The organism is Comamonas koreensis (genome assembly GCF_021026195.1).
Classification (GTDB): domain Bacteria; phylum Pseudomonadota; class Gammaproteobacteria; order Burkholderiales; family Burkholderiaceae_C; genus Comamonas; species Comamonas koreensis.
Map to the genome: position 1 here is coordinate 223219 of NZ_JAJNCT010000009.1, position 57671 is coordinate 280889.

Below are 57671 nucleotides of genomic sequence, written 5' to 3' on the forward strand. Positions count from 1 at the left end.
CGGGTTGGATCAACCCCGGTCCCCCGCAAGAGCCTCTCAACGCCCATGGCGTGAGAGGCTCTTTGTCATGGCGGCAACGCGGCAGCCGCCGTGCCAGGCGCAATCGCCCCGGCCTGCACCAGCAGCTGCTCGATCCAGTCGATGAACACCCGCACCCGGCGCGACAGATGCGCGCGGTGCAGGTAGAGCACATGCACCGGCAGCGCAGGCGGTGGGTAGGCCTGCAGCACCTCTACCAGCTCGCCCGATTGCAGATGGTCCTGCACGTCATAGCGCGGAATCTGGATCAGCCCCAGGCCTGCCAGCGCGCAGGCGATATAGCTCTCCACATGGTTGGCCCCCACGGCACCGGGCAGGACCCTACTGTGCTCGGCCCCGCCCTCCAGCCATTCCCAGGCGGCAGCGCGCCCGGTGGTGGGCGAGTTGTAGTGCACGCTCTGGTGGCCGGCCAACTCCGCCGGGCTTTGCGGACGGCCATGCCGGGCCAGGTAGGCCGGGCTGGCGCAGTTGATCAATTCCATGCTGCCCAGCGACTTGGCCACCAGCGAGCTGCCAGCCAGCGGGCCCACGCGCAGGACGCAGTCGATGTGCTCCTGCACCAGGTCCACCGCCCGGTCGCTGGAGCCCAAATCCACCTCCAGCCCCGGGTGCTGCGCCAGCAGCGCCGGCAAGGCGGGCGCCACGATCAGCCGCGCCACGCGGCTGGGCACATCAATACGCAAGCGCCCTGCCACCGCATGCGCCTGCGGGCGAAAGCGCTGCTCCAGATCCTGCATCTCATCGACCAGGCTGCTGGCACGGTCGACCAGCGCCTGGCCATCCAGGGTCAGCGCCACCTTGCGCGTGGTGCGGTGGAGCAGGCGCGTGCCCAACCGGGCCTCCAGCTGCTGCACCGCCAGCGACACCGTGGGCCGGGGCAGCGCCAGCTGGTCAGCGGCCTGCGAAAAGCTGCCAGTGGCGGCCACGCGCAAGAAGATGCGCAGCAGGTCAACGCGGTCCATGCCAAACCTGCAGCGCAGCCATTGTTAGTAAATCATGGATAAACATGGAATAAATTCTATATTTATCTTTGTTTTATGACCAATTACGCTGAACAGCTCATCCCAAGGAGCTTTTCATGTCCAACCCCAAGCACAGCATCCAAGGCAAAACCGCTCTGATCGCCGGTGGTGCCAAGAACCTCGGTGGCCTGCTGGCCACCGACCTCGTCCACCATGGCGCCAAGGCCGTCGCCATCCACTACAACAGCGCTGCGAGCAAGGCCGATGCGCTCAAGACCGTGGCAGCGCTGGAAAAGATGGGCGCCACCGCCATCGCCTTGCAAGGCGACCTGAGCACAGCCTCGGCGGTGAAGAAGCTGTTTGCCGATGCGGTGGCCGCTGTGGGCCGCCCCGACATCGCCATCAACACCGTCGGCAAGGTGCTGAAAAAGCCGATGTCCGAGATCAGTGAAGCCGAATTCGACGAGATGGACGCGGTCAACAACAAGGCTGCGTTCTTCTTTCTGAAAGAGGCCGGCAAGCATGTGAACGATGGCGGCAAGATCTGCACCCTGGTCACCTCGCTGCTGGGCGCGTTCACGCCGTTTTATTCGTCCTACGCGGGCACCAAGGCGCCTGTGGAGCACTACACCCGCGCAGCGGCCAAGGAGCTGGGCGCGCGGGGCATCTCGGTCACCGCCGTGGGGCCCGGCCCCATGGACACGCCCTTCTTCTACGGCCAGGAAAGCGCCGATGCCCAGGCTTACCACAAGAGCGCGGCGGCGCTGTCGCCGTTCAGCCAGACGGGCCTGACCGACATCGAAGACGTGGTGCCCTTTGTGCGCCACCTGGTGAGCGATGGCTGGTGGATCACCGGGCAGACGATTCTGATCAACGGCGGCTATACGACAAAATAAGCCTTCGGAGGGCCGCGCCCTCCGGCCACTACAAGGAGTTGCCCATGCATATGCTCTTGGTCATGCTGACCGGCCTGCTGCTGTTGGCCGTCTTTGCCCTGCTGGGCAAGCTCTGGGGCGCCGATGCGGACAGCATCATGCTGGCCGCCAAATATTTCATCCCGGTCTGGCTGGGCGTGGCGCTGGTCAATATGTGGGTAGGCGTGCACAAGGCCGGCTATACCGTTGCGCAGGAGCTGCCGATCTTGCTCGTCAACTTTGCCGTGCCTGCGGCGCTGGCGCTGGGCCTGGTATGGTGGCTGGGCCGCGCCTGATGGGCGATTGGACAGAACACCACAGTTGCCGCACTGCAGCATCGAAAACACTGGGCCCGCCACCGGGCTTGCACTACGCTGGTGCGCTGGATGCGGATGCCTGCGGCAACCGGTGGTGGACGGCCCTACAGAAGCTTTCAACGGCCGACAAGGGGCCGGCACACCTCGCCTGTTGTGAGCCGTAGACGCGTGCTTTACATTGTCACAGCGCCGTCACACCGTCCCCGCAGCATCCTTCCACTTGCTGATTCACCAACCCTGGGGACAACGGACGATGACAACACACCAACCCACATTTCGCCTGGCTGCGCTGGGCTCTGCCCTGTGCGGCGCACTGCTGCTGACCGCCTGTGGCGGCGGCGATGATGATCCCAGCTTCAAGACCCTGGACGGCAAGCAGCCCCAGGTGATCGCGCACCGTGGCTACTCCGGCATGTACCCCGAGCAGACCCGCATGGCCTACGAAAAAGCCGCAGACGCCGGCGCCGACATGCTGGAGCTGGACATGCACATGACGCGTGACTGCCAGCTGGTGGCACGCCACAACGCCTGGCTGAGCGACAGCACCAATATCGCCGATGTAGCCAAGACCAACTCCGCCGTGGCAGCCCGCAAGCGCACCACGCCTGGCGTGCTGGTCGATGTGAAATACCCCGCCATTCCAGCCAACGGCCCCAGCAAGTATCTGACCGACCTGGTCGAGCCCGGCAACCAGAAGTCGGTGCTCAAAGCCCTGATCGTTGACGGCGAAGACCACACCAACGACTGGTCGATCAGCGACTTCACGATGCAGGAAATGCGCGACTGGATCGCCGGTACCACCTTGGACAACCGCGCTGACCGCCCCACCGAGTGGAACGGCAAGCTGCCGCTGATCAGCGCCCAGGATGTGATCGACATCGCAGCAGCCAAGGGCAAGTCGCTGGGCCGCACCATCCCCGTCTACGCCGAAACCAAGAACCCCTACTGGAACAACCAGCAGGCGATTGCCAATGGTTGCGGCAGCGGCAACCACCCGTTTGAAGATGCCGTGATGGCGCTGCTCGAGAAGAACAAGCTCAACAGCAAGGACTCGGCCATCTACATCCAGAGCTTTGACCCCGAGAGCCTGAAGTACCTGCGCAAGGCCGGCATGAAGGCCAAGGGCGTGCAGCTGATCGATGGCAATGACTTCGACCTGAAGGACGGCTCGATGGTCTACATCACCACCGATGAATGGACCTTCATCAGCGGCCGCCCCTTCAGCTGGACCCTGGCTGGCGATGCCCGCACCTTTGCCGCCATGCAGACCCCTGCCGGCCTGGCCGAGATCAAGACCTATGCCGACGGCATCGGCCCCTGGAAGCCACAGATCCTGGCCCATTCCGTCGTGCCCTACAAGGAAGGCGCAGGCTTGAAGGACGTCAACACCCTCAAGGACACGGGCCTGATCGCCAACGCCCACAAGGCTGGCCTGATCGTGCACAGCTTCACCTTCCGCGACGAAGCGGGCCGCCTGGCCGGCATCTACAAGGGTGACCCGGTGCAAGAGTTCCTGGCCTACTACCGCCTGGGCATCGACGGCGTGTTCACCGACTTCACCCCCACCGGTGTGAAGGCTCGCGATGCCTACATCGCCGAGCTGAAGAACCAGTAATCGCAGCGCTGCAGCGCTCACCCCGAAAAGGACGCCTGGCGTCCTTTTTTCATGCCCGCATCAGCGTGCCAACTCAGCGTGCGAAATGCGGTTGGCTGCGCCGCGCCACGGCCCAGGCCAGCAGGTTGAGCGCCGAGCACATCAGCCAGTAGATGGCGCCCACCAGCAGGAACACCTCGGCCGGGTGCACCATCAGCCGCGCATTGACCTGGGTGGACAGAAAGGACAGCTCGCCCACGCCGACGATATAGGCCAGCGAGCTGTCCTTGATCAGGGTCACCCACTGGTTCACGAACGAGGGCAGCATCACCGCCAGCGCCTGGGGCAGGATGAGGCTGCGCAGCACCTGCCAGCGCGTCAGGCCCAGCGCAGCGCCGGCATCCCACTGGCCCGGCGCAATCGCCTGCAGGCCGGCGGCCACGCCATGGGCCAGGTAGGCGCCACTGACCAGCGACAGCGCGCACACCACCGAGAAGCTGCCCGGCACATCGATCCGGAACAGCACCGGCAGCAAGAAATAAATCCAGAAGATCAGCAGCAGCACCGGAATGGCACGCAGAAAGCCCAGTACCACCCGCAGGCACTGCAAGGCCCGGCCCCGCCCCATCACCAGCGCAATGCCCAGCGCCAGCCCCAGCAATGCAGACAGCACGCCGGAGACGGCACTCAGGATCAGGCTCAGCAGCGCGCCGCCCGGCGGTCCGTCAGGGAAAGTGCCCAGCAGCAGGTAGCGCCAGTCATCGCTCAGAGCAGCAAAGTTCATGCGCGCCGCAGCTCCACCCGGCCCCAGCGGCGGCGCTGGGCCAGGTGCTGGCTGAGCAGCTCCAGCCCGATGATCAGCACGATGTAGAGCAAGGTAGTGATGCCATAGACCTGGAAGGACTGGAAGGTCTCGGCCTCCGCCTGGCGCGCCCGGTACGAGAGCTCGGCCAGGCCAATGGCCATGCCCAGCGAGGTGTTCTTGACGATGTTCATGTACTGGCCCATCAGCGGCGACACCACGCGCGCCAGCGCCTGGGGCAGCACGATATGGCGCAGCAATTGCCAGCCATCCATGCCCAGCGAGCGCGCCGCCTGGCTCTGGCTGGCGGGCACGCTGTTGATGCCGGCGCGTACCTCTTCGCCCACGTAGGCGGTGGCATAGAACACCATGCCGATGCAGGCCGAGAGGAACTCCAGCGACGGCCAGCCCAGGCTGAGCGGGCCCAGCGCCAGGCTGTGCGCCTGGTTGAGCCAGGCCATCCACGCGGGCGGCAGCAGGCTGGGCACGCCAAAGTACCAAAAGAACAGCTGCACCAGGAGCGGCGTATTGCGAAACACCGACAGGTAGCCCAGCGCCAGCCAGCGCAGCGGCGCCCAGGCCGCACTGCGCGCGACCGCAAAGGCTATGCCCAGCACCGTGGATGCCGCAATCACCAGCAGCGACGCCAGCACCGTGGTGCACCAGCCATCGAGCAGCCAGCGCCAGTACTTGGCCGCCAGCACATGCGGCCACAGTGGCTCCAGCCAGGACATCAAAAATTGCATAAATGCCAACGCCAAACGCACGCAGCCGCGTCTTGTCGGACGCGGGGCTGCGCAGCAGCTAGGTGCTTATTGCTTGTCGCCGATCTTGAAGTTGCGCACCAGCGGCGTCGCGCTTTGCGGCCCGAACCAGGTGTCGTAAATCTTGCCGGCCTGGCCGCTGGCCTCCAGCTCCTTCAGCGCGGTGTTGACGAAGTCGGTCAGCGCCGCCTCTCCCTTCGGAATGCCCACGCCAATGTAGTCACTGGAGATCGTGAACGCCGGCACCTCCCACTTGTCGCGCTCCTGCTTGTCCTTGATGGTGGCCAGCAGGCCGACCAGCTTGGGGCCGTCTTGCGAGATGGCCTGCACATTGCCATTGCGCAGCGCGGTGAACGCAAACGGGGTGTCGTCATAGGCCACCAAGGTGGCCTGCGGGTGCTTCTCGCGCAGCACGATCTCGTTGGTGGTGCCCTTGTCCACGCCGATGCGCAACTGGTTCAGCTGCTCGGGCGAGGTCAGCGTGCCCTTGGCGGCAATGAACTGGGTGCCCGAGGCAAAGTAGGGAACGCTGAAGCCCACCTGCTTGGCACGCTCGTCGGTGATCGTGAAATTGGCCAGCACCAGATCGACCTTGTTCGACAGCAGCAGCGGCACGCGGTTGGCCGGGTTGGTCGGCACCAGCTGCAGCTTGACCCCCAGGCGCTGCGCAAAGGCCTGCGCATAGTCCACATCCAGGCCCACGATCTTGCGGGTCTTGGGATCGACAAAACCAAACGGTGGATTGGCATCAAAGGCTGCCACGCGCAGCACCCCTGCCTGCTTGATGTCCTGCAGGCGATCCGCCCACACCGCCCCCGATGCCAGTGCCGCCACTGCAGCGGTCGCCACCATCGTCCATACCTTGTTTTTCATAGCTATGCTTTCTGAGATCCCAGACCAGGGCACCATGCCCTTGCCAGCGAAACCTTGACTGAGGCCCAGTGTAGAAATGCATAGCGTCGTCAGGCAACGACGATTTAATTCAATCGATATGTAGATTTCGCATGTAGCGATCGACGACAAAGCAAGCCATCCCGAACCGTTTATAAGCAGGGAAGCGCGGCGGACCCCCGGTCTGCGCCTTCCACCCGATTAGCCACCAGCCACTGCCATGGACCGTAAAACGATTACCAGCGAACTGCGTGCGCAGTTCTTTCCGCTGCTGCAGGCCGCCGGCTTTGTGCGCCAAGGCGATATCGCCCGGCGTGTGCTGGACGGTGGCGTGGTGCACATCTTAGAGATCCAGCACCGCCCGCGCAGCGCGGTGTTCCAGGTCAACCTGGGGGCCCATCTGTTGGCGCTGGGCGATGTGGCTGGCGGCACCCTGCCCGCGCCGCAAACCATGCGCGACCATGACTGCGCCTGGCGCGGCTCGGTCATCGCCGGCTTTCGCAACGCCACAGACGCCGAGTTGGCCTACGGCGCCAGCGCACAGGATGCGGCCGAATCGGTGGCCTTTCTGGTGTCGGAATGGCAGCGGCAATCCCAGGCCTTTTTTGCGCCCTTCAACGACTACCCCGCATCGTTTTTAGCCGCCGCCCGGCAGGCCGCGCAGGACGCGGAGCGGCACCCCGCCCACCTGCTCACCTGGGCCCGGGTGGCCACCCTATTGGGTGAGGTTGCACTGGCTCAGTCCATCGCCCAGGCAGCGCTGCCCCGGGTGCCGGAGCGCGCTACTTCGCTGCGTGCGCATCTGGAGGCGGTTCTGGCGGGTTAAGGGTTGGAATAGACGCCGAGCAGCTCGTCAACCGCGCTTTACCAATCATCCAGTGACCGGAGTTCAGAGCCGGCATAGTCGCGCGGTTCCGGGTGTGACCGCAGTACCAGGTCGACGCCCAGAACGCTCAGGAGTTTCATCAAGCGCTCAGCGCTGACCGCCTGGGGATTGCGTTCCATCGCAGAGACCGTCTGCTGGGTCACCCCCATGCGCATGGCCACATCTGCCTGGGTGAGCTTCGCCGCCTTGCGAAAAGCGCTCAGAAATATCGGTAGTTGGCGGCTGGTTTGGACGATAAATTCATCCATGCGTGCTCCCCATTCACAGTAACTCAGGAGCAGCTATTGTGAGGCCACAACCCATAGGCTGTATTTCGCGAATACAAGTCTTGGTTTGTATTTCCGTTTTACAGCCTATGGCTTGTATTTATGCCAGATTCGGCGCCAGCGCCCGGCGCAGCACTTCGATGTCCATGCCCCGGCGCTCTGCCATATCGGCCAGCTGGTCTTCACCGATTTCGCCGACGTTGAAGTAGACCGCTTCGGGGTAGCCCAGGTAGAAGCCGCTGACGCTGGAGGCGGGGAACATGGCCAGGCTCTCGGTCAGCTGCATGCCGATGTCGGCGGCGTCCAGCGCCTTGAACAGGTCGATCTTGGCGGTGTGGTCTGGGCAGGCGGGGTAGCCGGGGGCGGGGCGCACGCCCTGGTATTTTTCCTTGATCAGCTGCTCGTTGCTCAGCTGCTCATCGGCGGCATAGCCCCACAGGTCCTTGCGCACGCGCAGGTGCAGGCATTCGGCAAAGGCTTCGGCCAGGCGGTCGGCCAGGGCCTTGAACATGATGCCGCTGTAGTCGTCCAGCGCGGCTTCAAATTCCTTGTCCTTCTTCTCGGCACCGATGCCGGCGGTGACCGCAAACAGGCCGGCGTAATCGCCAATGCCCGATTCCTTGCTGGCCACAAAGTCGGACAGGCAGCGGCTCGGGCGCATCACACCGTCCACTGCCTGCTTTTCGGTTTGCTGGCGCATGCCATACCAGGTCAGCAGCTCGGTGCTGCGCGACTCGTCGGTGTAGAACACGATGTCGTCGCCCACCCGGTTGGCGGGGAACAGGCCCATCACGCCATTGGCCTGCAGCCAGCGGCCTTCGATGATCTTCTTGAGCATGGCCTGGGCATCGGCCAGCACCTTGCGGGCCTCCACACCCACCACCTCGTCGTCGAGGATGGCCGGGTACGGGCCGGCCAGGTCCCAGGTCTGAAAGAAGGGGCCCCAGTCGATGTACTGGGCGATCTCGGCCAGGTCAAAGTTCTTGAACACGCGGCGGCCCAGCACGCGGGGCGTGACGGGCGGGTGCGCGGCAAAGTCCACCGGGGTGGCATTGGCGCGGGCCTGCGCCAGGGTCCACAGCGGTGTCTTCTTTTTGTTGGCGTGCTGGGTGCGCACCTTGTCGTAGTCGGCCTCCACCTCCTGCAGGTAGCGGTCCTTGTTCTCGCCGAGCAGGCTCTGGGCCACGCTCACGCTGCGCGAGGCATCGGGCACATAGAGCACCGGGCCTTCGTACTTGGGGGCGATCTTCACTGCGGTATGCACGCGTGAGCAAGTAGCGCCGCCAATCAGCAGCGGGATCTTCTTGACGCGGAAATAGTCGTCCTTGTGCATCTCGCCGGCCACGTATTGCATCTCTTCCAGGCTGGGCGTGATCAGGCCCGACAGGCCGATGATGTCGGCGCCCTCGGCCTTGGCCCGGGCCAGGATCTCGTGGCAGGGCACCATCACGCCCATGTTGATGACCTCGAAGTTATTGCACTGCAGCACCACGGTGACGATGTTCTTGCCGATGTCATGCACATCGCCCTTGACGGTGGCGATGACGATCTTGCCCTTGCTCGACACGTCGATGCCTGCTGCTTCCTGCTGGCGCTTTTCCTCTTCGATGTAGGGCACCAGGTGGGCCACGGCCTGCTTCATCACGCGGGCCGACTTGACCACCTGGGGCAGGAACATCTTGCCGGCACCAAACAGGTCACCGACCACGTTCATGCCGTCCATCAGCGGGCCTTCGATCACATGCAGCGGGCGCCCGCCGCCTTGCACGACGATGGCCTGGTAGGCCTCTTCGGTGTCTTCGGTGATGAAGTCGGTGATGCCATGCACCAGCGCATGCGACAGGCGCTCGTTCACGGTCTTAGGGTTCTCGGGCGTGCCGCGCCATTCCAGCTTCTTGCTGTCATCCTTGGCACCGCTCTTGGCGCTGTCGGCCACTTCCACCAGGCGCTCGCCAGCGTCGGGGCGGCGGTTCAGCACCACGTCCTCGACGCGCTCGCGCAGCACCGGCTCCAGGTCGTCATAGACGCCGACCATGCCGGCGTTGACAATACCCATGTCCATGCCCGCCTGGATCGCGTGGTAGAGGAACACGGTGTGGATCGCCTCACGCACCGGGTCGTTGCCACGGAACGAGAACGACACGTTGGACACACCGCCGCTCACCTTGGCGCCGGGCAGGTTCTGCTTGATCCAGCGCGTGGCTTCGATGAAGTCCACGCCGTAGTTGTTGTGCTCTTCGATGCCGGTGGCCACGGCAAAGATGTTGGGGTCGAAGATGATGTCCTCGGGCGGGAAACCCACCTCATCGACCAGGATGCGGTAGGCGCGCTCGCAGATCTCGATCTTGCGCTCGTAGGTGTCGGCCTGGCCTTTTTCATCAAAGGCCATGACCACGGCCGCCGCGCCATAGCGCTTGACCAGGCGCGCATGCTTCTTGAACTCGTCCACCCCCTCCTTCATCGAGATGGAGTTGACGATGCCCTTGCCCTGGATGCAGCGCAGGCCCGCTTCGATCACCTCCCATTTGGAGCTGTCGACCATGATGGGCACGCGGGCGATATCGGGCTCGGAGGCGATCAGGTTCAGGAACCGCACCATCGCCGCCTTGCTGTCGAGCATGGCCTCGTCCATGTTCACGTCGATCACCTGGGCGCCGTTTTCCACCTGCTGGCGCGCAACGGCCAGGGCCTCTTCGTACTGCTCGTTCAGGATCAGGCGCGCAAAGGCCTTGGAGCCCGTGACGTTGGTGCGTTCACCCACGTTGACAAACAGGCTGTCCTCGCCAACAAACACGGGCTCCAGGCCCGACAGGCGCATGGGAGGAACGGAAACGGGGACGGCAGACGCGGACATGGGGCTCACCTGTAAAAACCAGAAAACAGAGACAGAACAGGTGAGCGCCGTTGATGCGGGCGATGCCGTGCATGCCCGTCCACCTGCCCCAAGCCTGACAGGCCTGCGATGGGGGTACCACCGGCCTGCTGCAGCGCTCCTTGGGACAAGGCCCCGCATTTTAAGCCAGGCGGGCTGCTAAAGCACAGGCAAGGGAACTTGTCCATAGCCATAAACACCACTCACCAAGGTTGGTTATAGCCTTATTTAATGAAACGATACTTTAGCTTTCACCCATATTGCAGCACTTTGCCGGCAAAAACCGCCAATCTATAGCTAACACCGGCTTTCTGTGTTCAACCAGGTCAAGGCCTGCTATTTGAGGAGAATTCCCTTGCATCTGAGTTTCAGTGCTTACTACACCCTGATCTTTGCCGTCCTCGTGCTCTTGCTGGGCAAGCTGCTGACGCGGCATATCCGCTTTCTGCGCGACTTCAACATCCCCGAGCCGGTCTCCGGCGGCTTGGTCGTTGCGGCCATCATCTTTGCGCTGCACCAGGCCACCGGCCTGACCCTGGCCTTTGCCACCGGCATGCAGACCACCTTCATGCTGGTGTTCTTCTCGTCGATCGGGCTGAGCGCCAACTTTGCCAAGCTGCGTGAGGGCGGCATGGGCCTGGTGGTGTTTCTGGGCGTGATCGTCGCCTTTATCTTTGTACAAAACGGCGTGGGCGTGGGCCTGGCCACCTTGCTGGGGCTGGACCCGCTGATTGGCCTGGTCGCAGGCTCGATCACCTTGCTGGGTGGCCATGGCACCGCTGGCGCCTGGGGCTCGGTGCTGGAGAACCAATACGGCCTGAGCGGTGCCACCGCCTTGGGCATTGCCTGCGCCACCTTTGGCCTGGTCATTGGCGGCCTGCTCGGCGGCCCGTTGGCCAAGCGCCTGATCACCCGCCACCAGCTGGCCCAGCCACGCAGCCTGGCAGACGCGCAGACCGGCGCGCACAGCAGCGCCAGCGAAGGCACGGAGCCTGCCAACTTTGAAACGCCCAATACCGCCCCGCGCCTGATCACGGCCGAGGCGGCCATCGAAACCCTGGCGCTGTTTGCCGGTTGCCTGGCCTTTGCCGAGTTCATGACCAGCGCCACCCAGGGCACCAAGCTGCAGCTGCCCACCTTTGTCTGGGCGCTGGGCGGCGGCGTGGTGATCCGCAATGTGCTCGACTATGGTTTTGGCTTCAAGGTGTTTGACCGCGCCATCGATGTGTTCGGCAACGCCGGCCTGTCGATCTACCTGGCCATTGCGCTGCTGTCGCTCAAGCTCTGGGAGCTGGCCGATCTGGCCGGGCCGCTGATGGTCATCCTGGCCGTGCAGACCGTGGCACTGGCGCTGTTTGCTGTCTTCATCACCTTCCGCACCATGGGCCGCAACTACGATGCTGCCGTGCTGGCCGCCGGCCACTGCGGCTTTGGCATGGGCGCCACGCCCACCGCTGTTGCCAACATGCAGGCCATCACCAGCCAGTACGGGCCCTCGCACAAGGCCTTCTTGATCGTGCCGCTGGTGGGCGCGTTCTTTATCGACATCATCAACGCCTTTGTGCTGCAGCTGATGATTGCCTGGATTCGCTAAGACCGAGGTTCAATAGCAACGGGGCGTCGTGGTGACACGACGCCCCGTTGTGCTTTTATGGCTGGCTTACTGCGCCGATTGCGGCAGGCCAAACAGACGGTCAAACGACCAGTTGAACACAAAGGTGTAGACCAGGAAGAACAGCAGCAGGCCGATGTCCATCACCAGGGCTTCCCAGAGGCTGACGTCAAACCACCAGGCAAACAGCGGCACGAGCATGAAGACGAGGCCCCCTTCCATGCCCAGCGCATGCGCAATGCGGCGGCCCAGGCCACGCCCCCGGGTGGGTTGGCTGGCTTCCCAGCGCTCGAACAGATGGTTCCAGACCACATTCCACACAATCGCGATGGCCGACGATGCAGCGGCCACCACGCCCGAGTGCGCAGCACCCTGGCCCGACAAGGCAGACAGGCCTGCCGTGGCGGCCACAATCGCAATTGCCTCGTACAAGGCCACATAGACCACGCGCCGCATCGGCCCCTGCAGGGACCAGGGGCTGTTTTGTATTTTTTGAACTGACATGGGGCGCTATCTTATGTGTCATGAACTGATAACATAAGTCAGAATCTTTCAGAAAAACTGATACATCAATGCGCAGCGCTTTTGCCCCGTTCGACTCCGACACCATCCAGACCTTGCTGGCCGTGCTCGACCATGGCAGCTTTTCGGCCGCCGCCCGGGCGCTGGGCAAGGTGCCCTCGGCCGTCAGCATGCAGATCGCCCAGCTGGAGGCCGAGCTGCAGATGCCGCTGTTTGCCCGCGACGGCCGCGAGCCCAGGCCGCTGCCCGCCGCGCTGGCACTGGAGCCGCAGGCACGCTTGCTGGCCGCGCAGCTGCAGCAGCTCAATGCCCATGCGCTGGCGCTGGAGCAAGGGCTGGAGTCGCGGCTGACCTTGGCCATCGCGCCCGAGCTGCTGTCGGCCCCCTGGGCAGCGCCGCTGGCCGCCTTGGCGCAAGAGTACCCACAGCTGGCTGTCGAAGTGCTTACCGCCCCCCAGGCCGATGCGCTGGCCATGCTGCACAGCGGCCGCGCGCAGCTGGCGCTGGTGTTTGAGCGGCCCAGCCTTGATGGCCGCGAAGGTTTTCAGGAAGTGGCGACCGAGACCCTGCTGGCGGTGATCGCCCCCAGCCACCCGCTGATGCAGGCGCTGCACCAGGTGCCACTGCAGGGCGAGCCGGCCCGGCCCCAGCTGCGCGAACACCACCTGACCAACACCCGGCAGATCATCGTTGCCAGCCGCGACTGGACGCTGGACCATGAGCGCCTGGTCTATGCCCGCGATGTCTGGCGCACCGACAACCATGTGGCCGCCTTGCAGATGGTCAGCGCCGGCATTGGCTGGGGCTGGCTGCCCCAGCCGCTGGTGGCACCGCTGCTGCAGTCGGGCGCGCTGGTGGCAATGGAGTTTGCCAACCTCAGCAATGGCGCCCAGCTCTATGTGGATGTGGTCTGGTCCAAGGAGCACCCGATGGGCCTGGCCGCCAAGCGCTTTGTGGCGCTGGTGCAGACCGCTGCTTCGCCAACCCTTAAGTGCCCTGCGCCTGCTGCGGTGCAGCCGGGGCGGGCGGCAGATCGCGCACATGGATGTCCATCTGCGGGAAAGCCACCGCAATGCCCGCCGCCTTCAGGCGCGCATTGATGCTGCGGTTGAGGTCGTTGCGCACCGGCAGGCGGTCGTCCACCGCACCCACATAGACGCGCAGCTCGAACTTCTGGCCCTGGCCTTCGAGCGCCATGAACCAGCAGTTGGCCTCGGGCTCGCGCAGCACCTTGGGGTGCTCGGCCGCTATGGCCAACAGCATGCGCTGCACCTCGGACGGGTCGCTGCCGTGAGCGACCGAGACATCGATGATCAGGCGCGTCACATCATCGCTCAAGGTCCAGTTCGTCACCTGGCCGGTGATGAAGGTCTTGTTCGGGATGACGATTTCCTGGTTGTCAAAGTCCAGCACCGTGGTTGCACGGGTGCGGATGCGGGTGACGGTGCCGGTGTGCTGGTTGATGGTGATCACATCGCCAACCCGGAAGGGCCGCTCCACCAGCAGAATAAGCCCCGAGACAAAGTTGGCAAAAATCTCCTGCAGACCAAAACCCAGACCCACGGTCAACGCGGCAGCCATCCACTGCAGCTGGCTCCAGCGCAGCCCCAGCAGGGACAGCGCACTCACCGTGCCGGCGATGGTGATGCCGTAGCGCGCCAAGGTCGCCATCGTGTAGCGGTCCGAGCTGCTGACCCGGCGGGTGCTGGAGAACACCACCTCGACCAGGCCCGGCAGGTTGCGCGTCAGGCTGAAGGTCATCAGCAGAATCAGCGCGCCGATCAGCAGGTCCATCAGGCTCACCGGTGCGGGGCGGGCAATGCCGCTGGCCTCCGTATTGGTGGTGTACCAGAGCACCACGCCTTCAAAGCGCAGCAGCGCCGGCAGCACTGGCGACCAGGCGTAGACCAGGCTCAGCGCCACCAGCACCCGCTGCAGCAGGCCCAGCAGGCGGTGCGCCTGGGTGCTCACCGTCACCAGCGCCATCTGGCTTTGCTCATCGGTGGCATTGTTGCTGGCCGTGGGGGCGGTTCCGCCGCCAGCGGCGGCGTCGGCAGCCGCTGCGGCATTGGCCGCCTGGCGCTGCAGCGCAGCTGCACGCAGGCGGTTCAGCGCCAGCCGGCGCTCGCCCAGCAGCAGCCAGCGCCGCAGCAGGCTGACCAGCACCTCCGCCGCTGCCAGGAACACAAAGCTGCTCAGCAGCGCCTGGATCACCTCAGTGGCGGTGTAAACATAGCCCAGCCCGATGCCTACCAGGGTCACGGCCAGCACCAGCATGACTGCCACGCTCACCACCTGGCTCCAGCGCAGGCCCGGGCGCTGCTTGCCCAGGCTTTGGCGCAGGTAGCGGAAGGCCATCCAGGCCAGGCCCAGGGTCAGCACCAGCAGGCACATGCGGCCCCAGGTACTGATGGCTGTGTCGTCGTGGCTGAAAAAGGCCAGGCCGCCCAGCAGATCGATGGGCACGATCAGCCAGGTGGCGCGCAGCACCATCTGGCGCAGCACCTGCACGCGCTCGCGCGGCCAGCCAAAGTGCGCCACCGCCAGCCCGCAGGGGCGGAACAGCACGTTCAGCAGGGTCACGACAAACACAAAGGCACTCAGCTGCTCCAGCGCCTGGCCCAGCGGCTCCAGCGCCACCGGCGCCGCCGCCGATTGCAGCAAGGTGCCCAGCGCGGCGGTCGCAAAACTCCAGGGCAGTGCATAGAGCAGGCTCCAGCCCAGCGCCAGCAAGGTCAGACCAAAGTGGTCCTGCGAGAAGTTGTCGACCTGCGTGGCAATCGCCTGCAGTTTTTGCAAGGCATAGCGGCGCAGGCCCAGCAGCACTGCCACACCCGCAACGATGCCGGCATAGATCCAGAGGTTGCGCAAAATACTGGCGCCCAGCGCCCGCGCGGTGTTCCAGGGCGATGCACTGGCGCCCTGCTCCAGGCCAGCGCCGTCCGAGCTGCGCAGCACCGAGCGCCACTCATCCAGCCAGGCGCCGCCCATGGGCAGGTGGCTGGGGAACCACAGCAATTCCTTGTCCATCACCTGGCGCAGCGCGTTGCCGCTGGTCAAGGTCGATTGCAGCGCCGCATCGGTCTGCTCCAGCACGGCAATGCGCCGCAGCAGCAAGGGCTGGAGCTGGTCGATCAGCGCCGCCTGCTTGGTCCACAGCGCCGTGCTTTGGGCACTGCCACGCGTGGTCATGCCAGCGTTGCCCCCCACGGCAGCTGTGCCGTTGAGGCTGAAGCGCCGCTCGCTGGCGTTGAACAGCGCCAGCCGCAGCTCGGCGAGCTGCCGCAACGTGGCCTTGCGGCGCGACTGGATGGTGTTGACCGTGGGCAGCGCCACGCGCTGCTTCCACAGCCACTGGCCCACCGATGCACTGCCGCCCAGGCGCAGACGCGCCTGCGTATCGCGCAGCGCCGAGGCCAGCTGGCTTTGGCGGTATTCGTCGCTGGCCAGGTCCTGGCGTTCTCTCACCAATCGGTCGTTGTGCGCCAGTATCTGCGCGGCCAGCACGCTGTTTTGCTGCGCCAGCTCGCGCACCGCAGCGGGCGCCTCGGCCGTCTCATTCTCGGCGGCCTGGGTTTGCTGTACTTGCTGCTCCAGCTGCTGGCGGGCACGGTCGGCAATACGCTGGTTCAGCCAGGCCACGCGCGGTGTGCGCTCCAGCAGCTCGCGGCGCTGGGTCTGCAGTTGCACATCTAGCTGGCGCTGGCGGGTCTCGATGGTCGATTGCTCTTCCTGGCGCAGCGCCAGCTCCTGCGTGGCGCGGCGGTGCTCGGCGCTACGGCGCTGCTGGCGCGCCTGGGTCAATGCCTTGGATTCTCCCGGCTCGGCCGTCACCGGCGCTGCTGTTTCCTGCACGCGCTGCTGGAGGCTGGCCAAATCGCTGCGGCCATTGCCGGGCTGGGCCACCAGGTTGGCCTGCTCGGCCGCCGATTTCTCGATGCCAGCCTTGAGCGCGGCAATCGCTTCGCGCTCGTCGGTGAGCAGCTTTTCCAGCACTTCCTGGCTGGCATTGGCGGGCACGCGCTCTTCCCAGCGCGCCTGTATCTGCCCCAGATCCTGGTCGCTGAGCGGCGCGGGCGCCGTGCCCGCTGGTGTCTGCACCCGGCTGCGCAGGCGCTCGAGCGACTGCGCCAGCGCATCGGCCTCCTGCTCGGCGGTGGCGGTGGCCTCGCGCTGCGCCTGGATGGCGCGCTCTTCATCGCTGCTACTGCTGCTGGAGGAACTGCCTCCCAAGCCTGCGAGCGACGTCAGTGACTGTGCGGCTGCCCCTGGCGCCAGGGACAGCAGGCAGGCACACAGCAGCAGCCACAGGGCGAGCAGCCACCAGCGTGGCAAGCCCCGGTGGACAGAAAAGGAGAGGGGGGAGGCGCGCATCGGCACAGTGTATCGGTATGCGCCCTGCCCCATGGCTAGGACAAAGGCGCTGCTTGCACCTGATAACAAAGCTTTCAAGCCGGCGAGCGTGGGTCCTGCATCCGGTCAAAGGCCTTGTCGATGTCGTCGGCCTGCAAGGTGGGCTGCAGCGGCTGGCGGCCCGTGCGCTGCTGGTCGATCTGCTCCTGCATGCGGCTGGCAACCTGCATCAGCACCCGGTGCAGACCGAGCTGCTGACGCCGGCTCTGGTCGAGATGCTCGACGACTGGTTGCAGCGACTGCAGCACCAGCTGGCCCAGCTGCTGCACGGCCAGGTCCAGCGGGGGTGCGGCAGCTTCTGCGGGCTGCGGCACCGGCGCGCTGTCCAGCACCGCCTGGCGGATGCCATCGAGCGACTGGCCCACAGCCGTTTGCGCCTGGCCCCATTGCGCCAGCATGCGCTGCAGGCCTTCTTGCGCGGCGCTATCGCCCAGGTGGCGGGCCTGCTGGGCCTCGGCCATGGCCCGGGTGGCAGCGACCAGGTCGACCAGCTGGGTGGTCACGCGCGTGGCGGCATCGGCATTGGCGCCGCCGGCGGCCTGCTGGCGCTGGAACTGGGCCTTGATCTCGGCCCAGCGCGCCTGGGCCTGCGCATCGGCGCTGCCGCGCAGCTCGGCGAGCTTGAGCAGGTTCTCCTCGGCGCCGCCAGTCAGCATCTGGGCCTCGCCCTGGTAATGGTCGCTCAGCATTTGCGCCATCTCGGCATCGTTCATCACCGGGGTGATCTTCTCGGCCAGCTTGTTCATGTTGCGGTAGCTGCCCTGCAGCTTGAACGGTGGCTCGGTGCGGTAGTTGTCATCCTGCGCAGCGCTGTGGATGTACTGCTGGTTGACCTTGAACACCAGCTCGCGCACCTGCAGCATGCGCTGGAGCACGGCCTCCATCTCGCGCAGCTCGGCGGCGGCGTAGTCGTGCGACAGCGCGTTGGCCGAGACCTCCTTGCCCTGCACCCGGTCGAGCAGCAGGTACAGGTCCTGCAGGCTGCGGGTGGCCATCGGCGCCAGCACCGCGTTCGAGGTCATGCTGTTTTCGATATAGCTGAGCTTGAAGACCTCGTCCATGCCGCCCAGCACATCGCCCAGGTTGTAGATATCGGCGCGGTTGGCCAGCATGTCCGGGATCTTGAATACCTCCCCCGACTCGGTATAGGGGTTGCCGGACATGACCACGCAAAAGCGTTTGCCGCGCATGTCATGGGTCTTGGTCTGGCCCCGCCACACGCCTTCAATGCGGCGCGTGCCATCGGACAGCGAGATGAACTTCTGCAGAAACTCGGGGTGCGTGTGCTGGATGTCGTCGATGTACAGCATCACGTTGTTGGCCATCTCCAGCGCGAGGTTGAGCTTTTCCAGCTCCTTGGCTGCCGTTGCATCGGGGGCCTGCGCCGGGTCGAGCGAGCGCACCGAATGGCCCAGCGCCGGGCCGTTGATCTTCATGAAGATCAGCCCCAGCCGGTTGGCCACGTACTCCATCAAGGTGGTCTTGCCGTAGCCGGGGGGCGAGATCATCATCAGCAGCCCCATCTGGTCCGTGCGCTTGTTCTCGCCCACCACGCCGATCTGCTTGGCCAGGTTGTCGCCAATCACCGGCAGGTAGATCTCGTTGATCAGCCGGTTGCGCACAAAGGACGACAGCGGCCGGGCCTTGAACTCCTCCAGCCGGAAGCGCGCACGGTAGTCGCCCAGCAGCTGCTGGCGCAGCGCCTGGTAGCGCTCCCACTGCGGCAGATAGCGGCGGTAGTGGCGTGCCGCGCGCGTGGTCAGCTCGTCGAGCTGGATGTGCATGCGGCCGCCCTGCACCCGGCCATGCTGGCCCAGCAGGCCCTGCACCTCGCAGCGCAGATCGGCCGTGCTCAGCTGGTGGGTCAGTTCAGCCTGGCACACCAGCCAGGCTGCCGCCTCGCTGCAGTAGGGCAGCCAGGCGGCGCGCTCGGCCGGCGGCGCAGCCTGGGCCACCGTCTGCAGCCAGTGCAGCGCGCTGCGCCAGCGCTGGGCCAGCGGTGCTGCGCCGCGCTCGCGGCTGGCTTGGCCGGCCTCGCCGCCCGCCCAGTAGCGCTGCAGATCGGCCCAGTGCAGCCCTTCCTTGGGGCCGGCTTTTAGCGCCTGCTGCAAGGCCGCCACCACCGCCTGGCTGGCGCCCGAGAAATGCAAGCGCAACGCCTTGTGCGCCAGCTCGGCCTGCAGGTAATCGGCGGCGGCGCGCAGCAGGTTGTCGGCCTCGCTGTCCCACTCACCTTCATCAATTGCGGCCGCTGCCAGCAAGGGGCTGGCTGGGTCGGAGCGCAGCAGTGCATCGAGCAGGCCCTGGTCCTGCGCAAAGGCGCGCAGCTGGGCCATGATGTCGGTCTGCAGCGCCAGGCGCTCGGTCTCGCTGCCCAGCAGCTGTTGCATCGCCAGGGCCTGCTGCGCGCGCTCGGGCCAGCGCGCAATGCTGCTGGCCAGCTGCGGCTGCTGGATATGGGCCTGCTGGCTCCAGAACAGCAGTGCCAGGCTGCGCGCTTGCGGCGCATGGCGCAGCACACCGGCGCCATCGGCCAGCGGCACCAGCGCCTGCAGGATCAGCGCCGCATCATGGTCGTGTATGCCGCGCTCATAGCCGTCGCGGTAGCGCGGCGCAGAAAACTCCCGGATCGCCTGGGTCAGCGCCTCGGTATCGGGCAAGAGCTGGCGCAGGCGGTCCTGGCTCCAGCCCTCGCGGCCGGCACGCACGGCCTGCACCACCTCCAGCGCCAGGTACTCGCCCCGGTACATCTCGGCCGATTCGGCGGGCGACGAGGCATCCCAGTAGGCCTGCAGCCCGGCCAGTTCGGGGTTGTCCACCGGCTCGAAGTATTCGGTGCCCACCAGGTGCAGGTAGAGCTGGCCATCGCGGGGCAGCAAGGTCAGGTCCAGGTCCTGGTTGCCGACCGAGAAGCGGTGGCGGCCCAGGCGGATCAGCTTGCCATCGCCCTCGTACAGATCATTGCGGTCCTGCAGCGCGCGGAAGGCCTGGTCGCGCAGCGACTTGATGCGGCTGTCGATGTCGTCGGCCTTGACAGGGTCCTGCAGCTCGCCGCGCAGGCGCCCGGCCAGCTCCTTGAGCTTGGCGATCAGTGGATCGCCGGCAAAAAAGGCGTGCAGGGCCTCGGGGCTGGCGATCTTCTCGGTGCGCTTGGGCAGGCCCTGCACAATGCGCAGCGCGGCATCGAGCACGCCCTGCGCGCGGCGCTGGCGCTCGTCCTGCAGGGACTGCTTGCGCGCCTCGAAGGTCTCCAGCACCTCTTCGCGCTTGGCGATGATGTCGGAGAGAAACTGCGCATGCTCGCCAAACTGGCCCTCGATGTCTTCGAGTTGTACCAAGAGGCGCGCCAGCTGCTCATCGCATTTCTCGGGGGTCTGGGCCAGGTTCAGCCCGCTGACGATGCTTTGCGAGAACAGCGCCAGCTGCGCGGCAAACTGCGCCAGGTTCTCGGCACTGCCCAGGCCGGATTTGCGCTGCTCGGCCCGGGCCCGCACCTGGTTGAGGCGGGCATAGATGGACGAGATGCGGTCCACCACCGCCGTGCGCTGGGTGGCATCGTCGATCTTGAGGCTGCCCATCAGCTCGGACAGCAGATCGAGCGCGGCCGACATCTGGGCCATCTGCGCCAGCGGCTCGGCCAGCTGCACCACCGTGGTGGCTGCCTGGGCCTGCTGGTCCAGCGCCTGCAGCTGCTCCACATAGGGCTGCATCGCAGCATCGGTGGCAATGAAGCCCGCCGTGCGCTGCGAGACCTCCGCCTGGGCCTCGTCAGCCGTCTGCACCATGGCCTCGATCGCTGCCGCATCCACATAGCGCAGCTCGCGCGTGGCCAGCAACTGGCCACGCAATGCGGCCAGGTCGGTGAGCGCGCCCACATAGACATCAATGCTGTCGCCATCGGACAGGCGTATCTGCTTGAGCAGCTGCCCATGGCGGCTGCTGACCTCGCTCATCGCCTTGGCCGAGGCCTGGCGGATGCTCTCGACCTTTTCGTACTCGTCCAGCACCGCATCGCCGGTGGCGACGATGCCCAGCAGGTTCTCATGCAGCGCCTGCATGCCCGGGCCGCTGAGCCAGTGGTAGCGCTCGAACAGGCGGCGCGCGGTGTCGATCAGGCGCTCATAGCGCGGCAGCGATACCTCGGTGGCGGCGATCTCCTTGCGCACGCTGTACAGATCGGAGATGCCGCTGACCAGCTCGGCATTGCCGATGCGGCCCAGCGCGCTGTCTTTCTGCGGCTGGCGCGCGGCATAGTCGTCCGATGCGAAAGGCGTGCGCCACAGCTGCATCGGGTGCACGCGCGAGGCCTCGTTGCTCTCGGCAGCAAAGATGACGATGCGGCCATCGTCCATGCGCGCATAACCGTGGCCGATGATCGGCGGCTGCAGCGCCCGCTCGATCAGGTTGTACTTGAACAGTGCCATGCGCCCGCTCTCGGGCTCGTAGAACACATAGAGCACATCCTCGCCATTGGGCGAGCGGATGCTGCGGCGGTAGCGCATGCCCTGCATGTTCTGCTCGAAGGCGCGGTGCTCGCCGTTTTGCAGGTAGTAGCCGCCGGGGAAGATGATGCCGTGGTCCTGCGGCAGCTGGATGCAGGCCGCGCCAATCGCATCGATGCGCAGCACCTGGCGCGACAAGGTGTTGTAGACCAGGTAGCGCCACTGGTCCTCGCGGTAGGGCAGGATCTTGAGCAGGATCAGGCTGCCGACGGCCGCGTATTCAAACACCGCGTCGTCGAGCGACTGGTTCTTCTCCTGCACCGGCTCGCGGTAGATGCCCAGGCCGTCGTTGGTGTTGTTCTCGACCTTGATGGTCAGGTCGCCATCGAGCGTCTCGACAAACACCTTGTCGAGGATGTTGATGTGCGGATGGCGGCCCTGCACCAGCTGCTCGCGGCCGGCGCGCTGCCATTCAAAATCATGGGGTGCGGGCAGCTCGATGTCACGCTCGCCCCGGTTGTCGATGTAGCGGATCTGCTGGCCATCGGGCGAGACCGACCAGCGGAACACCCGCACATCGCCCAGGCGCTCGCCGATCTGGAAGCTGGCCAGCAGCTTGCCATCGCGCACCGCCAGCTGCATCAGCTTGGTGTGCTTGTAATAGGCGTAGAGCTCCTGGAAATCCTGCACAAAGCTCTGGATGCCCAGAAAGCTGTCCCTGGTGTCCACCGGCGTGACTTCGTAGCCCTGCTCCCCCTCATGCAGGCGGTAGAGCGCGAACACATCCTCGATGCGCGTCTCCTGCTTGAGGCCCATGAACACGTTGTAGCCAAACAGCAGATAACCGCCGACCTGGGCGATGTCGCGGCCCAGGCAGTTGTTTTCGGTGCGCACCCGCATGCGGGCGATGACCTCCATCTGGCTGCGGCCAAACTCTTCCAGCCGTGCTTCATTGAGTTCACGCGCCAGGGTCTCCAGCGCCTGGCCCTGGGCATCGAGCCGCTTGGCCAGCACTTCATAGGAGCCGCCACTGGCGACGGCGTCGTCAACGGCAGAGCGGTCTGGGGGATCGTTGGATGGGGTAGTGGACATGGCTAGAGCGGCAGAGAATGCGGTGGGGCACGGCAGGCCAGCGCGCGGACTGGGGCCTGCGTTGCAAGAGGGCTGGACGCCCCGAAGGAACGAGTCGGCACAAGGTCAGGCCAGACCAGGCATGGCGCCCGGCCCGGCCTGGTCATGGGTCAGGACTCGGTCGCCGACGGAGGCAGGCTCTTCTTGTCCTGGCCACCGCCCAGCAGGTTGCTCAGCGCATCGCTGGGCAGGCCCTTGCCGCCGATGAACTTCTGCAGCAGCTCCTGCACGATGGGGCTCTTGGCCGAGACACCCTCGACCGCCTTGCCCACCGACAGCGCCTTGGCAAAGTTGTTGAAGAAGTCGCCACCGCCGCCCACGATGTCGATATTGGCCTTGGACAATGCCGCCGACAGCACCTCGGCCTGCTCCTGGGCCACGGTCTTGTTCGCCTCGATGGCGGCCAGCGCCTGCTCGAAGTTCTTCTCCAGCTGCATGCGGAACTCTTCGTGCGAGCGGGCCTGGTCGGACAGCGAGGCCAGCGCGCCGAACTTCTCGGTCAAGCCCTTGGCCTCGGCGAACAGCTTGTCGCGCAGCACATCGGCTTCGGACTGGCCCACATCGCGGGTCACCACAGCCTTGGTGTTGCCCACCTGGGCCTCACCACGGGCCTGCGCCATCAGGCGCTCTTCGAGCACCTTGGCATCGGCCAGGCCCAGCTTTTCGTTGGCATCGGCCTGGGCCTCGATCACGCGCACTTCGGCCAGGCCCTTTTCCTCTTCTCCCTTGGCCTGGGCGATGAGCTTTTCCGCAATGATCTTGGCTTGCACCAGACCTTCGCGCTCGATCGCGGCGGCCGTCACTTCACGCACCTTGGCATCGGCCAGGCCGGGCGCTGCGCGCTCGACCTCGATGGCCTCGGCCATCTTCTTCTTGGCTTCTGCGGTCTTGCCAGCGGCCTCCAGCTCGGCCTGGGCCAGGGTGGTCACCTCAACGGCCTTGTGGCGCGATGCCGATTCGTCAGCCTCGGCCTTCTTGACCTGGCGCACCAGGTCCTCTTCGGCCTGGGCCTGGGCGGTCAGCACGGTGACCTGCTTCATGCGCTCGGCTTCGGACACGACGCGCACTTCCTTGATGCGTTCCTCTTCCTGGGCCACGCCCTTTTCGACCACCACGCGCTCGCGGATGACGTTGGCGATATTGGCCTTTTCGACTTCGATGGCCTTTTCTTTCTCGATGCGCTGCAGCTCCACTTCGCGCTGGCGCGAGACCACTTCCAGGTCCTTGGCGCGGGTGACCTTTTCGATCTCGATCACCACCGCGCGCTCGCGGTTCTGCTGCGCCACCGCCACTTCGCGCTGGCGGTTTTCTTCGCGGATGTCGAGCTGCTCCTGCGTCTGGATGCGGGCCTGCTCGGCCTTGAGGCGCTCCTCTTCCTGCACCTTCTGGGTCTCGGCCTGCTCGCGCGCCTGGATGGTCGCGATCTCGCGCTTCTGGCGCGCTTCGGCATCGGCCTGTTGGCGTTCCAGCGCCAGCATCGCTTCCTTGGTCTCGACGTTCTTCTTGGTCACGGCCAGCTCGGCATTGCGCTCGAGCTCGTTGGTGACGATGTTCTGGTTGGCCGTCAGCTCGGTGATCTTGCGGATACCTTCGGCGTCCAGGATGTTGTTCGGGTCCAGCGAAGCCTTGGAGGTCTGCTCCAGGTAGTCGATGGCCACGTCTTCGAGCACATAGCCGTTGAGGTCGTTGCCGATCACATGGATGATCTGGTCGCGGAAATCCTGGCGGTTCTCGAACAGCTTCACAAAGTCGATCTGCTTGCCCACGGTCTTCAAGGCCTCGGAGAACTTGGCATTGAACAGCTCGTTGACAGCGCCCTTCTCCGAGGCGCGGTCCACGCCGATGGCCTTGGCCACCTTGAGCACGTCGGCAGCGGTCTCGTTGACGCGCAGGTAGAAGGCCACAGTGATGTCGGCGCGCATGTTGTCGCGGCAGATCAGGCCTTCCTTGCCCCGGCGGTCAATCTCCAGGGTGATCAGCGAGATGCGCATGAACTCCTTCTTGTGGATCACCGGCAGCACCATGCCGCCGGTGAACTTCACCTTGGGCTGCGAGGTCGTGTCATTGATGATCAAGGCCGTTCCCTGGGGCACCTTGATGTAGAAGGCCTTGACCAGCGCAAACAGGCCCAGGATGACGATGAAGACCGAGCCGATCACCACGCCGGCGACGATGTACCACTCCAGATTTCCCCAATTCATGCGTAACTCCCTATCAGTATCAATTTTTTGAAAAATGCGAATGCGGGCTGCCCTGCTGGCGCGGGCAGACCGCTCTTATCAAACGGGTGGCAGCAGGCCCGGTATCTCGCTGCCGTCGAACTCGGCCTTGCTGACCACGCGCCAGGCGTTGTGCTCGGGCAGGTGCTCGATCAGTACGATCTCAGTGCCACGCGGCAGGTCGCGCTCTGGCGAGCGCATCTGCACATTGAGCCCGCCGCCGCCGTCATCGACGCTGCCATAGCCTTGCGTGGCGTTGACCACCCCGCTGCGCACCAGGCCCGTACGGCCCAACAGCACCTGGGGGGTCTCGGGCGGCGCAATGCGCGCCACCAGGCCGCGCAGCGGCCGCAGCACCACCACCGTGGCGGCAAAGCCCAGCACCAGTGCAGCCACTGCCAGCGCGCTGCCGATAAGCAGGTTGAGCAGCGCCCAGCCCTCGGGCATGGGCACCAGGTGGCACAGCACATACGACGCCAGCCAGGACAGCAGCAGCAACACCGTCAGGATGACGGTGGCCGGAATACCGCCCAGCCCCACCTTGAGCAGCAGGCCGGCCAGCGCGCTGACCGAATGCTCCACGCCATGGGCATGGTCGCTGCCGTCAAACAGCAGCCACTGGTCGAGCGAATCGGTCTCCACCAGGCCGAGCAGGGCGATCAGCCAGTACAGCAGCATGCACAGCAGCAATGCGCCGAAGATGAAGGTTGGAAAGCCCAGCGCATAGTGCAGAAATGTCGACATGGCGTCCCTCTTCTAAGTGTGCGGTAGCGGGCGCAGCGCCGGCTCCTCACTTGTTGTGTGTCTGGTCGGGCCAGCCATGGCCCCGGGCGGTATCAAGCCTCCTTGCTGCCGGCGCGTTGCGCCTTGAGGCGCTCCAGCACCGACTGCGCATTGCCGGCGCTGGCGGTGATGCCGGCGGCGCGCAGCTTGGCGTCGAGCGCGTCCTCGCTGCTGCTTTGCGCCAGCTCGGCCGCGCTCTCCATGCGGGCGCCGCGCTCGGCCTGTTTTTGCTTGATGCGTTCGAGCGAATCGAGCGCCGTCTGCACCCGCGACTGCGAGCCGGTGTAGCGGCCCGCCACCGTGGCCTGGGCGCGCTGCACGCTCTCGGTGGCCTTGACGGTATCCGCCTGCTGCTTGAGGCGCTTGATGTTGGACTGCGCCGTCTGGATCGCCGTGCGCAGCTGCTCCACGCTCTGGGTGAAGGCGCCCAGCTGGGCTTCTTCTTCGTCGCGCTGGGCTTCGAGCAGCGCCACCTTGCCGGCAACCTCTAACGCCAGGGCCTCGTCCTGGGTTTCCAGCGCCTTGAGCGCATAGCCTTCGTATTCGGCAATCTTCGCTTGTGTGGTCTGCAGCTTGCCGGCAGACAGCTTTTGCTTGGCCATGATCTCGGCCAGCGCTTCCTTGGAGCTGTTCAGGTCGTTGTCGGCATCGCGGATTTCCTGGTCCAGGATGCGCAGCGCCTGGCTGTCAGTGACGGCTTCACCCGCCTCGTGCGCGGCTCCGCGCAGCGCAGTCACCAGCTTGTTCCATACGGTCATGATGCTCTCCTTGTACTGTGGGGTCGGGGACGGGCTGCGCTCAGACCTGCGCCAGGGTCAGATAGGGTGCCAGCGCCTCGGTGGCCTGGATCACGCTGTCGGCCAGGATCAGGATTTCGGCCAGGATGTCGTCCGTGCTGCTGTTGGCGCGCATCGCGGCAAACATCACATAGCCCTCGCCGCCCCGCGCCAGTGGCTCCAGCGCCATCGTCGTGAACGGGAACAGCTTTTGCAGGCGCAGGATTTGCGCATTGAGCCCTGCGCCATCGCGCACCTGGTTGGCAGGCCACAAAAAGGCCTCGACCACCAGCTGCTCGCCCGACAGCGCCACATGCACCGGCAGATCGCCGAAATCGGACAGGGTGACCAGCACGCTGGTCTCGGTCCCTTCCAGTAGCTCTATCTGCAACTTACCCTCACGGGCCAGCGCCGATGCGCCCAGCTCTTCGGACAGCGCCTGAATGCTGCGGTAGTGGTGCTTGCTGTTTTCCATGCTCCCCTCCTGTAGGTGGATGGTCAATGAACCGGGTTGTGCCTGCGGCTGGCGCATCTGCTTTTCCAGCAGATGCAGCACCGCGCTGTACTCGGGAAGTACCCAGACCTCTTTTTTCACCAGCCCCTGCTCGCGCAGCCGTTGGCGGTGCAAGCGCTGGTAGTGGGCAGATGTTTTTGGGTCCATGGGGCCACCATAACAGTCATTACATGTGATGTGTACATGTAATAGTTTCAATATGTAAATTTCCTTTAAAAATCATAGCACTGCATGGCTATTTCAAAGGCTGCATGCGTTTTGTCCCGATGGGGACCTGCCAAGCTGCGATGCGTCTCCACAATGGCTGCATGCTTTTGATCGACCTGCACCATGCCCATGCCAGCCTGCAAGACAACGGCGTGGCCACCCTGACTTTTCGCAACGCCGGCAGCCTCAACATCCTGTCGTCGCCCGTGCTGGAAGACCTGGCCCAGGCGCTCGATACCTTGGCGCAGGACAGCCGCATCCGCGTGCTGGTGCTGCGCGGCACCGGAGACAAGGCCTTTGTCGCAGGCGCTGATATCAAGGAAATGCGCGCCCTCACGCCCGACAATGCGGCCGCCTTCATCAGCCGCTTGCGCCGTGTCTGCGAAGGCGCGCGCCAGTTCCCCACACCGGTGATTGCGCGCCTGCCCGGCTGGACCCTCGGCGGTGGGCTGGAGCTGGCCTGCGCCTGCGATATCCGCATTGCCAGCAACCGTGTGCAATGCGGCATGCCCGAGGTCCAGGTCGGCATTCCCTCGGTGATCCATGCCGCGCTGCTGCCCCGGCTGATTGGCGCAGCCCGCACGCAGTGGCTGCTGCTGACCGGCGACAACATCGATGCCGCACAGGCGCTGCAATGGGGACTGATCGACCAGGTCGTGCCACCCGCGCGGCTGGATGACGAGGTGGAGCACATGGCCAACAAGCTGGCCGGCTATGGCCCGCAGGCCCTGCGCCAGCAAAAGCGCATGCTGCGCGCCTGGGAAAAGCAATCGATCGACCAGGCGATCGACGACAGCGTGCAGGAGTTTGCCAACGCCTTCAAGACGGGTGAGCCCCAGGCCTATATGGCCCGCTTCGGCCAGCACTGACACTCCGGCCCGGGCGCTCGCGCAAACCCGGCCTGCATCCATCGCGCCCTAGCAGCCAGCAGCGTTGCGCGCTGGCGCGCAACCCGCCGTTCTCACAGCCCCCCGCGCCTTATCCGATACCGCCCCGCCGTGCGCGCCGGGGCGATGCCTGCTTGCGCACGGATGCCGCTGACACGAACCGGATGTACGCACAGCGTGTCGCTTTGGCCCATCAGCAGCCAAGCATTTTTTCTATCGTGTTTCGCTTACACCCACTATCAAACGCATCATCTCGCAACATAAAAAACTGATGCAGCGCAGCATGTGGAGCGAGAAATCGTCAAAAAAGGCTTCCAAATCAAGCTTCAATTTGTAACAGCAACGGTTATGTAAGTTCACAATGCGTTGATAGTTATTCACTTTAACGTTAATAAATGCTTACTTTTTACTCGGATACTTGTTGAAACACTATTCATGCATTTGTGGTGATTGATATAATCAAATAACAAGTTGTAAGAATTTTTTTCTATCAAGCACCATGCCCAAGCGCTCCGCTCCCTCTATGCTGGTACCTGCACTCTGCGCAGCGTTCCTGGGCTTTTTGCCTGTGCTGGCCCATGCACAGCCTTCAACGCCCTACCAGGCAGGCTGGGCCACATGGGCACTGGGCTTGTGCCTGGTGGCCTTGATGCTGGTGGTTTTGCTCGAAGCGCTCTACACCTTCCGCCACTACGCCTTCACGCTCAACCGCCTGTTTGCACGCCAGCGCCCGCTGTACGCGGGCATTGAACAGGCGCACTGGCCGCACATCACTGTTTTTATTGCAGCGCACAACGAAGAGGCCGTGATCTCCGGCTGCATCGAGGCGCTGTTGGATGTGGACTACCCGCGCGACCGGCTGACGATCATGCCGGTCAATGACCGATCGACCGATGGCACACGCCAGATCATTGACAGCTATGCCGACCGCCACCCTGGCCGCCTGCAGCTGTTCCACCGCCAGGAAGGCCCTCCAGGCAAGGCTGCGGCGCTGGCCGATGCCACTGCCATCGTGCAGGCCCGGGGCGAGTCTGAGCTGATCGTCGTGTTCGACGCCGACTACCTTCCCGGCAAGAAGATCATCAAGCAGCTGGTAGCCCCCTTTCTCGACCCCGAAGTGGGCGCCGTGATGGGCCGCGTGGTGCCACAGAACGCTGGTGTGAACCTGCTCACCCGCCTGCTGGATCTGGAGCGCTCCGGCGGCTACCAGGTCGACCAGCAAGCCCGCTTCAACCTGGGCGCGGTGGCCCAATACGGCGGCACCGTCGGCGGCATTCGCCTGAGCGCACTGCAGGACGTGGGCGGCTGGACGCCGGAGGTGCTGGCCGAGGACACCGACCTGACCTACCGCCTGCTGCTCAAGGGCTGGCAAACCGCCTACCTGGGTTACGCCGAATGCTACGAAGAAGTGCCTGAGAGCTGGGCCGTGCGTTTTCGCCAGATCAGCCGCTGGGCCAAGGGCCACAACCAGGTGATGACCAAGCTGGGCACCGAGATGCTGACCCGCAAGGGCCTGCGCTGGATGGAACGGGTTGACGGCGTGGCGCTGTTGGGCGTGTTCCTGATGTCACCCATCCTGCTGGTGGGATGGATGCTGGCGCTGGTGCTGACAGTGACCGGCTATGGCGTAGGCGCCAATGTGAACATCGCCTTGCTGATGCTGCTGATTGCCACCGGTTTTGCCTGTGTGGGCAACTTCGCGGCCTTCTTTGAAGTGGCCGCTGCCGTGCACCTCGATGGCCACCAGCGCCGCCTGCGCCTGCTGCCCCTGTTGCTGACGGGTTTTGTGGTCAGCATGGTCGCAGTTTCCAAGGCCACGATCGACGGGTTGCTGCTCGACAAGCTGTTCAAGCGCCAGTTCAAATGGGACAAGACCGTGCGCTACCGCCAGGCGCCCGCCGCTGCGCCCGTTGTGGTCGCCACCGCTGCCCTGCCTGAAGCACGTGTATGACTGCCCCCGCCAACCCCTTGCTGTTTGGCAGCATGTGGCTGATCGCGACCGTCCTGGTCTTCCTTCTGCCGCTGCTGCCGGCGCTGCGGGAGCTGTACTCGCGCAGCGATGCCGATGCGCTGGAGATCGACCCGCTGGACAATGGCCGCACCGACTACGCCGCCCAGCGCATGGCCGACCAGCTCGATCTGCTGGAAACCATGCCGCGCGTCGCCCAATGGCACCATGATGACCAGGGCCGCCTGATGGCCAGGACCCAGGTGCCGGTGGTGATCGGTTTTCGCTCCCAGCTGCGCGCCTTGATTTCCAGCGACGTCGTCGAGCTGCAGGCCAACAGCGTCGTGCAACGCGTGCTGCATGCCAAAAGCATCCACTGCCTGGGCCCCGCCCAGCTGGCCCGCCTGACCAGCGCTGACCGTCATATCGTGTTGTCGCCCGGTGCGCGCTTTCTGCGCCTCTCGGCCGACTGCATCTTTACCTGGCCGCTCAAGCGCTCGCTGAGTTTTCCGCTGCCCGAGTTGGGCACCGGCATGCCGCTGACGACCCTTCAACGCCGCCATGAAGGGGACCTGCACATTCCCGCCGGCACCATCGTGCGCGGCGGTCTGGTGGTGACCGGCAACCTGCTGCTCGAAGAGATGTCGGTGGTTGTCGGCCATATCAAGGTGCATGGCAACGCCATCCTGGCCAAGAGCGCCTGCGTACAGGGCGCCATCTTCGTGCAGGGCGACCTGCAGACCAAGGGCAACAACTATGTCGAAGGGCCCATGTGCGCGGGCAAGCGCCTGCAACTGGGCCCCGACAGCCAGGTGGGCGACAAGGCCTGCCCCAGCAGTGTCTCGGCCTGGACCATCGCCTTGCACGCCAGTGTGCGGGTGTATGGCAGTATGGCTGCCGTACGTTCCGGACAGGTGGTGCTATGAAAACACGCAATCTCTGGATAGCCTCGGCCGCCATGGCCTGGCAACTGGTGGGCGCAACCCAGCCGGCCGAGCCGCCCGCGCTGGCGGCTTTTGCCACGGGCGATGGTGCCTACTACACCACCCTGGGCGGCCAGGTGGTGGACCCTTACTTCATCAACAAGGGCTTCACCATCGCGCTGCAGGCCGATGTGCCGATGCAGGCCGAGCTGCAGCAGTGGCTGGCCTGGCTGCTGCCGCGCCAGCGCAAGGATGGGGGCTTTGACCGCTTTTGCCCCACGGCCGACAAGGCCTGGCGCAGTTGCATGGGTGCCGATGCCGATGATTCCATGGCCGCCACCACGATCGAGATGCTGCACCAGGCGCAGCAGAAGAAATGGCTGCAGCCCGGCCAGCAGGCCGCCGCCCAGCAAGCCATTGCGCGCAGCCAACAGCTGCTCGCACGCCTGCGTAATCCCAAGACCCAGCTCTACAAAGCCTTGCTGGACACCGAGCTGTACTACCTGATGGACAACATCGAGGTCTACGAGGCGCTGCGCGTGGCCGAAGGCGCCCAGGCCGGCCCGGGCTCCAAGCAACTGGCAGCGGCTATCCACCGGCGCTTTCGCAGTGGCAGCGGCTGGAAGCCGGCCTTGCCCGAATACGACCAGCCGCGCTTCTACCCCCACACGCTGGCCAGCGCCTACCTGTGGCAGACCGGTGTGATCTCGCGCGCCGAATCGGACCGCGCCACTGCCCAGTGGCTGGCCCAGCATGGCAGCGCCTGGCTCTCGCGCAGCGAAGACCGCTATGCATGGGGCTTGGTTGCATGGAAAATGCGCCAGACCGCGCCGATCCAAGCGGCCTGCTGGCGCGCATCGCTGCGGCCCTTCCAGCCCACGGTGGGCTGGACGGTACTGGATGCGATGATCGACCATGCATTGGCGCACACGGGCATCAGCACCGACTGCCCGTTTGCAACGGCCACCGCACCCGCCACCGCCCCGGCTGCCAACCCTTGAGGCTGACACCATGAACAAGCTCTTGCGCTGGAAGAAATGGCTGGCCGCCACCGTGGTTGTGCTGTGCGTGCTCGCCGCCATTGCCTGGCACCAGGCGCGCAGCCTCAAGGCCAGCCAGCACTACGCCACCATCAGCCTGCTGATTCCCGACAGCATGGCTGCCAACGCCCCCGAGGTGCAGATCTGGCGCCAGGCGGCGCGCGAGCGCGGCGTGCTGCTCATGCCGCTGGCCATCAGCGAATGGATGCGCGGCATCCACTACGGCGCTCCAGCTGCGCTGCAGGCGGTGATCCTGCCCGACACCTTCCACCGCAATATCTCGGATGCGGCGGTGCAGACCCTGATCGACGTCGTGCATGCCGGTGGCCAGGCCATGGTGGTGCAGGATGGCGGCATGCTCGATGAGCGCGGCTACTATGGCAAGGGCACCGCGCGTCTGTCAGACATGCTGGGCGTGCGCTATGGCGACTACGACACCTACAGGGACCAGCTCTCCGACTATGAGGAGATTCGGGGTGCGCCCGCCACGATGGAGAAGCTGGGTATCCCCCCTGGCCGCTATCTGGACGCCAAGGCCGCCGCCAAGCTCACCGCCATCGGCCCCGAGGAGCTGGCGGCCGATGAGCCTGGCTTTCCCAGCTTCATCGCCGGCTATACCAAGGATTCGCAGCGCTTTACCGTACTGAAAACCGACCGCCCCCAGAGCGGCGCGCGCGTGCTGCTGCAATCGAGCAATGGCGATGTGGTGGCCAGCGTCAATCGCTGGGGCAAGGGCCAGGCGATGTTTGTCAACATGCCACTGACCTATTTGCTGCAGCGCACCGACGGCATTTTTCTGCACGGCTTTCTGGCCTACTTTGCCCAGCAACTGGTGCAGCAGCCGGCACTGCTGGCATCGCCCGATGGCATTGGCGCGCTGGTGCTGAACTGGCACAACGACGATGGCAGGGCCATCGGTTTTCTGCACCAGCTGCAGGACGCCGGTATTTTCGACCATGGCCACCAGTCCCTGCATTTCACCGCCGGCCCGGATGTGAACAAGCCAGGCGACGGCCTGGGCATGGACCTGGACTACAACGAAGACGCGCAGCAGATGATCCAGATGCTGCTCAGCCAGGGCCACAGCATCGGCAACCATGGCGGCTGGATCCACAACTATTTCGGTGAAAAGGCAACGGACGACAACGCCGATGATTTTCTGCCCTTCCTGGACCTGAACAATGCCTCGGTCACCAAGGCCAACCATGGCCTGCAGCCCCAGGAATACTCGGCCCCCAATGGCAACACCCCCCTGTGGACCTACGACTGGATGGCCGAGCACGGCGTGCAGGCCTTCTACACGGTGGCCAATGTCGGCATGCCGCCGACGCGGCTGTGGCTGGGCAGTCGCCAGGTCAACCAGTCCTGGGCCTTCCCGGTGCTGACCTATGGCCAAATCGCATCGGCCGAAGAGGCCTCGTTCCAGAAGATGCCGATGGCGGAATTTGGCCAGTGGCTGCAGCAGGTGGCGCGCTTTATCGAGCACACCCGCAGCATCCGCCTGAGCTATTTCCACCCCATCGGCGCGGTGGATTACCTGCCAGCGGTGAAGGCCTATGTCGACAGCATGCAGGCCTGCGCGGACCGCAAGCAGTGCCAGTTCATCTCGATGACCGAGGCGGCCGACTTCCTCAGCCGGCGCGAACAGGTGCAATGGACCATCACCGCCGACGGTGGCAACGAGCTGCTCAGCGCCAGCCACAGCCGGACCCTGGAGTCGATGGCCTGGACCATCCCCAAGACCAAATACGACGCCGTGCAGGTGCGCACCGGCCAGGCCCAGGTACAAGCGACCGACGAGGGCTGGCTGGTCCGCGTACAGGACGGCAAAGCACTCAGCCTTGAACTGCATCGCCAACCATGAGCTCCTCCAACCCTTCCTCCTCCTTCTCCGTGGCCGCCATCATGGGCACCCGGCCCGAGATCATCAAGATGGCCCCCGTGGTGCTGGCGCTGCGCGCGCGCGGCATCACCACCCATGTGCTGCATACCGGCCAGCACGAGGAGATGGCCTGGCCGCTGTATGAATTCTTTGGCATCGCGCCCCAGCAGGTGATCCGCCTCAAGCGCGAGGTCGCCACCCTGCCGGCGCTGTCGAGTGAGTTGATGTCCGCCATCGGCAGCACCCTGGCCAGCCTCCAACCTGCCGTGGCGCTGGTGCATGGCGACACCAGCAGTGCCGCCATGGGCGCGCTGGCTGCCTCCTACCTGCAGATTCCCGTCGGCCATGTCGAGGCCGGTCTGCGCTCGGGCCGCATCTCCGAGCCCTTCCCCGAAGAGATCAACCGCAGCCTGATCGGCCGCGTCAGCCAATGGCACTTTGCGCCTACCGGCCAGGCGCGCGAGAACCTGGAAAAGGAAAACGTGCCGGGCAACATCTCGGTGGTGGGCAACACCGTCGTCGATGCTGTGCTGCTGGCCGCGCGCCATGTGCGCAAGCAGCGCGCTGCCGGCCAACCAGTGGCCAACCCGGACTACCAGTGGTTCGTCGACAGCGGCCTGCGCCAGCTGGTGCTGGTGACCGCACACCGGCGCGAGAACTGGGGCGAACCCATGGTGGAGATCGCCCAATCGGTGGCCCGCCTGCTCGAGCAGCACCCCGATGCCGCGGTGATCTGGCCGGTGCACCTGAACCCGCTGGTGCAGCAGGTGGTGCGCGGTGTGCATGCCGCCACCACAGCCGAGGTACAGCGCCGCTGGCGCCTGACCGCTCCGCTCGATTACGCGCCCATGGTCGAGATCATGGACGCGGCCCAGCTGCTGCTGACCGACTCGGGCGGCATCCAGGAAGAGGGCCTGTCGCTGCACAAGCCGCTGCTGGTGATGCGCGAGGTGACCGAGCGCCCCGAAGTCATCACCTGCGGCGCCGGCCTGCTGGTGGGCACCGAGGCCGAGCGCATCCTCTCGGCCGCCAGCCATGTGCTGGCCACCGGCCAGTTGCCTGGGCAGCCGCCTGCCACGGTGGACAACCCCTTTGGCGATGGCAGCAGTGGCGTGCAGATTGCCGCCGCGATTGCCCGCCATCTGCCGCCATCCTCCCTTTGAAAAACCGACACCAGAACACCATGAACACCTTCCTCCTGTCCAGCTCCCTGGCCCTGAGCGCCGCCGCCCTGCTCGCCCCCGCAATGGCCCAGACCACGGCCGCCAGCGCTGCTGCCCCTGTTACTGCTGCCGAGCCTGCGGCTGCTCCTGCTGCCGACTTCGAGCCAGGCCAGCGCGGCCGGGTCGACATCGGCGCGGGCTTCTCCAGCCTGACCGGCGGCAACAGCAACTGGAACGACGAGTTCGTGCGCGGCCATGTCGGCCTCAAGCCCGGCACCACCTTGAACTGGGAGCTGTCCAGCCAGCGCCATTTCGACCAGCGCGGCACCGTCGGTGCCCTGTCGCTGACGCAGACCTTGTCGCCCTGGTGGTACATGTCGGTGGGCGCCAGCTCCGGCTCGGCCGACTTCCAGAACAAGTACCGGGGCGACATCGCCATCTACCGCAAGTGGACCGAGAGCCAGCAGTGGGTGACCGGCCTGGCGCTGATGAAGTCGGCCAGCCGCGACGGCATCCACCGCGACACAGGCATCACCGCGTCGGTGGCCTACTACTCGGCCAATGACTGGGTCGGCGAAGGCGGCGTGGTCTACAACAAGTCCAACCCCGGCTCGGTGGAAGGCTACCGGGGCTTTGCCGCGCTGACCATGGGCCGCGAAAAGCAGCACTACTTCACCGCCCGCATCGACCACGGCAAGGAAGGATATCTGCCCACCGGTGCCATCGCCAATGGCGCCGGTGACCAGGTCGGCTTCCAATCGACCGAGCTGAGCCTGCAATGGCGCCAGTGGCTGGGCAAGGACTGGGGCTACCTGGTCGGCGGCCAGTTCTACCGCAACCCCTACTACAACCGCAAGGGCCTGAGCGCTGCGGTGTTCTTCGACTTCTAAGGCCGCGCCATGTCGTTGCGCATGACCCGCCAGCACCGAGGGCTCAGAAGCTATATCTGGACCTGGCAGCACAGCGCCCAGCTGCTGGTACTGCTGACGGCGTTCTGGCTGGTGCTGTGGTGGGGCGCACCGCTGCTGATGCACCGCTGGGCCGATGTGCTGGCCTGGGCCTGGCCGCATCTGGGCCTGGGCAGCAGCGCGGGGGTGGAGGTCAAGACCACCTCGCTGCTGGGCGTGCCCGTTGACGTGGTGCGCACCCAGTTCTATGTGCCGCCACCCAATCTCTGGCAATGGTGGGGCGGCGCACTGCTGTCGCTGGGGCTGATGGCGCTGTCCTTTGTGCTCTCACGCGAGCGCCTGCCGCTAATCTATGGCCTGCGCATCGTCGCGCTGCTGGGCATCGTCGGTCTGCTCTCGTACGAGTTCCTGCCCGCGCTGGCCGTCAGCGATGTGAACCGCCTGCTGGCCGACAACATCCTGGACATGGGCCTGGCCATGCTCTGGCTGCTGCCCGCCGTGCATGCGCTGGTGCTGTATATCTTTCCCATCCCCGTGCTGCACAAGGTGGCCGCCACAATGACCGGCATGCTGATGCTGGTCGTCAGCATCCCGCTGCAGGCCGCCTCGCTCGCCTGGCTGGCCCAGCAGTTCAGCCTGCTCGTCACCTTGCCCTTGTACATGCTGTTCAGCTTTCTGCCGCAGATTGCCGCGCAGCTGGGCATCTACGGCCTCTTCATGAGCTTTGCGCCGGCGCCTGAGCATGCGGGCGGCTAGCTGGGGGCGCCTAGCTGCGGGCGGCTAGCTGGGAGCGCCTAGCTACGGGCGGCTAGCTGCGGGCGGTTAGGCGCGCCTAGCCACGGGCGGCTGGATCAAAGCCTTCAAAACGGTTACCCAAGCAACGATTAGCCGACGAGACCCTGTTGGCTTCCTCCTGGGCGGACAATGCGCGCTGGCCCTGCCCGCAGGGCCGGCACCAACCGATCGACACATAGCGCATGGTGGCCCGCCCAGCGGCTGGCCCACCCAGCGCCGCCAAGGAGAAAACAATGCTGTACCTGGTTCGCATGGATGTGAACATTCCCCATGACCTGCCCCAAGAGCAGGCCCAAGAGATTAAGGCCCGCGAGAAGGCCTATTCACAAGATCTGCAGCGCGATGGCCGCTGGAAGCACATCTGGCGCGTGGCGGGCGAGTATGCGAACTACAGCGTGTTCGATGTGGAATCCAATGACGAACTCCACGGCCTGCTGCAGGCGCTGCCGCTGTTCCCCTACATGAAGATCTCGGTCACGCCGCTGGCCCAGCACCCTTCGGCCATCGCCCAGAACTGATAGCCTGCGCCGGCAGTGGCCGGCCATCCGCTGTGCAACGCACACCCTCGCCCATGGCGATCGGTGTGCGTTTTGCTTTCTGGCGGGGTGTGCGGATTACAGCTGCACCCGCAGCTCGCCAATCCCGTCAAACTGCACCCGCACCGCATCGCCAGCTGCGGCCTGCAACAGGCCGCACCAGCTGCCGGTCGTCACCACCGTGCCGGCGCGCAGGCTGCCAAAGTGTGCGGTCGCATGGCGCAGCCACTGCGGCAGCAGCCAGGCCGGGTCCTGCAGGCCGTAGCTGTTCTCAAAAGCCTGGGCGGGCTGCGCACCGATCTGCACCGTGCAGCGCTGCGTGCGGCCATCGACCGGGCGGTAGGGCAGCCAGGGGCCCAGCACCAGTGCGCCATGGCAGAGCAGATCGGCGGCCTTGAGGGCGGCCGGCGCCTGCAGCTGCTGCTGCCAGCGCGAATCGACAATCTCGATGCTTACCGCCATCGCATCGATCAGCTCGGCAGCGCTGGCCTCGTCGAGCGCAGCGGCCTGGGCCGCATCGACCGCCTGGCCCAGGCGCAATGCAATCTCGGCCTCCACCCCGCGCAGAAAGAACGGCGTCCCTCCTAGATCGGCGCCGCCAGCATGCACCCCTTGGGGAGGCAGCGGCGCATGGCCCAGCGGCTGGCTGCGGCCGGGGCCGCCGGATTTCCAGTACTGCGGCGCCTGGGCGCTGTCACCCCAGCGCTGGGCGCGCTCGCGGTGCACGGCGATGATGTCGGCAGGCGCCAGGCTCGCAGGCCAGGCGGCCGCATCGATGGCGCTGCCGGCCGAGGTGGCCGTCTGCAGCGCCTGGGCCAGGGCTGCGGGTTGAAAAGGTGCGGCGGTGTCGGCAGAGGGCATGGCGATGGTGTCCGAAAGTGTAAAAAGTCCAATCGGCATAGCGTAACGGACCGCCGTACCCTCCCCTGTCGCCGCAGCACCAACGCAACATGTAAGCAGCACCCAGCCGGGGTTATGCAAAAAAAGCATTCCATCCCTATCATCCGGCCTTGGACAAAGGATATAGAGCGGATTTAAGCTGTACAGACCTTTTCAACCGCATGGATCGTATGCCGTCCAACAGCACTCCCGCCGCAGCACAACACGCGCTGCCTTCCTACCTCGACGCCAAGCACCTGGGCCCCTGGGGCAACTACCTGCAGCAGGTCGATCGCGTCACGCCCTACCTCGGCTCGCTGGCCCGCTGGGTCGAGACGCTCAAGCGCCCCAAACGGGCGCTGATTGTGGATGTGCCCATCGAGATGGACAACGGCACGATCGCCCACTTTGAAGGCTACCGCGTGCAGCACAACCTGAGCCGTGGCCCCGGCAAGGGCGGCGTGCGCTTCCACCAGGATGTGACCCTGTCCGAAGTGATGGCCCTGTCGGCCTGGATGTCGATCAAGAATGCTGCCGTGAACGTGCCCTACGGTGGCGCCAAGGGCGGTATCCGCGTTGATCCCAAGACCCTGTCCAAGGGTGAGCTCGAACGCCTGACCCGCCGCTACACCAGCGAAATCGGTCTGTTCATTGGCCCGTCCAAGGACATCCCTGCGCCCGACGTGAACACCAACGGCCAGATCATGGCCTGGATGATGGACACCTACTCGATGAACACCGGCGCCACCTCCACCGGTGTGGTCACCGGCAAGCCCATCGATCTGGGCGGTTCGCTCGGCCGTGTCGAGGCCACCGGCCGCGGCGTGTTCACCGTGGGCGTCGAGGCCGCCAAGCTGTCCGGCTTGGCGTTGCAAGGCGCCAAGGTGGCCGTGCAAGGTTTTGGTAACGTGGGCGGCACGGCAGGCAAGCTGTTTGCCGAAGCCGGCGCCCTCGTCGTGGCGGTGCAAGACCACACCGGCACCATCTTCAACGCCAAGGGCCTGGATGTGCCTGCCGTGCTCGACCATGTGGCCAACACCGGCGGTGTGGGCGGCTTCAAGGGCGCCGACAAGATGGCCAACGAGGACTTCTGGGCCGTCGACTGCGACATCCTGATCCCCGCTGCGCTGGAAGGCCAGATCAATGCCAAGAACGCCGGCAAGATCAAGGCCAAGATGGTGATCGAGGGCGCCAACGGCCCGACCACCACCGAAGCGGATGACATCCTGCATGACAAGGGTGTGCTGGTGCTGCCCGACGTGATCGCCAACGCTGGCGGCGTGACGGTGAGCTACTTCGAATGGGTGCAGGATTTCTCCAGCTTCTTCTGGAGCGAGGACGAGATCAACGCCCGCCTGGTGCGCATCATGCAGGACGCCTTTGCCGCCGTGTGGCAAGTGGCGCAAGAGAACCGGGTCTCCTTGCGTACCGCCACCTTCATCATCGCCTGCCGCCGCATTCTGCACGCACGCGAAGCACGCGGCCTGTACCCATAAAGTCAGCGCTATTCCACGCTTCATCAGCGGCCTTCGGGCCGCTTTTTTTTGGCCTGCTTCCGCGCACGCAAAGCATGGCTTTCGCAACGGCGAAGGCCTAATGCGCGCTGGTGCAGGCAAACCCCATCACGCCTGCCAGCGCGACTGCCTATGGTGAACTCCTAACTACAAATACGGAGACAACACCATGCGCTTTGCGCGCCGCCGCGCCCTTGCGGCCCTGCTGCTTTCCCCGCTGCTGGCCTGGGCGGCCGACTGGCCGGCCCGCCCCATCACCATCGTCGTGCCCGCTGCGGCCGGTGGCACCACCGATATCGCAGCGCGCCTGCTGGCCCAGAAGATGGGCCAGTCGCTCAAGACCAGCGTCATCGTCGAGAACAAGGCCGGCGGCGGCGGTGGCATCGGCACTGCCTACGTAGCGCGCGCCAAGCCCGATGGCTACACCTTGCTGATGGGCAACATCGGCCCGGTGGCCATCAATTTCAGCCTCTACAAGAAGCTGGCCTACGGCCCCCATGACCTGCGCGGCATCACCAATGTGATCTCGGTGCCCAACATCCTGGTCGTGCATGCCAGCTCCCCCATCCAGAACGTGCAGCAGCTCGTGGCGCTGGGCATGCAAAAGCCGCTGACCGCTGCGACCTCGGGCGTGGGCCAGTCGCCGCACATGTCCACCGAGCTGTTCCGCCAGCAGAGCGGGCTGGATGTGACCCTGGTGCCCCACAGCGGCGCGGCGCCCGCCGTCACTGCGCTGCTGGGCCAGCAGGTCGATTTTATGATCGACAACCTGCCCAGCTCGATGCCGCACATCCAGTCGGGCAAGTTCCGGGCCTTGGCCATCACCAGCCGCGAGCGCTCGGCCCAGCTGCCTGATGTGCCGACGATGCGCGAGGCCGGTGTGCCGATGGATGTGACTGCCTGGTTTGACCTGCTGGCCCCCGCTGGCACGCCCGATGCCATCGTCAACCGCCTGCAGCAGGTGGCCCATGAGGCACTGCAAGGCGCCGACATCCGCCGCACCTTTGCCGAGCTCGGCGGTGTGCCCGGCGGCGAGACGGCGGCCGAGCACGACGCCTTCATCGCGCAGGAGCGCAAGCGCTGGGCCGAGATCGTCCGCGCCGCCAACCTGTCTCTCGACTGATTCCTTTCGTTTGCATTCTTGGTATGTCTGACACTTCCTCCTTCCAACTCGCCCAGCCTTTTGGCTCCATCCCCGCCCTGGTCCTGGCCCAGGCCCAGGAGCGCCCCGACCACACCGCACTGGTGCTGGGCAACACCCGCCTGAACTACACCCAGCTCGCCCAGGGCATGCGCCAGGTGGCCTGCGCGCTGCAGCAGCAAGGCCTGCAGGCCGGTGATGTGGTGGCCATCTGCGCCAGCACCTCGGTGCCCTATGTGCTGGCCTACCTGGGCGCGCTGCAAGCCGGTGTCGTCGTGGCACCGCTGGCGCCCTCGGCCACGGCCGAGCACCTGAGCGCCATGCTGGACAACTCCGAGGCCAAGCTGCTGCTGCGCGATGCCGAGGTCGCCGCGCAGTGGCCGCTGGCCAGCACCGCAGAGCGGCCCTGCATCGCGCTGGACGATGCCGCGCAAGCCGGCACGCCCTGGAGCACTTGGCTGGCCCAGGTGCCCGCCGGCCAGCAGCCCCAGCCGGTGCAGCCCACACCGCAGTGGCCTTTCAACCTGATCTATTCCTCGGGCACCACCGGTGTGCCCAAGGGCATTGTGCAAAGCTGGGGCATGCGCTGGTCGCATGTGAACCGCGCCGTCACCAACGGCTACGGCACCGATGCGGTATCGCTGTGTGCAACGCCGCTGTATTCCAACACCACCTTGGTGGCGGTCCTGCCCACCTTGGCCCTGGGCGGCACCCTGGTAATGATGCGCAAGTTCGACGCGGCCCAGTACCTGCAGCTGGCCCAGCAGGAACGCGCCACCCACACGATGCTGGTGCCCGTGCAGTACCAGCGCCTGCTCGACTGCCCGGCGTTTGACCAGGCCGACCTGACGCTGCTGCAGAACAAGTTCTGCACCAGTGCGCCCTTCAAGACCGCGCTCAAGGCGGAGGTGCTGCGCCGCTGGCCCGGCCGCCTGATCGAGTACTACGGCATGACTGAGGGTGGCGTGCGCTGCGAGCTGCACTGCCACCAGTTCCCCGACAAGCTGCACACCGTCGGCCGCGCCGGGCCTGACGCCGATCTGCGCTTTATCGACGAGGAAGGCAAGGAACTGCCCAAGGGCGCGCAGGGCGAGATCGTTGGCCGCTCAGCCGGCATGATGACCGGCTACCACCGCCAGCCCGACAAGACCCGCGAGGCCGAGTGGATCAGCCCCAGCGGCGAGCGCTTTATCCGCAGCGGCGATGTGGGCAAGATGGATGCCGATGGCTTCATCGTGCTGGGCGACCGCAAGAAGGACATGATCATCACCGGCGGCTTCAACGTCTACCCCAGTGACATCGAGGCCGTCATGCTGCAGCACCCCGAGGTGCGCGAATGCGCGGTGATCGGCGTGCCCTCGGACGCCTGGGGCGAGAGCCCCGTGGCCTATGTGGTGCCCCAGCCCGGCAGCAGCCCCCAGGCGCCTGATCTGCAGCAGTGGCTCAACAGCCGCGTTGGCAAGACCCAGCGCGTGGCCGACCTGGTCATCCACAGCCAGCTGCCGCGCAGCGAGATTGGCAAGGTGCTCAAGCGCGAGCTGCGCACGCTGTACGCGAGCCAGACCAGCGCCTCAGCGGCCTGATCGCCCGCCAGCGCCCATCCCAAAACAAGACCAGGAGACATGACATGACCCATCGCCACCTCACCACCCACCGGCGCAGGCAGCTGGCCGGCCTGCTTGCGGGCCTGGCGGTTGCCGGCGGCAGCCTGCTGGCCGGCATGGCCTATGCTGCCACCTGGCCCAGCAAACCGATCCAGCTGGTCATCCCCTACCCACCCGGGGGCAGTGCCGATCTGCTGGGCCGGCCGCTGGCCTTGCAGCTGCAGCAGCAGCTGGGCCAGCCGGTGGTGCTGGAGTACAAGCCCGGCGCGGGTGGCACCCTGGCCTCGCAGTATGTGGCGCGCGCCAAGCCCGATGGCTACACCGTGCTGATGGTGCTGGCCGCGCATGCGATCAACGACAGCCTCTACCCCAAGCTGCCCTACGACACCCGCAAGGACTTTGCGCCGGTCTCGCTGGTGGCCAACCTGCCGATGATCGTCGTGGGCAGCAGCAAGCTGCAGGCTAAGAACATTGGCGAGCTGGTCAAGGCCGCGCAGGCCGCCCCGGAAAAGCTCACCTATGGCTCGGCCGGCAATGGCAATACCGGCCACCTGGCCGGCGCGCTGTTTGCCAGCACCGCCGGCGTCAAGATGACCCATGTGCCCTACAAGGGCAGTGCCGGTGTCGTCAACGCCATGCTGGCCAGCGATATCGACCTGACTTTTGACAGCATCTCGACGTCGATCCCGCATGTGCGCAGCGGCAAGCTCCACGCGCTGGCCGTCACCAGCGCCAAGCGCTCCGCCCTGGCGCCCGAGATTCCCACCGTGCAGGAGCAGGGCTTTCCAGGCTTTGACATCAATGGCTGGTATGCGGTGATCGCGCCAGCAGGCACCCCGGCCGACATCACCGGCAAGCTCAGCCGCGAGATTGCGACCGCGCTGCAAAACCCCTCGCTGCAATCGCAGCTGGCCGCCAGCGGCTATGAGCCAGTGGGCTCCACCCCCGAGGCGCTGGGTGCCCATATCGACCGTGAGATGGAGCGTTGGGCTGCAGTGGTCAAAGCGACCGGCGCCCGCATCGAATAAGAGCCGATAACACAACCCTTGATACGTCGTTGCCAAGCCTTGTCGTACGACGGTACTGCCTGCGGCTTGGCGCCTAGTCTCAACCGCAAACCTTCGGTTTGCTGGGCCGTGTTAACGGCTCTAAAGGCTCCGGCCCCAAAGACAATGCCCTGGCAAGCCAGGGCATTTTTCATCGGGCAATTAACGCAGATTAGCGGCTTTGGCGCGCGCTGGCCTGGGCTTCCAGTGCGGCGCGCAGTGCATCGTCATTGCTGTTTTGCTCGCTGCCGGCATCTGGCGTCACCTTGCGCAGCAGGCCGGTGATGCGGCCCGAGTTCTGCATCAGGCGGTTGGCATAGAGGGCGCCGTTGCCCGAGCCACGGGTGTTGCTCCAGTCACCCTCAGCCTGGTTGACGCTGAAGTTAAACCAGAAACCCCGCACCGTTTCGCTCGAGGTGCCGCTGCGCATCTTCACGCACTGGGTCTTGCCGGCATCGACGCCACGGATGATCTGCTCACAGGCAAACAGGCCGTCATAAGACACGGTCATGCCGCTGCCAAAGGACGATCCGCCGGTGATGCGGGTCAGCTGCATGGTCTCGGTTTCGATGTTGCCGTTGCTGTCGCCATAGACCAGGCTCCACAGGCCCAGCAGCGAGGCGGGCGAGTTGTCATAGCCAAACTGGTAGCGCTTGATTTCCTTCTCGCCTTCGCCCGGCAGGGTGATATAGCCCAGGGTGCCGCTCACAAAGCGGATGCGCACATTGCCCGGGCTGCCGCGCTCGACACCGCTGCGGTCGCCACTGCCCAGGAAACGGCCACCCTCGTAGCGGCCCAATCGGGTGGTCAGCTCGCTGTTGTCATCCAGGCGGCCGGTAGCCATATAGAACGTGGGCTGGCCGCTGCTTTCATAGGCATAGACCTGCATCACCAGCACATCGTTTTGCACATCGATGGCAAAACCCCGGCCGGGGCGGCCGTTGACTTCATCGGAGACGATCCAGGTGCCACCCTGCGGCACGTAGGCATGGGCCATCCCGGTAAGGGCCACGGCGGCCCAGGCAATCGCGTGTTTGAGTTTGAACATGTCGCTCTCCTAATGGGGTGCGCCGCTGCTGCGGCGCGGTAGTGGAGCGAGTATATAGACGAGATTGCGCAGAGCTGTGTCAGAAAGTGTCCTGCTCGGCTACCCGAGCAAGCCACTTTTACGCGTCGCTTTGCAGGCGCCGCTGGGCCTGCTGGTGGCGCTGCATGGTTTTGTGGGCCAGCGCTATCACCGGTGCGTCGACCATGCGGCCATCGACCACGCAGACGCCGCCTTGCGCCGCCTCTGCCGCCGCCAGCACCTGCTGGGCGCGCTGCAGCTGCGCACCGGTAGGCGCAAACGCGGCATTGATGGGGGCCACCTGCATCGGGTGGATGCTGAGCTTGCCGCCAAAGCCGCCGCGCAGCGCTCGCGCCGCATCAGCCTGCACGACGGCCGTATCCTGGGTGTTGACGGTCACGCCATCGATGGGCGCCGGCAGCTGGGCGCGGCGCGCAGCCAGCACCACGGCCAGGCGCACCGGAAGCAGCTCGCTCTCGTCCTCGGCACAGGCCATGCCGGCATCGACCTGAAAATCCAAGTGGCCAAAGGCCAGGCGCAGCACGCGCGGCGCACGCGCAATCGCATCGATGGCGTGCAGGCCCGCCACCGATTCGATGATGGGCACCAGCACCCCTTGCGTGCCCAGCGCCGGCAGCAGCAGCGCCATTGCTTCTGCCGTCTCGGCCTTGGGCAGTACCACGCCGGCGGCGCCCTGCGCCACCAGCTGGGCCAGCGCCTGCACATCGCCATCAAACCAGGGCGTTCCATGGGCATTGATGCGCACCAGCACCCGGGCGCGCTCAGCCGCCTGCAGCTGGCCAAAGGCGCCCAGCAAGGCGGCGCGGGCCCCTTGCTTGTCCTGCGGCGCCACTGCATCTTCCAGGTCCACGATCACTGCATCGGCCCCACTGGCCAGTGCCTTGGCAATGCGCTCGGGACGGCTGGCCGGTACAAACAGCCAGGAGGTGGCGGTGGCCAGCGGATGCGTGTTGAGAGTCATGTCCATCAGTCTTCCGTTTACCAAAAAAGGGGCCCATGGCCCCTGCTCAAGCGCGGGTCAAGCGCCAGGCTTAGAGCCGCTAACACGGCCCAGCAAACCGGAGGTTTGCGGTTGAGGCTGGGCGCCCCCGACTAGGCGTCCTGCCGCAGGCAGTACAGTAGTACGACAAGGCAGGGCGCGGCCGGCCAGGCAACGACGTATCAAGGGTTGTGTTAGCGGCTCTTATTCGGCGGTCACGCCGGCTGCCTTGATCACCGTGTTCCAGCGCTTCACTTCCGATTCCAGCAGGGTCTTCAAGCTCTGCGGCGTGGCGCGGTCCGGGGTCACCAGCTCGCTGCTCAGGTCGGCAATGCGCTGCACCACCACAGGGTCCTTCAAGGCCACATTCAGGGCGGCGTTGATCTTGTTGATCACCTCGGCCGGCGTGCCCTTGGGGGCATACATGCCATGCCAGACCTTGACGTCAAAGCCCTTCAGGCCCTGCTCGTCGAGCGTGGGGATCTGCGGCATGGCGGTCAGGCGCTGGGGCGTGGTCACGCCAAATACCTTGACACGGTTGCCGTCCTTGATGACCGGCGCGGTCTGCGTGGTCTGGTCGCAGAGCAGATCGACCTGGCCGCCCATCAAATCGTTCATCGCCGGGCCCGCGCCCTTGTAGGGCACTGTCGTCAGCTTGACGCCCGCCTGGTACGCAAACAGCATGCCGCAGAGCTGCGAGACCGCGCCAATGCCGGCATTGGCCAGCGACACCTTCTCCTGGTTGGCCTTCACATAGGCCATCAGCTCCTGGAAGTTGTTGGCCGGAAAGTCCTTGCGCGACAACAGGGTCATCGGCACATCCAGCACCTGGCCGATGTACTCGAAATCCTTCAGCGGGTCGTAGGGCAGCTTCTTGTACAGCGATGGTGCCGTGGCCATGCCCATGTGGTGGATCAGGATGGTGTAGCCATCGTTCTTGGCGCGTGCCACGCGCGCCGGTGCAATCGTGCCGCCTGCGCCCACGGTGTTTTCCACCACCACCGTCTGGCCCAGCGATTTGCCCATCGGAATGGCCAGCATGCGCGCCACCACATCGGTAGGGCCACCGGCCGAGTAGGGCACCACCAGCACCACCGGCTTGGTGGGCCAGTCCTCCGCCTGGGCGTTGAGGTGCAGGCCCAGGCCGGTACAGGCCATCACGGCGGCAGCGGCTGCCGGGGTCAACAAGCGAAAGCGCATTTTTGTCTCCTGGTCTTGGGAGGGGTACATCGCCCATCCCGGTCGGGGATGGGGGCCTGGTCGGGCCCCCGCGTCGCAGCCACCCAGCTTCGGCGCTGCTGCTTTCTTTATACGGCCAGCAACAGCTTTTCGACCCTGGTCCATTCCCGTACCTGCCACAGTTTCTGCACCGATTGCTGCATCTGCGCGGAGGGCACCGCACGGCTGAATTCGCCCAGGCGCAGTGCCTTGTCGGTCAGCTCCTCGCGGCTCAGTGTGTTGCCTGGGTCGCCCTTGGGCTCGTCCACCCGGCCTTCCAGCACGCGGCCGTCGGTGGTGGTCACGGTCACCTTGCCAATCCAGCGCTGCGGGTAGGCGCCGTCCACCTCGGGGTCCAGCACCATGCGCACCTTGTCGCGCAACGCCATCGTGTCCTCGGCGCGGAACTCGTTGTCGAACTCATTGAGGCCGGCAAAGCCAAAGCGCGCGGCCAGCGCCAGCACCGTGCCCATCGAAAACTTGCTCTGGTGCACGGTGCTCGGGTCCACCACGGGGCCCAGCACATCGATCGCGGCCTGGTGCACATGGGTCACCACTTCGGCAATGTCCGATACCTTGAGCTGGTGCGCGCGAACCACCTGCAGCAGCGCATCGGCTGCCGGGTGGGTGTGGCGGCAGGAGGCATGCCATTTGAACGAGGTCTCTGGCGTGGCCCAGCGCGTGCCCAGGCCATCGACCAGGCGGGCTGGATCGCTGTCGCTGGACATGCCAGCGGCCATGCCCTGGGCGCCGCAGAAGATGTCGGCCGCGCCAGTGAAACCATCTTTGGCCAGGTAGGCGGCCATCAGGCCGGCACCGGCGGCATGCGCAGTGTGCAGCTGCTTGCTGTCGGCAGCGGTGCGCAAAAACTCCCACAGGCCCGCCGACTGCGTGCCGGCCGAGCCAAAGGCATGCAGCATTTGCTGTGCATTGAGGCCCAGCAGATGGCCCACGGCAGCCGCTGCGGCCAAGGTGCCGGCCGTGCCGGTGGTGTGGAAGATCTTGTAGTGCGAGCGGCCTAGGAATTCGCCCACACGGATGCCCACTTCATAGCCGGCGATGCAGGCGGTCAGCAGCTCCTTGCCGGACTTGCCCAGCGCCTGCGCCACGGCTACAGCCGGGGGGAAGACGACGGCCGCCGGGTGGAACACCGAGCCGTTGTGCACATCGTCCTGCTCGGCGACATGCGAGGCGGCGGCATTGGCCATGGCCGCCAGGTAGGGGCTGCTGCTGCGGCCCTCGGGGCCGATCACCTCGGCCGGGCCTTGGGCCGGGCCCTGGCCCAGCGCAAAGCGGGTGATGCTGGCCACGGGGCGGGCATTGTGGCCGGCCACCACCGAGCCAAACCAATCGACCCAGAGGTCTTCGGTCTTTTGCAGCACGGATTCAGGAATGTCGCTGTACTGCAGCTCGGCTGCAAAGCGGGCCAGTTGGGCCGCTGGCGTGGGGGATGTGGTTGCTGTGGTCATGTTCTTTTTTCTCCAACAGAAAGCATCAAAGGCCGGAGGCCTTGCGCACTGCCGCCAGCGCATCGGCGGGCAGCTGCAGCGCATCGAGGATGGCGGCCGTGTGCTCGCCCACCGCAGGCACCGCATCCATGCGGTAGTCGTACTGGTTGTTGCGGCCGGGCGGCAGCAGCGCCGGCACTGTGCCCACGGGCGTGTCCACCTGCGCAAAGCGCTGGCGTGCCAGCAGCTGCGGGTGCGCCCAGAGGCCCGCCATGTCATTGACATGGGCGTTGGCAATGCCGGCCTCGTCCAGGCGCTGCACCACATCGCTGGCATTGAGCAAGCCAAAGATGCGCAGGATCTCGGCCTGCAGCTCGGCGCGGTTGGCATTGCGCTTGGCATTGCTGTCAAAGCGCGCATCGGTCGCCAGCGCCGGTGCCAGCAGCACCTGGTCGCAGAAGATCTTCCACTCGCGTTCGTTTTGCAGGCCCAGCATCACCGTGCCACCATCGCCGGCCACAAAGGGGCCATAGGGGTAGATGCTGGCATGCGATGCGCCGGTGCGCGGTGGCGGCGCGGCGCCTTCAAACGCGTAGTACATCGGGTAGCCCATCCACTCGCCCAGCGCTTCGAGCATGGACACGTCGATATGGCTGCCCTCGCCCGTCTTGCCGCGCAGCAGCAGGGCCGAGAGGATATTGGTATAGGCATACATGCCCGCCGCAATATCGGCCACCGAGATGCCCGATTTGCTCGGCGTCTCGGGCGTGCCGGTCACCGACAGAAAGCCCGCCTCGCTCTGGATCAGCAGGTCATAGGCCTTCTTGTCACGGTAGGGGCCGTTGTCGCCATAGCCGCTGATGTCGCAGACGATGAGGCGCGGAAAGGCGGCATGCAAGGCCTCGTAGGACAGCCCCATGCGCGCCGCAGCGCCCGGTGCCAGGTTCTGCAGCAGCACATCGGCCGTGCCCAGCAGCTGCTTGAGCGCCTCCAGCGATGCGGGGTCCTTCAGGTCCAGCGCCAGGCTTTCCTTGTTGCGGTTGAGCCAGGTGAAATGCGAGGACTGGCCGCGCACCCGGCTGTCATAGCCGCGCGCAAAATCGCCGCTGCCCGGCCGCTCCACCTTGATGACGCGCGCGCCCAGATCGGCCAGCTGGCGCGCACAAAAAGGCGCGGCCACGGCGTGCTCCAGCGATACGACGGTGATGCCATCCAATGGTCTGGTCATGAAGTCTCCGGTTCTCTGTTTTTATCGCTGCGCGGCGCCATCAGAACGAGCGCGGCAGGCCCAGGATGTGCTCGGCCACGTAGGAATAGATCAGGTTGGTCGAGATCGGTGCCACCTGGTACAGGCGCGTCTCGCGGAACTTGCGCTCCACGTCGTATTCGCAGGCAAAGCCAAAGCCACCGTGGAACTGCAGGCAGGCATTGGCCGCCTCCCAGCTCGCCTTGGCGGCCAGGTACTTGGCCATATTGGCCTGGGCGCCCATGGGCTCGTGCTTGTCAAACAGCTCGCAGGCTTTCCAGCGCATCAGGTTGGCCGCTTCCACCTCAATAAAGGCATCGGCGATCGGAAACTGCACGCCCTGGTTCTGGCCAATCGGGCGGCCAAACACTTCGCGGTCGCGCACATAGTTCGTCACGCGGTCGAGGAACCAGTAGCCGTCGCCAATGCACTCGGCAGCGATCAGGGTGCGCTCGGCGTTGAGTCCGTCCAGGATGTACTTGAAGCCCTTGCCTTCTTCGCCGATCAGGTTCTCCTCGGGGATCTCCAGGTTCTCGAAGAACAGCTCATTGGTCTCGTGGTTGACCATGTTCAGGATGGGGCGCACGGTCAGGCCCTTTTTCTCGGCCTCACGCAGGTCGACCATGAAGATCGACATGCCTTCGCTCTTTTTCTTGACCTCGGCCAGCGGCGTGGTGCGCGCCAGCAGGATCATGAAATCGCTGTGCTGGATGCGGCTGATCCAGACCTTCTGGCCGTTGATGACGTACTTGTCGCCTTTCTTGACGGCCGTGGTCTTGATCTTGGTGGTGTCGGTGCCGGTGGTGGGCTCGGTCACGCCCATCGATTGCAGGCGCCATTCGCCGCTGGCGATCTTGGGCAGGTACTTTTCCTTCTGGGCGGTCGAGCCATGGCGCAGCAAGGTGCCCATGTTGTACATCTGGCCGTGGCAGGCGCCGGAGTTGCCGCCGCAGCGGTTGATCTCTTCCATGATGACCGAGGCCTCGGTCAGGCCCAGGCCGGAGCCGCCGTATTCCTGCGGAATCAGTGCTGCCAGCCAGCCGGCCTTGGTCAGCGCCTCGACGAAGGTTTCGGGATAGGCACGGGCCTCATCGACCTTGCGGAAATACTCGTCGGGGAACTCGGCGCAGAGCGCGCGGATGGCATCGCGGATTTCGGGGAAGTTGTTGGAGCCGGTATGTTCAATCATGGTTCTGGGTCGGGCGTTGGGGGTGGCGGCGCTGACAGCGTCTGCGCCACCCACCGGTGTTGGGGAAAGCGTTGTTGGTCTGCGCGCTCAGCGGATCTTGGCGGTGGCCTGCATCGTGAGCCAGCCCTCGTGGTCATGCGCCCAGAGCTTGATGGTCTTGCCATCGTCCTGGGGCTGGCCCAGCACGGTGAAAGGATGCAGATCAAAGGTGGGTCGGATGGCCTTGAACGAGAAGTCGGTCAGCACCGCATCCGGGGCATTGCGGCGCAGCAGATCGACCAGCAAGGTCGCAATCAGCGGGCCATGCACGATCAGGCCGGGGTAGCCCTCTTCCTGCGTGACATAGCTGCGGTCGTAGTGGATGCGGTGGCCGTTGAAGGTGAGCGCCGAGTAGCGGAACAGCATCACCGGGTCGGCATTGATCTCGCGCTTCCAGGCGGCCTGCGTCTCGGCGGCCGTGGGCTGGGGCACCGGGTCGCTGGGCTGGGCAGCGGCGCGGTAGACGATGTCATGCTCTTCGGTCAGCGCCAGGCCCTGGGCATTGCGGTAGCTGTGCTGCACCAGCACAAACAGCAGCTCGCCCGAGCGGCCCACCTTGTGGTCCACCGAGGCGATGCGCGAGACGCGCTCCAGGCGCTCGCCAATGCGCAGCGGGTTGTCCGCCTGCCACTGCAGGCGGCCACCGGCCCACATGCGGCGGGGCAGCGGCACCGGGGGCAGAAAACCGCCACGCGCGGGGTGGCCATCGGGCCCCAGCAGGCTTTGCCGCGCCATCGGCAGAAAGTTCATCCAGTGCCACAGCGGCGGCAGGCTGTCACCGTCCTGGGCCGGGAGGTCATCGCGGTCCAGGGTGGCGGAGAGACCGGTCACGGCCGTGCGGGCCACCAGGTCCTGCATGGTCTCGGTCTTGTTGATCCAGCTTTGCAAATGGGCGACCTGCTCGGTGTTGAGCGAGGCGGCAGAAGGTTCAGGGGTTTGCGACATGGTGGCACTGTCGCAGGCTCGGCCCCCCAGCGCAATCGCAGAGATTGGAACCTCTCCTTTTACAGCGGTGAAGACAAAGGGTTAGCCCTGGTTTTTGAACCTGCGGTTTCAGTTTGCCAAAGCCCTGCCTACGCATTTGCGAATTGGCAATGCGCTTAATGGACGGCATGCTGGCGATATTCATCTACACACAGCTCCAAGGAAAAGCAGACATGTCCACCATGCTCGAAGGCAAAGTCGTTATCGTCACCGGTTCTGGCGGTGGCATCGGCCGTGATATGGCCCTGGCCATGGCCAAGGAAGGCGCCAAGGTCGTCGTCAACGACATCGGCACCTCCACCACCGGTGAAGGCCATGACGACGGCCCCGCGCAAAAGGTCGTCAACGAGATCAAGGCCGCCGGCGGTGAAGCCGTCGCCAACACCGACAGCGTCTCGGACGCCAATGCCGCCGCCAAGATCGTGCAATGCGCGCTCGACAGCTTTGGCAAGCTCGATGGCATCGTCAACAACGCCGGCATCCTGCGGGACCGCTTCTTCCACAAGATGAGCGTGGACGAGTGGGACGCCGTCATCAAGGTGCACCTCTACGGCAGCTACTACGTGGCACGCGCTGCGGCCAACCACTTCAAGGAGCAGGAGAGCGGCGCCATGGTGCACATGACCAGCACCTCCGGCCTGATCGGCAACTTTGGCCAGGCCAACTACTCGGCCGCCAAGCTGGGCATCGTCGCGCTGTCCAAGAGCATTGCGCTGGACATGGCCAAGTTCCATGTGCGCAGCAACTGCATCTCCCCCTTTGCCTGGAGCCGCATGATCGGCTCCATCCCCACCGACACGCCCGAGCAGCAAGCCCGTGTGGACAAGCTCAAGCAGATGACCCCCAACAAGATTGCGCCGCTGGCCGTCTACCTGCTCAGCGAGCAGGCCAAGGATGTGAACGCCCAGGTGTTTGCGGTGCGCAATAACGAGATCTTCCTGATGAGCCAACCGCGTCCCCTGCGCTCAGTGCACCAGGGCGAAGGCTGGACGCCCGAGGACATCGCCTCGCATGCGATGCCGGCGCTGAAGTCCTCGTTTGTGCCGATGGAGCGGTCGGGCGAGGTTTTTAGCTGGGATCCGGTTTAAGAGGCATCCCCCTGAGCCGCTGCGCGGCTTCCCCCTTCTCTCACGCTTCGCGTGGGAAGGGGGACGGCACCCTCCGGGCAGGGCGGCGCGGCCGGCTAGGCCCTTCGTCGGTGCCTGGTTGATCGGCTCTGCCAGTTTTTGGCATGGCGTACGGTAGGTCGGGCGGTTATCTAACAACGCGGCCCTATAGGTGTGCTCTGCCAGTTTCACAGATGCCCCCCGGTGGCGTTGCAGAACCTCAAGAGCTGCCTCCTGTGCGCATCCAGAGCCGATACCGAAGTTCCGTTTCCCTTCCGCCTTCGCATCACAACAACCCCAGAGACAACGACCATGACCATCAACTACCAGCAACTCAAGGCCCGGCCGTTTGCGCCGGTGCACCAGGATTACTCGCAGCGCGACACGATGCTGTATGCGCTCAGTCTGGGGGTGGGCAATGATCCGCTCGATACGCGCAATCTGCCGCTGGTCTACGAGGGCATGGCGCAGCCGCTGCAGGCGCTGCCGACGATGAGCTCGGTGCTAGGCTATCCGGGCTTTTGGGCCAAGGAGGCGGATACGGGGATTGACTGGGTCAAGCTGGTGCATGGCGAGCAGCGCACCACCATCCACCAGCCGCTACCGGTGGGGGCCAAGGTGGTGGGCAAGACCAAGGTCACCCGAGTGATCGACAAGGGCGCGGGCAAGGGCGCGATAGTGGTCAGCGAGCGCAGCCTGGAGGGCGAAGACGGCACCTTGTACGCCACCCTGGAGCAGGTCACGTTCTGCCGGGGCGATGGCGGCTACAGCGAAGCGCTGGGCGGCCAGCCCAGCGATGCCTCGCTGCCGGCGCTGGCGCCCACGCCCGATACGGCACCGCGCTGGACCTATACCCACACCATCCGCCCCGAAGCCGCCCTGCTCTACCGTTTGATGGGCGACTACAACCCGCTGCATGCCGATCCCCAGGTGGCGCAGGCGGCAGGCTTTGACAAGCCCATCCTGCACGGCCTGGCCACCTACGGCATGGTCTGCCATGCGCTGGTGATGACGGCCTGCAACGGCGATGCCAGCCTGCTGCGCAGCATGCATGCGCGCTTTTCGTCGCCGGTGTTTCCGGGCGAGACCTTGCGCACCGAAGTCTGGCAGGAAGGCGATGCGCTGCAGTTCCGCGCGCTGGTGGTCGAGCGCGGCATTGTCGTGCTCAGCCATGGCAATGCCAGCCTGGCTGCCGCCCAGCCATGAGCATGGCCCAAGGCCGGCAGATAGCGCTGGCAGACCTGGACCTGGCGCAGTTCATCCGCGCTGGCGACAGCATCGTTTGGGGCCAGTCGGCCGCCGAGCCGCTGTCGCTGATCCAGGCCTATGTGGCCCAGCGCCAGCGCTTTGCGCGCACCAGCGTCTTTCTGGGCATTGGCGGCGCCAACACCTTGCAGCCCGCGCATGCCGATGCCATCGACATGCGCGGCTACGCCGCCGGTGGCGCGCACCGCGCCCTGGGCATGGCCGGTGTGCTCGATCCGATTCCCTGCCACTACTCGCAGATTCCGCAGCTGATCGCCAGCCGCCGCCTCCCCGTGGATGTGGTGTTTGTCCAGGTCTCGCCGCCCAATGCCGACGGCGACTGCAGCCTGGGCCTGGCCCATGACTATTTGGGCTCCGCGATGCGCCATGCGCGCTGCGTGATCGCCGAGGTCAACGCCGATGTGCCCTGGGTGGCGGGCGCCAGCCTGCGCCTCGCCGATGTGGATGCCTGGGTGCAGAGCGACCAGGCCGTGGTCGATGTACCGGCCGGCAAAATTGGCCCCGCTGAAGAAGCGATTGCGCAGCTGATCGCCAGCCGCGTGGAAGACGGCGCCACCTTGCAGCTGGGCATTGGCAACCTGCCTGATGCAGTGCTGCAAGCGCTGCAAGGCCACCGCGATCTGGGCGTACACAGCGGCACCATCGGCGACCGCGTGGCCGACCTGGTCGACGCCGGTGTCATCACCAATGCGCGCAAAGGCATCGATGCGGGCACCAGCGTGACCGGCCTGCTGATGGGCAGTGCCCGCACCCGCCGCTGGGCCCACAACAACCCTGCGTTGCGCATTGCCGGCACCGACTACACCCACAACGCCCAGGTGCTGGGCCAGACCCAGCGGCTCACCGCCATCAACTCGGCGATCGAGGTGGACCTGACGGGCCAGATCAATGCCGAGGTCGTGGCAGGCCAGTACCTGGGCGCCGTCGGTGGCGCGATGGACTTTTTGCGTGCCGCTGCCGCCTGCGATGGCGGCCTGCCGATTGTCGCGCTGCCCTCCACCGCCAGAGGCCAGTCGCGCATCGTCGCGCAGCTGTCCGGCCCGGTTTCCACGCCACGTGCCGATGCCGGCCTGATCGTCACCGAACACGGCATTGCCGACCTGCGCGGCCTGAGCCTGGGCCAGCGCCTGCGCGCGATGCTGGCCATCGCCGCACCTGAACACCGAGACCTGCTGGCGGCCCAAGCGCGCCAGCAGCTGAATTGATTCCATTTTTCTGGAGAGAGAACCATGCGTAAAGCCGCCATCGTCACCCCTTTGCGAACCCCGGTGGGCACCTACGGGGGCAGCCTGCGCCCCGTCTCGGTCGAAGACCTGGCCGCCACCACCGTGCGTGCCGTGGTCGAGCGCAGTGGCATCGACCCCAGCCGCATCGACGATGTGGTGTTTGCCCAGTCCTATGCCAGCAGCGAAACGCCTTGCGTAGGCCGCTGGGCCGCGCTACAGGCCGGCCTGCCGGTGGAAGTGCCCGGCATGCAGCTCGACCGCCGCTGCGGTGGCGGCCTGCAAGCCGTGGTCACCGCCTGCATGATGGTGCAAAGCGGCGCCGCCGATGTGGTGATCGCCGGTGGTGTGGAGAGCATGAGCAATATCGAGTACTACACCACCGATATGCGCTGGGGCAAGCGGGCAGGCAGCGTCACCATGTATGACCGCCTGGACCGGGGCCGCGAGCGCTCGCAACCAGTGGAGCGCTTTGGCGTCATCTCCGGCATGATCGAGACCGCCGAGAACCTGGCACGCGACTACGGCATCAGCCGCGAAGAGGCCGACGCCTTTGCGCTGCGCAGCCACCAGCGCGCCGCCGCCGCCTGGCAGGCCGGCCGCTTTGATGCCGAGGTGGTGCCCGTCAGCGTGCCGCAGAAAAAGGGCGAGGCAACCCTGTTCAGCCGCGACGAAGGCTTCCGCGCCGATGCCACGATGGATTCGCTGGGCAAGCTGCGCGCCTTGATGAAGGGCGGCACCGTCAGCGCCGGCAATGCCAGCCAGCAAAACGATGCCTCGGCCGCCTGCCTGATCGTCGCCGAAGACAAGCTCCAGGAGCTGGGCCTGACGCCGATGGCCAGCCTGGTGGGCTGGGCCGCTGCCGGCTGCGAGCCCTCGCGCATGGGCATTGGCCCGGTGCCTGCCGTCAAGAAGCTGCTGGGCAAGCTGGGCCTGACGATGAACGACATGGACCTGGTCGAGATCAACGAGGCCTTTGCCTGCCAGGTGCTTGCTGTCCTGCAGGGCCTGGAATGGAACGATGCCGAGCGCCTGAATGTGAACGGCTCGGGCATCTCGCTGGGCCACCCGATTGGTGCCACCGGCGTGCGCATTCTGGCCACCTTGCTGCATGAGCTGGAACGCCGCAAGGGCCGCTATGGCCTGGAGACCATGTGCATCGGCGGCGGCCAGGGCATTGCCGCCGTGTTCGAGCGCTACTGAGCGCCCGCCCCCACCGCTTACAAAAACCAGGAGACAAGACATGACCCTCATCCACCGCCGCGGCCTGCTGGCCGCCACGGCCGCTGCCGCCCTCAGCCTTTGCGCCTCTGTCCATGCCCAGGGAGGCCTGGGATCGGGCGCACCGGTGCGCCTCATCGTCGGCTACTCGGCCGGCGGCCCCGTGGACCAGGGCGCACGCCTGCTGTCCATCGCGCTGTCCAAGGAGCTGGGCAGCACCGTCGTGGTCGACAACAAGACGGGCGCCAACGCCACCCTGGCCGGCAACGAGACCTCGCGCGCCAACCCCGATGGCCTGACCCTGTGGTTTGCCGCCAGCCCCACCATCACCATCAGCCCCAATGTGATGCGCAAGATGCAGTTCGACCCGGTCAAGGACCTGACCCCCATCGCACCGGTGCTGAGCTACTACAACGTGCTGGTGGCCAACAACAACGAGCCCTTCAAGACCACGAAGGCGCTGGTGGACTATGCCAAGGCCAACCCCGGCAAGCTCAGCTATGCCTCGGCCGGCGTGGGCGGCTCCAACCACCTGGGCACCCTGCTGTTTGCCAAGCGCAGCGGCATCGAGCTGAACCATGTGCCCTACCGGGGCAATGCACCGGCGATGACCGATGTGATGGGCGGCCAGATCAACATGATGATGGACATCATCAGCACCGCCGGCACCTACATCCACAGCAAGAAGGTGACACCGATTGCCGTGACCTCGCCCCAGCGCAACCCGGCGCTGCCCGATGTGCCAACCTTCGCCGAAAGCGGCATCGACGGCCTCAAGGGCTTTGATGTGGGCGGCTGGTATGCCGTCTACGGCCCCAAGGGCATGTCGCCCGAGCTGCAGATGCGGCTGAACAAGGCCATCAATGCCGCGCTGGCCCAGCCCGAGCTGAAGGCCAAGTACAAGGAGCTGGGCTATGACGAATGGACGGGCAGCCCCCAGACCCTGAGCGAACGCGCCGCCAAGGAACGCCAGATGTGGTCCACCGTGACCCAGGGCATTGTGGTGGACTGATAGGACCGAAGATGGAATTTCGCATTCACCAGTTTCTGGACCGCTGGCTGCAGGAGGCCCCGGACCGGCCCTTCATCTACCTGCCCGATCGCACGCTTAGCTATGCCGACCTGGGCCGCCTGGTCGATGCGCTGGAGGCGGAGCTGCGCGCGCTGCAGGTGCGCAGCGGCGACCGCGTGCTGGTGGTCGCCGAGAACTGCCCCGAGCATGCCGCCCTGCTGCTGGCCTGCAGCCGCGTGGGCGCCTGGGCCTGCGGCGTCAATGCCCGCATGGCACCGGGCGAGGTGCGCGGCTTTGCCGACAAGGCCGATGCGCGGGTGGTCTATTTCACCGACCGCGTCTCCAAAGCCGCCGCAGCGCATGCCGAGCGCTATGGCACCAGCCCCTCTTGCGTGCCGGGCCTGGCCCATACGGCGGTGCGTGCCGATGCGCGCGCCGAGGCCGAGCCGGATGGCAATCCA

46 protein-coding genes and 1 riboswitch (1 of these 47 running past the window's edge) are annotated in these 57671 nt (G+C 65.5%); of the genes, 25 read left to right on the forward strand and 21 right to left on the reverse strand.

Annotated features, from left to right (window positions below; genetic code table 11):
- Positions 1 to 65: 65 nt before the first annotated feature.
- Positions 66 to 1001 (reverse strand): LysR family transcriptional regulator, encoded by a 936-nt coding sequence (locus LPW39_RS08990; RefSeq protein WP_230773744.1) that lies wholly within the window; start codon positions 999 to 1001, stop codon positions 66 to 68.
- Between the two features lie 116 nt (positions 1002 to 1117).
- Here LPW39_RS08990 and LPW39_RS08995 point away from each other — a divergent pair, with 116 nt between their 5' ends.
- The 3 genes from LPW39_RS08995 (at position 1118) to LPW39_RS09005 (ending at position 3847) form a co-directional block, all read left to right on the forward strand.
- A complete protein-coding gene (locus tag LPW39_RS08995) occupies positions 1118 to 1897 on the forward strand; it encodes an SDR family oxidoreductase (RefSeq protein ID WP_230773747.1) in 780 nt (259 codons plus the stop codon).
- Positions 1898 to 1941: 44 nt separating this feature from the next.
- The gene (locus LPW39_RS09000) at positions 1942 to 2211 is read left to right on the forward strand and encodes a hypothetical protein (protein WP_230773749.1); all 270 of its coding nucleotides are present in this window, start codon (positions 1942 to 1944) and stop codon (positions 2209 to 2211) included.
- A gap of 274 nt (positions 2212 to 2485) precedes the next feature.
- A complete protein-coding gene (locus tag LPW39_RS09005) occupies positions 2486 to 3847 on the forward strand; it encodes a glycerophosphodiester phosphodiesterase family protein (RefSeq protein WP_230773750.1) in 1362 nt (453 codons plus the stop codon).
- Between the two features lie 73 nt (positions 3848 to 3920).
- On the opposite strand, the gene LPW39_RS09010 is transcribed toward LPW39_RS09005, so the two are convergent.
- From LPW39_RS09010 to LPW39_RS09020, 3 genes are all read right to left on the reverse strand, one after another.
- Positions 3921 to 4610: an amino acid ABC transporter permease gene (locus LPW39_RS09010; RefSeq protein WP_230773755.1), complete on the reverse strand. Its 690-nt coding sequence runs from the start codon at positions 4608 to 4610 to the stop codon at positions 3921 to 3923.
- Positions 4607 to 5374 (reverse strand): amino acid ABC transporter permease, encoded by a 768-nt coding sequence (locus LPW39_RS09015; RefSeq protein WP_230773760.1) that lies wholly within the window; start codon positions 5372 to 5374, stop codon positions 4607 to 4609. The genes LPW39_RS09010 and LPW39_RS09015 overlap by 4 nt, the downstream gene beginning before the upstream one ends.
- Positions 5375 to 5440: 66 nt before the next feature.
- Positions 5441 to 6265, reverse strand: a complete 825-nt coding sequence (locus LPW39_RS09020; RefSeq protein ID WP_407928819.1) for an ABC transporter substrate-binding protein — start codon at positions 6263 to 6265, stop codon at positions 5441 to 5443.
- 238 nt (positions 6266 to 6503) lie between these two features.
- On the opposite strand from LPW39_RS09020, the gene LPW39_RS09025 reads away from it, so the two are divergent.
- Entirely contained in the window at positions 6504 to 7109 is a 606-nt protein-coding gene (locus LPW39_RS09025) for a DUF4304 domain-containing protein (protein WP_230773766.1), read from the forward strand.
- 38 nt (positions 7110 to 7147) lie between these two features.
- Here the strand turns inward: LPW39_RS09025 and LPW39_RS09030 are convergent, their stop codons facing one another.
- Positions 7148 to 7417 (reverse strand): helix-turn-helix domain-containing protein, encoded by a 270-nt coding sequence (locus LPW39_RS09030; RefSeq protein ID WP_230773768.1) that lies wholly within the window; start codon positions 7415 to 7417, stop codon positions 7148 to 7150.
- 118 nt (positions 7418 to 7535) lie between these two features.
- Positions 7536 to 10289 carry a methionine synthase gene (gene metH / locus LPW39_RS09035; protein WP_230773774.1) on the reverse strand — a complete coding sequence of 918 codons (2754 nt, stop codon included), beginning with the start codon at positions 10287 to 10289 and terminating at the stop codon, positions 7536 to 7538.
- Between the two features lie 35 nt (positions 10290 to 10324).
- Positions 10325 to 10437: riboswitch (S-adenosyl-L-homocysteine riboswitch) on the reverse strand.
- 225 nt (positions 10438 to 10662) lie between these two features.
- Between metH and gltS the strand changes: the two genes are divergently transcribed.
- Positions 10663 to 11901, forward strand: coding sequence for a sodium/glutamate symporter (gene gltS, locus LPW39_RS09040; RefSeq protein ID WP_230773779.1), 1239 nt, complete (start codon positions 10663 to 10665; stop codon positions 11899 to 11901).
- A 66-nt stretch (positions 11902 to 11967) separates the two neighbouring features.
- Here the strand turns inward: gltS and LPW39_RS09045 are convergent, their stop codons facing one another.
- Positions 11968 to 12423, reverse strand: a complete 456-nt coding sequence (locus LPW39_RS09045) for a PACE efflux transporter (RefSeq protein ID WP_230773784.1) — start codon at positions 12421 to 12423, stop codon at positions 11968 to 11970.
- A 68-nt stretch (positions 12424 to 12491) separates the two neighbouring features.
- On the opposite strand from LPW39_RS09045, the gene LPW39_RS09050 reads away from it, so the two are divergent.
- Complete coding sequence (locus LPW39_RS09050; protein ID WP_230773786.1) at positions 12492 to 13541, forward strand: LysR family transcriptional regulator; 1050 nt, start codon at positions 12492 to 12494, stop codon at positions 13539 to 13541.
- On the opposite strand, the gene LPW39_RS09055 is transcribed toward LPW39_RS09050, so the two are convergent.
- The 6 genes from LPW39_RS09055 to LPW39_RS09080 form a co-directional block, all read right to left on the reverse strand.
- Positions 13429 to 16815 carry a mechanosensitive ion channel domain-containing protein gene (locus LPW39_RS09055; protein ID WP_230773791.1) on the reverse strand — a complete coding sequence of 1129 codons (3387 nt, stop codon included), beginning with the start codon at positions 16813 to 16815 and terminating at the stop codon, positions 13429 to 13431. The genes LPW39_RS09050 and LPW39_RS09055 overlap by 113 nt on opposite strands.
- Positions 16816 to 16889: 74 nt before the next feature.
- Positions 16890 to 22388: a DNA repair ATPase gene (locus tag LPW39_RS09060; RefSeq protein ID WP_230773796.1), complete on the reverse strand. Its 5499-nt coding sequence runs from the start codon at positions 22386 to 22388 to the stop codon at positions 16890 to 16892.
- Positions 22389 to 22537: 149 nt separating this feature from the next.
- A complete protein-coding gene (locus LPW39_RS09065) occupies positions 22538 to 24628 on the reverse strand; it encodes a flotillin family protein (RefSeq protein ID WP_230773801.1) in 2091 nt (696 codons plus the stop codon).
- A gap of 78 nt (positions 24629 to 24706) precedes the next feature.
- Positions 24707 to 25390, reverse strand: coding sequence for a ubiquinone biosynthesis protein UbiH (locus tag LPW39_RS09070; protein ID WP_230773802.1), 684 nt, complete (start codon positions 25388 to 25390; stop codon positions 24707 to 24709).
- 92 nt (positions 25391 to 25482) lie between these two features.
- A complete protein-coding gene (locus tag LPW39_RS09075) occupies positions 25483 to 26187 on the reverse strand; it encodes a PspA/IM30 family protein (protein WP_230773803.1) in 705 nt (234 codons plus the stop codon).
- A gap of 40 nt (positions 26188 to 26227) precedes the next feature.
- Positions 26228 to 26866: a YjfI family protein gene (locus tag LPW39_RS09080; protein ID WP_230773804.1), complete on the reverse strand. Its 639-nt coding sequence runs from the start codon at positions 26864 to 26866 to the stop codon at positions 26228 to 26230.
- Positions 26867 to 27027: 161 nt separating this feature from the next.
- Between LPW39_RS09080 and LPW39_RS09085 the strand changes: the two genes are divergently transcribed.
- The 9 genes from LPW39_RS09085 to catC all read left to right on the forward strand — a co-directional run bounded on the left by LPW39_RS09085 (position 27028) and on the right by catC (position 36990).
- The gene (locus LPW39_RS09085; RefSeq protein WP_230773810.1) at positions 27028 to 27795 is read left to right on the forward strand and encodes an enoyl-CoA hydratase; all 768 of its coding nucleotides are present in this window, start codon (positions 27028 to 27030) and stop codon (positions 27793 to 27795) included.
- Between the two features lie 541 nt (positions 27796 to 28336).
- Positions 28337 to 29764: a glycosyltransferase family 2 protein gene (locus LPW39_RS09090; protein ID WP_230773811.1), complete on the forward strand. Its 1428-nt coding sequence runs from the start codon at positions 28337 to 28339 to the stop codon at positions 29762 to 29764.
- Positions 29761 to 30687 carry a bactofilin family protein gene (locus tag LPW39_RS09095; protein WP_230773813.1) on the forward strand — a complete coding sequence of 309 codons (927 nt, stop codon included), beginning with the start codon at positions 29761 to 29763 and terminating at the stop codon, positions 30685 to 30687. Before LPW39_RS09090 ends, LPW39_RS09095 begins: the two co-directional genes overlap by 4 nt.
- On the forward strand, positions 30684 to 31685 hold the full coding sequence (locus tag LPW39_RS09100) for a hypothetical protein (RefSeq protein WP_230773814.1): 1002 nt from the start codon (positions 30684 to 30686) through the stop codon (positions 31683 to 31685). The genes LPW39_RS09095 and LPW39_RS09100 overlap by 4 nt, the downstream gene beginning before the upstream one ends.
- 10 nt (positions 31686 to 31695) lie before the next feature.
- Positions 31696 to 33588, forward strand: a complete 1893-nt coding sequence (locus tag LPW39_RS09105) for a polysaccharide deacetylase family protein (protein ID WP_230773816.1) — start codon at positions 31696 to 31698, stop codon at positions 33586 to 33588.
- Positions 33585 to 34769, forward strand: coding sequence for a non-hydrolyzing UDP-N-acetylglucosamine 2-epimerase (wecB, locus tag LPW39_RS09110; protein ID WP_230773821.1), 1185 nt, complete (start codon positions 33585 to 33587; stop codon positions 34767 to 34769). Before LPW39_RS09105 ends, wecB begins: the two co-directional genes overlap by 4 nt.
- A 20-nt stretch (positions 34770 to 34789) precedes the next feature.
- Positions 34790 to 35659, forward strand: coding sequence for a YaiO family outer membrane beta-barrel protein (locus LPW39_RS09115; protein WP_230773827.1), 870 nt, complete (start codon positions 34790 to 34792; stop codon positions 35657 to 35659).
- 9 nt (positions 35660 to 35668) lie between these two features.
- Positions 35669 to 36433 (forward strand): hypothetical protein, encoded by a 765-nt coding sequence (locus LPW39_RS09120; protein WP_230773828.1) that lies wholly within the window; start codon positions 35669 to 35671, stop codon positions 36431 to 36433.
- A 272-nt stretch (positions 36434 to 36705) separates the two neighbouring features.
- Complete coding sequence (gene catC / locus LPW39_RS09125) at positions 36706 to 36990, forward strand: muconolactone Delta-isomerase (protein WP_021026843.1); 285 nt, start codon at positions 36706 to 36708, stop codon at positions 36988 to 36990.
- A gap of 96 nt (positions 36991 to 37086) precedes the next feature.
- Here the strand turns inward: catC and LPW39_RS09130 are convergent, their stop codons facing one another.
- A complete protein-coding gene (locus LPW39_RS09130) occupies positions 37087 to 37869 on the reverse strand; it encodes a fumarylacetoacetate hydrolase family protein (protein WP_230773831.1) in 783 nt (260 codons plus the stop codon).
- Between the two features lie 209 nt (positions 37870 to 38078).
- Between LPW39_RS09130 and LPW39_RS09135 the strand changes: the two genes are divergently transcribed.
- The 4 genes from LPW39_RS09135 to LPW39_RS09150 all read left to right on the forward strand — a co-directional run bounded on the left by LPW39_RS09135 (position 38079) and on the right by LPW39_RS09150 (position 43174).
- Positions 38079 to 39383 (forward strand): Glu/Leu/Phe/Val family dehydrogenase, encoded by a 1305-nt coding sequence (locus LPW39_RS09135; protein WP_230773832.1) that lies wholly within the window; start codon positions 38079 to 38081, stop codon positions 39381 to 39383.
- Positions 39384 to 39570: 187 nt separating this feature from the next.
- The gene (locus LPW39_RS09140; RefSeq protein WP_230773834.1) at positions 39571 to 40524 is read left to right on the forward strand and encodes a Bug family tripartite tricarboxylate transporter substrate binding protein; all 954 of its coding nucleotides are present in this window, start codon (positions 39571 to 39573) and stop codon (positions 40522 to 40524) included.
- A gap of 23 nt (positions 40525 to 40547) precedes the next feature.
- Positions 40548 to 42125, forward strand: a complete 1578-nt coding sequence (locus LPW39_RS09145) for a class I adenylate-forming enzyme family protein (protein WP_230773835.1) — start codon at positions 40548 to 40550, stop codon at positions 42123 to 42125.
- A gap of 44 nt (positions 42126 to 42169) precedes the next feature.
- Positions 42170 to 43174 carry a tripartite tricarboxylate transporter substrate binding protein gene (locus LPW39_RS09150; RefSeq protein WP_230773837.1) on the forward strand — a complete coding sequence of 335 codons (1005 nt, stop codon included), beginning with the start codon at positions 42170 to 42172 and terminating at the stop codon, positions 43172 to 43174.
- A gap of 190 nt (positions 43175 to 43364) precedes the next feature.
- Here LPW39_RS09150 and LPW39_RS09155 read toward each other — a convergent pair whose 3' ends face one another.
- The 7 genes from LPW39_RS09155 to LPW39_RS09185 all read right to left on the reverse strand — a co-directional run bounded on the left by LPW39_RS09155 (position 43365) and on the right by LPW39_RS09185 (position 51343).
- Complete coding sequence (locus LPW39_RS09155) at positions 43365 to 44240, reverse strand: hypothetical protein (RefSeq protein ID WP_230773839.1); 876 nt, start codon at positions 44238 to 44240, stop codon at positions 43365 to 43367.
- Positions 44241 to 44358: 118 nt separating this feature from the next.
- Positions 44359 to 45246, reverse strand: a complete 888-nt coding sequence (locus tag LPW39_RS09160) for an HpcH/HpaI aldolase/citrate lyase family protein (protein WP_230773840.1) — start codon at positions 45244 to 45246, stop codon at positions 44359 to 44361.
- 216 nt (positions 45247 to 45462) lie between these two features.
- Positions 45463 to 46416 carry a tripartite tricarboxylate transporter substrate-binding protein gene (locus LPW39_RS09165; RefSeq protein ID WP_230774307.1) on the reverse strand — a complete coding sequence of 318 codons (954 nt, stop codon included), beginning with the start codon at positions 46414 to 46416 and terminating at the stop codon, positions 45463 to 45465.
- A gap of 149 nt (positions 46417 to 46565) precedes the next feature.
- Positions 46566 to 47945: an MmgE/PrpD family protein gene (locus LPW39_RS09170; RefSeq protein WP_230773842.1), complete on the reverse strand. Its 1380-nt coding sequence runs from the start codon at positions 47943 to 47945 to the stop codon at positions 46566 to 46568.
- Between the two features lie 25 nt (positions 47946 to 47970).
- Positions 47971 to 49152 (reverse strand): CaiB/BaiF CoA transferase family protein, encoded by a 1182-nt coding sequence (locus LPW39_RS09175; protein ID WP_230773843.1) that lies wholly within the window; start codon positions 49150 to 49152, stop codon positions 47971 to 47973.
- A 40-nt stretch (positions 49153 to 49192) separates the two neighbouring features.
- Complete coding sequence (locus LPW39_RS09180; RefSeq protein ID WP_021025399.1) at positions 49193 to 50359, reverse strand: acyl-CoA dehydrogenase family protein; 1167 nt, start codon at positions 50357 to 50359, stop codon at positions 49193 to 49195.
- A gap of 87 nt (positions 50360 to 50446) precedes the next feature.
- Positions 50447 to 51343, reverse strand: coding sequence for an FAS1-like dehydratase domain-containing protein (locus LPW39_RS09185; protein ID WP_230773845.1), 897 nt, complete (start codon positions 51341 to 51343; stop codon positions 50447 to 50449).
- A gap of 221 nt (positions 51344 to 51564) precedes the next feature.
- Here LPW39_RS09185 and LPW39_RS09190 point away from each other — a divergent pair, with 221 nt between their 5' ends.
- The 6 genes from LPW39_RS09190 to LPW39_RS09215 form a co-directional block, all read left to right on the forward strand.
- Positions 51565 to 52470: an SDR family NAD(P)-dependent oxidoreductase gene (locus tag LPW39_RS09190; protein ID WP_230774309.1), complete on the forward strand. Its 906-nt coding sequence runs from the start codon at positions 51565 to 51567 to the stop codon at positions 52468 to 52470.
- A 330-nt stretch (positions 52471 to 52800) separates the two neighbouring features.
- On the forward strand, positions 52801 to 53694 hold the full coding sequence (locus LPW39_RS09195; RefSeq protein ID WP_230773846.1) for a MaoC/PaaZ C-terminal domain-containing protein: 894 nt from the start codon (positions 52801 to 52803) through the stop codon (positions 53692 to 53694).
- Positions 53691 to 54959, forward strand: coding sequence for an acetyl-CoA hydrolase/transferase family protein (locus tag LPW39_RS09200; protein WP_407928820.1), 1269 nt, complete (start codon positions 53691 to 53693; stop codon positions 54957 to 54959). The genes LPW39_RS09195 and LPW39_RS09200 overlap by 4 nt, the downstream gene beginning before the upstream one ends.
- Positions 54960 to 54983: 24 nt before the next feature.
- Positions 54984 to 56180, forward strand: coding sequence for an acetyl-CoA C-acetyltransferase (locus LPW39_RS09205; protein WP_230773848.1), 1197 nt, complete (start codon positions 54984 to 54986; stop codon positions 56178 to 56180).
- Positions 56181 to 56220: 40 nt separating this feature from the next.
- Positions 56221 to 57210 (forward strand): Bug family tripartite tricarboxylate transporter substrate binding protein, encoded by a 990-nt coding sequence (locus tag LPW39_RS09210; RefSeq protein WP_230773849.1) that lies wholly within the window; start codon positions 56221 to 56223, stop codon positions 57208 to 57210.
- An 11-nt stretch (positions 57211 to 57221) separates the two neighbouring features.
- A protein-coding gene (locus LPW39_RS09215; protein ID WP_230773851.1) for a class I adenylate-forming enzyme family protein crosses the window boundary here: on the forward strand, positions 57222 to 57671 show its 5' portion. It continues 1068 nt past the right edge of the window; only the first 450 of its 1518 coding nucleotides appear in the window; its start codon is at positions 57222 to 57224; its stop codon lies beyond the right edge, outside the window.

Bases quoted from the DNA above. Each gene is read 5' to 3' on its own strand.
- LPW39_RS08990 (WP_230773744.1), bottom strand. From the start codon at position 1,001: ATGGACCGCGTTGACCTGCTGCGCATCTTCTTGCGCGTGGCCGCCACT.
- LPW39_RS08995 (WP_230773747.1), top strand. From the start codon at position 1,118: ATGTCCAACCCCAAGCACAGCATCCAAGGCAAAACCGCTCTGATCGCC.
- LPW39_RS09000 (WP_230773749.1), top strand. From the start codon at position 1,942: ATGCATATGCTCTTGGTCATGCTGACCGGCCTGCTGCTGTTGGCCGTC.
- LPW39_RS09005 (WP_230773750.1), top strand. From the start codon at position 2,486: ATGACAACACACCAACCCACATTTCGCCTGGCTGCGCTGGGCTCTGCC.
- LPW39_RS09010 (WP_230773755.1), bottom strand. From the start codon at position 4,610: ATGAACTTTGCTGCTCTGAGCGATGACTGGCGCTACCTGCTGCTGGGC.
- LPW39_RS09015 (WP_230773760.1), bottom strand. From the start codon at position 5,374: ATGCAATTTTTGATGTCCTGGCTGGAGCCACTGTGGCCGCATGTGCTG.
- LPW39_RS09020 (WP_407928819.1), bottom strand. From the start codon at position 6,265: ATGAAAAACAAGGTATGGACGATGGTGGCGACCGCTGCAGTGGCGGCA.
- LPW39_RS09025 (WP_230773766.1), top strand. From the start codon at position 6,504: ATGGACCGTAAAACGATTACCAGCGAACTGCGTGCGCAGTTCTTTCCG.
- LPW39_RS09030 (WP_230773768.1), bottom strand. From the start codon at position 7,417: ATGGATGAATTTATCGTCCAAACCAGCCGCCAACTACCGATATTTCTG.
- metH (WP_230773774.1), bottom strand. From the start codon at position 10,289: ATGTCCGCGTCTGCCGTCCCCGTTTCCGTTCCTCCCATGCGCCTGTCG.
- LPW39_RS09045 (WP_230773784.1), bottom strand. From the start codon at position 12,423: ATGTCAGTTCAAAAAATACAAAACAGCCCCTGGTCCCTGCAGGGGCCG.
- LPW39_RS09050 (WP_230773786.1), top strand. From the start codon at position 12,492: ATGCGCAGCGCTTTTGCCCCGTTCGACTCCGACACCATCCAGACCTTG.
- LPW39_RS09055 (WP_230773791.1), bottom strand. From the start codon at position 16,815: ATGCGCGCCTCCCCCCTCTCCTTTTCTGTCCACCGGGGCTTGCCACGC.
- LPW39_RS09060 (WP_230773796.1), bottom strand. From the start codon at position 22,388: ATGTCCACTACCCCATCCAACGATCCCCCAGACCGCTCTGCCGTTGAC.
- LPW39_RS09065 (WP_230773801.1), bottom strand. From the start codon at position 24,628: ATGAATTGGGGAAATCTGGAGTGGTACATCGTCGCCGGCGTGGTGATC.
- LPW39_RS09070 (WP_230773802.1), bottom strand. From the start codon at position 25,390: ATGTCGACATTTCTGCACTATGCGCTGGGCTTTCCAACCTTCATCTTC.
- LPW39_RS09075 (WP_230773803.1), bottom strand. From the start codon at position 26,187: ATGACCGTATGGAACAAGCTGGTGACTGCGCTGCGCGGAGCCGCGCAC.
- LPW39_RS09080 (WP_230773804.1), bottom strand. From the start codon at position 26,866: ATGGACCCAAAAACATCTGCCCACTACCAGCGCTTGCACCGCCAACGG.
- LPW39_RS09085 (WP_230773810.1), top strand. From the start codon at position 27,028: ATGCTTTTGATCGACCTGCACCATGCCCATGCCAGCCTGCAAGACAAC.
- LPW39_RS09090 (WP_230773811.1), top strand. From the start codon at position 28,337: ATGCTGGTACCTGCACTCTGCGCAGCGTTCCTGGGCTTTTTGCCTGTG.
- LPW39_RS09095 (WP_230773813.1), top strand. From the start codon at position 29,761: ATGACTGCCCCCGCCAACCCCTTGCTGTTTGGCAGCATGTGGCTGATC.
- LPW39_RS09100 (WP_230773814.1), top strand. From the start codon at position 30,684: ATGAAAACACGCAATCTCTGGATAGCCTCGGCCGCCATGGCCTGGCAA.
- LPW39_RS09105 (WP_230773816.1), top strand. From the start codon at position 31,696: ATGAACAAGCTCTTGCGCTGGAAGAAATGGCTGGCCGCCACCGTGGTT.
- wecB (WP_230773821.1), top strand. From the start codon at position 33,585: ATGAGCTCCTCCAACCCTTCCTCCTCCTTCTCCGTGGCCGCCATCATG.
- LPW39_RS09115 (WP_230773827.1), top strand. From the start codon at position 34,790: ATGAACACCTTCCTCCTGTCCAGCTCCCTGGCCCTGAGCGCCGCCGCC.
- LPW39_RS09120 (WP_230773828.1), top strand. From the start codon at position 35,669: ATGTCGTTGCGCATGACCCGCCAGCACCGAGGGCTCAGAAGCTATATC.
- catC (WP_021026843.1), top strand. From the start codon at position 36,706: ATGCTGTACCTGGTTCGCATGGATGTGAACATTCCCCATGACCTGCCC.
- LPW39_RS09130 (WP_230773831.1), bottom strand. From the start codon at position 37,869: ATGCCCTCTGCCGACACCGCCGCACCTTTTCAACCCGCAGCCCTGGCC.
- LPW39_RS09135 (WP_230773832.1), top strand. From the start codon at position 38,079: ATGCCGTCCAACAGCACTCCCGCCGCAGCACAACACGCGCTGCCTTCC.
- LPW39_RS09140 (WP_230773834.1), top strand. From the start codon at position 39,571: ATGCGCTTTGCGCGCCGCCGCGCCCTTGCGGCCCTGCTGCTTTCCCCG.
- LPW39_RS09145 (WP_230773835.1), top strand. From the start codon at position 40,548: ATGTCTGACACTTCCTCCTTCCAACTCGCCCAGCCTTTTGGCTCCATC.
- LPW39_RS09150 (WP_230773837.1), top strand. From the start codon at position 42,170: ATGACCCATCGCCACCTCACCACCCACCGGCGCAGGCAGCTGGCCGGC.
- LPW39_RS09155 (WP_230773839.1), bottom strand. From the start codon at position 44,240: ATGTTCAAACTCAAACACGCGATTGCCTGGGCCGCCGTGGCCCTTACC.
- LPW39_RS09160 (WP_230773840.1), bottom strand. From the start codon at position 45,246: ATGGACATGACTCTCAACACGCATCCGCTGGCCACCGCCACCTCCTGG.
- LPW39_RS09165 (WP_230774307.1), bottom strand. From the start codon at position 46,416: ATGGCCTGTACCGGCCTGGGCCTGCACCTCAACGCCCAGGCGGAGGAC.
- LPW39_RS09170 (WP_230773842.1), bottom strand. From the start codon at position 47,945: ATGACCACAGCAACCACATCCCCCACGCCAGCGGCCCAACTGGCCCGC.
- LPW39_RS09175 (WP_230773843.1), bottom strand. From the start codon at position 49,152: ATGACCAGACCATTGGATGGCATCACCGTCGTATCGCTGGAGCACGCC.
- LPW39_RS09180 (WP_021025399.1), bottom strand. From the start codon at position 50,359: ATGATTGAACATACCGGCTCCAACAACTTCCCCGAAATCCGCGATGCC.
- LPW39_RS09185 (WP_230773845.1), bottom strand. From the start codon at position 51,343: ATGTCGCAAACCCCTGAACCTTCTGCCGCCTCGCTCAACACCGAGCAG.
- LPW39_RS09190 (WP_230774309.1), top strand. From the start codon at position 51,565: ATGCTCGAAGGCAAAGTCGTTATCGTCACCGGTTCTGGCGGTGGCATC.
- LPW39_RS09195 (WP_230773846.1), top strand. From the start codon at position 52,801: ATGACCATCAACTACCAGCAACTCAAGGCCCGGCCGTTTGCGCCGGTG.
- LPW39_RS09200 (WP_407928820.1), top strand. From the start codon at position 53,691: ATGAGCATGGCCCAAGGCCGGCAGATAGCGCTGGCAGACCTGGACCTG.
- LPW39_RS09205 (WP_230773848.1), top strand. From the start codon at position 54,984: ATGCGTAAAGCCGCCATCGTCACCCCTTTGCGAACCCCGGTGGGCACC.
- LPW39_RS09210 (WP_230773849.1), top strand. From the start codon at position 56,221: ATGACCCTCATCCACCGCCGCGGCCTGCTGGCCGCCACGGCCGCTGCC.